The organism is Pseudomonas sp. SDO524_S393, from assembly GCF_054071875.1.
This window is the reverse complement of sequence record NZ_JBSVVZ010000049.1, coordinates 1-50,768: the sequence shown is the minus strand read 5'-3', so window position 1 is coordinate 50,768 and position 50,768 is coordinate 1. Positions and strand designations below refer to the sequence as shown.

General features: G+C 62.6%; 50 protein-coding genes. 34 read left to right on the top strand and 16 right to left on the bottom strand.

The window, feature by feature from the left end:
• Window positions 1-119 precede the first annotated feature (119 nt).
• Complete coding sequence (locus ACW9IB_RS20380; RefSeq protein WP_457415181.1) at window positions 120-1,049, bottom strand: DMT family transporter; 930 nt, start codon at window positions 1,047-1,049, stop codon at window positions 120-122.
• Between the two features lie 93 nt (window positions 1,050-1,142).
• Here ACW9IB_RS20380 and ACW9IB_RS20375 point away from each other — a divergent pair, with 93 nt between their 5' ends.
• The 11 genes from ACW9IB_RS20375 to ACW9IB_RS20325 all read left to right on the top strand — a co-directional run bounded on the left by ACW9IB_RS20375 (window position 1,143) and on the right by ACW9IB_RS20325 (window position 12,079).
• Window positions 1,143-1,706, top strand: a complete 564-nt coding sequence (locus ACW9IB_RS20375) for a helix-turn-helix domain-containing protein (RefSeq protein WP_457366910.1) — start codon at window positions 1,143-1,145, stop codon at window positions 1,704-1,706.
• Window positions 1,707-1,861: 155 nt separating this feature from the next.
• Window positions 1,862-3,058 (top strand): SfnB family sulfur acquisition oxidoreductase, encoded by a 1,197-nt coding sequence (locus ACW9IB_RS20370; RefSeq protein ID WP_457366909.1) that lies wholly within the window; start codon window positions 1,862-1,864, stop codon window positions 3,056-3,058.
• 12 nt (window positions 3,059-3,070) lie between these two features.
• Entirely contained in the window at window positions 3,071-3,397 is a 327-nt protein-coding gene (locus ACW9IB_RS20365) for an acyl-CoA dehydrogenase (protein ID WP_457415179.1), read from the top strand.
• Entirely contained in the window at window positions 3,397-4,776 is a 1,380-nt protein-coding gene (locus ACW9IB_RS20360) for an LLM class flavin-dependent oxidoreductase (RefSeq protein WP_457415176.1), read from the top strand. The genes ACW9IB_RS20365 and ACW9IB_RS20360 overlap by 1 nt, the downstream gene beginning before the upstream one ends.
• Window positions 4,777-4,938: 162 nt before the next feature.
• Window positions 4,939-5,841: an AMP-binding protein gene (locus ACW9IB_RS20355; protein WP_457415173.1), complete on the top strand. Its 903-nt coding sequence runs from the start codon at window positions 4,939-4,941 to the stop codon at window positions 5,839-5,841.
• Window positions 5,838-6,608, top strand: coding sequence for an ABC transporter ATP-binding protein (locus ACW9IB_RS20350; protein WP_457415172.1), 771 nt, complete (start codon window positions 5,838-5,840; stop codon window positions 6,606-6,608). Before ACW9IB_RS20355 ends, ACW9IB_RS20350 begins: the two co-directional genes overlap by 4 nt.
• On the top strand, window positions 6,608-7,489 hold the full coding sequence (locus ACW9IB_RS20345; protein WP_457415169.1) for a branched-chain amino acid ABC transporter permease: 882 nt from the start codon (window positions 6,608-6,610) through the stop codon (window positions 7,487-7,489). The genes ACW9IB_RS20350 and ACW9IB_RS20345 overlap by 1 nt, the downstream gene beginning before the upstream one ends.
• A 4-nt stretch (window positions 7,490-7,493) precedes the next feature.
• Entirely contained in the window at window positions 7,494-8,543 is a 1,050-nt protein-coding gene (locus ACW9IB_RS20340; RefSeq protein WP_457415166.1) for a branched-chain amino acid ABC transporter permease, read from the top strand.
• A 17-nt stretch (window positions 8,544-8,560) separates the two neighbouring features.
• On the top strand, window positions 8,561-9,901 hold the full coding sequence (locus ACW9IB_RS20335; protein ID WP_457415163.1) for an ABC transporter substrate-binding protein: 1,341 nt from the start codon (window positions 8,561-8,563) through the stop codon (window positions 9,899-9,901).
• A 3-nt stretch (window positions 9,902-9,904) separates the two neighbouring features.
• Complete coding sequence (locus ACW9IB_RS20330) at window positions 9,905-10,672, top strand: ABC transporter ATP-binding protein (RefSeq protein WP_457415160.1); 768 nt, start codon at window positions 9,905-9,907, stop codon at window positions 10,670-10,672.
• Window positions 10,673-10,684: 12 nt separating this feature from the next.
• Window positions 10,685-12,079: an FAD/NAD(P)-binding protein gene (locus ACW9IB_RS20325; protein WP_457415157.1), complete on the top strand. Its 1,395-nt coding sequence runs from the start codon at window positions 10,685-10,687 to the stop codon at window positions 12,077-12,079.
• Window positions 12,080-12,182: 103 nt separating this feature from the next.
• On the opposite strand, the gene ACW9IB_RS20320 is transcribed toward ACW9IB_RS20325, so the two are convergent.
• The 4 genes from ACW9IB_RS20320 to ACW9IB_RS20305 are packed head-to-tail and all read right to left on the bottom strand — an operon-like array spanning window position 12,183 to window position 16,755.
• Window positions 12,183-13,421: an efflux RND transporter periplasmic adaptor subunit gene (locus ACW9IB_RS20320; protein WP_457415154.1), complete on the bottom strand. Its 1,239-nt coding sequence runs from the start codon at window positions 13,419-13,421 to the stop codon at window positions 12,183-12,185.
• On the bottom strand, window positions 13,411-14,889 hold the full coding sequence (locus tag ACW9IB_RS20315; protein WP_457364236.1) for a TolC family protein: 1,479 nt from the start codon (window positions 14,887-14,889) through the stop codon (window positions 13,411-13,413). Before ACW9IB_RS20315 ends, ACW9IB_RS20320 begins: the two co-directional genes overlap by 11 nt.
• The gene (locus tag ACW9IB_RS20310; protein ID WP_457415151.1) at window positions 14,882-16,081 is read right to left on the bottom strand and encodes an ABC transporter permease; all 1,200 of its coding nucleotides are present in this window, start codon (window positions 16,079-16,081) and stop codon (window positions 14,882-14,884) included. The genes ACW9IB_RS20315 and ACW9IB_RS20310 overlap by 8 nt, the downstream gene beginning before the upstream one ends.
• Window positions 16,078-16,755: an ABC transporter ATP-binding protein gene (locus ACW9IB_RS20305; RefSeq protein ID WP_457415184.1), complete on the bottom strand. Its 678-nt coding sequence runs from the start codon at window positions 16,753-16,755 to the stop codon at window positions 16,078-16,080. Before ACW9IB_RS20305 ends, ACW9IB_RS20310 begins: the two co-directional genes overlap by 4 nt.
• 388 nt (window positions 16,756-17,143) lie before the next feature.
• Between ACW9IB_RS20305 and ACW9IB_RS20300 the strand changes: the two genes are divergently transcribed.
• Both ACW9IB_RS20300 and ACW9IB_RS20295 read left to right on the top strand, forming a co-directional pair.
• Complete coding sequence (locus tag ACW9IB_RS20300) at window positions 17,144-17,890, top strand: TetR/AcrR family transcriptional regulator (protein WP_457415149.1); 747 nt, start codon at window positions 17,144-17,146, stop codon at window positions 17,888-17,890.
• A gap of 291 nt (window positions 17,891-18,181) precedes the next feature.
• Complete coding sequence (locus ACW9IB_RS20295) at window positions 18,182-22,060, top strand: hypothetical protein (protein WP_457415146.1); 3,879 nt, start codon at window positions 18,182-18,184, stop codon at window positions 22,058-22,060.
• 67 nt (window positions 22,061-22,127) lie between these two features.
• Here ACW9IB_RS20295 and ACW9IB_RS20290 read toward each other — a convergent pair whose 3' ends face one another.
• Together ACW9IB_RS20290 and ACW9IB_RS20285 are read right to left on the bottom strand one after the other, a co-directional pair.
• Window positions 22,128-23,189, bottom strand: a complete 1,062-nt coding sequence (locus tag ACW9IB_RS20290) for an FUSC family protein (RefSeq protein ID WP_457415143.1) — start codon at window positions 23,187-23,189, stop codon at window positions 22,128-22,130.
• Window positions 23,190-23,354: 165 nt separating this feature from the next.
• Window positions 23,355-24,971 (bottom strand): NADP-dependent glyceraldehyde-3-phosphate dehydrogenase, encoded by a 1,617-nt coding sequence (locus ACW9IB_RS20285; protein WP_457415140.1) that lies wholly within the window; start codon window positions 24,969-24,971, stop codon window positions 23,355-23,357.
• A 161-nt stretch (window positions 24,972-25,132) separates the two neighbouring features.
• On the opposite strand from ACW9IB_RS20285, the gene ACW9IB_RS20280 reads away from it, so the two are divergent.
• Entirely contained in the window at window positions 25,133-25,999 is an 867-nt protein-coding gene (locus ACW9IB_RS20280; protein ID WP_457415137.1) for a Dyp-type peroxidase, read from the top strand.
• Window positions 26,000-26,004: 5 nt separating this feature from the next.
• Here the strand turns inward: ACW9IB_RS20280 and ACW9IB_RS20275 are convergent, their stop codons facing one another.
• The 3 genes from ACW9IB_RS20275 to ACW9IB_RS20265 form a co-directional block, all read right to left on the bottom strand.
• Window positions 26,005-26,349: a hypothetical protein gene (locus ACW9IB_RS20275; RefSeq protein ID WP_457364229.1), complete on the bottom strand. Its 345-nt coding sequence runs from the start codon at window positions 26,347-26,349 to the stop codon at window positions 26,005-26,007.
• 85 nt (window positions 26,350-26,434) lie between these two features.
• Window positions 26,435-26,956 (bottom strand): superoxide dismutase [Cu-Zn] SodC, encoded by a 522-nt coding sequence (sodC, locus tag ACW9IB_RS20270; RefSeq protein ID WP_457364228.1) that lies wholly within the window; start codon window positions 26,954-26,956, stop codon window positions 26,435-26,437.
• A 113-nt stretch (window positions 26,957-27,069) separates the two neighbouring features.
• Window positions 27,070-27,537, bottom strand: coding sequence for a winged helix-turn-helix domain-containing protein (locus tag ACW9IB_RS20265; protein WP_457415134.1), 468 nt, complete (start codon window positions 27,535-27,537; stop codon window positions 27,070-27,072).
• Window positions 27,538-28,245: 708 nt separating this feature from the next.
• On the opposite strand from ACW9IB_RS20265, the gene ACW9IB_RS20260 reads away from it, so the two are divergent.
• The 7 genes from ACW9IB_RS20260 to ACW9IB_RS20230 all read left to right on the top strand — a co-directional run bounded on the left by ACW9IB_RS20260 (window position 28,246) and on the right by ACW9IB_RS20230 (window position 33,950).
• The gene (locus ACW9IB_RS20260) at window positions 28,246-28,407 is read left to right on the top strand and encodes a hypothetical protein (RefSeq protein ID WP_016969018.1); all 162 of its coding nucleotides are present in this window, start codon (window positions 28,246-28,248) and stop codon (window positions 28,405-28,407) included.
• Between the two features lie 127 nt (window positions 28,408-28,534).
• Complete coding sequence (locus ACW9IB_RS20255; RefSeq protein WP_457364226.1) at window positions 28,535-29,425, top strand: SctD/MshK family protein; 891 nt, start codon at window positions 28,535-28,537, stop codon at window positions 29,423-29,425.
• Between the two features lie 26 nt (window positions 29,426-29,451).
• A complete protein-coding gene (locus tag ACW9IB_RS20250; protein ID WP_457364225.1) occupies window positions 29,452-29,808 on the top strand; it encodes a hypothetical protein in 357 nt (118 codons plus the stop codon).
• Window positions 29,808-30,143: a type III secretion protein gene (locus tag ACW9IB_RS20245; RefSeq protein ID WP_457364224.1), complete on the top strand. Its 336-nt coding sequence runs from the start codon at window positions 29,808-29,810 to the stop codon at window positions 30,141-30,143. The genes ACW9IB_RS20250 and ACW9IB_RS20245 overlap by 1 nt, the downstream gene beginning before the upstream one ends.
• Window positions 30,140-32,278 (top strand): type III secretion system export apparatus subunit SctV, encoded by a 2,139-nt coding sequence (gene sctV, locus ACW9IB_RS20240; RefSeq protein ID WP_457364223.1) that lies wholly within the window; start codon window positions 30,140-30,142, stop codon window positions 32,276-32,278. The genes ACW9IB_RS20245 and sctV overlap by 4 nt, the downstream gene beginning before the upstream one ends.
• Window positions 32,275-33,555, top strand: coding sequence for a type II and III secretion system protein family protein (locus ACW9IB_RS20235; RefSeq protein ID WP_457364222.1), 1,281 nt, complete (start codon window positions 32,275-32,277; stop codon window positions 33,553-33,555). The genes sctV and ACW9IB_RS20235 overlap by 4 nt, the downstream gene beginning before the upstream one ends.
• Before the next feature lie 14 nt (window positions 33,556-33,569).
• Entirely contained in the window at window positions 33,570-33,950 is a 381-nt protein-coding gene (locus ACW9IB_RS20230; protein WP_457364221.1) for a hypothetical protein, read from the top strand.
• Window positions 33,951-34,027: 77 nt separating this feature from the next.
• Here the strand turns inward: ACW9IB_RS20230 and ACW9IB_RS20225 are convergent, their stop codons facing one another.
• Entirely contained in the window at window positions 34,028-34,792 is a 765-nt protein-coding gene (locus ACW9IB_RS20225; RefSeq protein WP_457364220.1) for a tetratricopeptide repeat protein, read from the bottom strand.
• Between the two features lie 48 nt (window positions 34,793-34,840).
• Here ACW9IB_RS20225 and ACW9IB_RS20220 point away from each other — a divergent pair, with 48 nt between their 5' ends.
• The 13 genes from ACW9IB_RS20220 to ACW9IB_RS20160 all read left to right on the top strand — a co-directional run bounded on the left by ACW9IB_RS20220 (window position 34,841) and on the right by ACW9IB_RS20160 (window position 43,763).
• Window positions 34,841-35,404, top strand: coding sequence for a type III secretion protein (locus tag ACW9IB_RS20220; RefSeq protein WP_457364219.1), 564 nt, complete (start codon window positions 34,841-34,843; stop codon window positions 35,402-35,404).
• A 12-nt stretch (window positions 35,405-35,416) separates the two neighbouring features.
• Window positions 35,417-35,650: a hypothetical protein gene (locus tag ACW9IB_RS20215; RefSeq protein ID WP_457364218.1), complete on the top strand. Its 234-nt coding sequence runs from the start codon at window positions 35,417-35,419 to the stop codon at window positions 35,648-35,650.
• A gap of 9 nt (window positions 35,651-35,659) precedes the next feature.
• Entirely contained in the window at window positions 35,660-36,094 is a 435-nt protein-coding gene (locus ACW9IB_RS20210) for a hypothetical protein (RefSeq protein ID WP_457364217.1), read from the top strand.
• A gap of 4 nt (window positions 36,095-36,098) precedes the next feature.
• Complete coding sequence (gene sctJ / locus ACW9IB_RS20205) at window positions 36,099-36,881, top strand: type III secretion system inner membrane ring lipoprotein SctJ (RefSeq protein ID WP_457364216.1); 783 nt, start codon at window positions 36,099-36,101, stop codon at window positions 36,879-36,881.
• On the top strand, window positions 36,878-37,492 hold the full coding sequence (locus ACW9IB_RS20200) for a type III secretion protein (RefSeq protein WP_457364215.1): 615 nt from the start codon (window positions 36,878-36,880) through the stop codon (window positions 37,490-37,492). Before sctJ ends, ACW9IB_RS20200 begins: the two co-directional genes overlap by 4 nt.
• An 11-nt stretch (window positions 37,493-37,503) precedes the next feature.
• Window positions 37,504-38,088: a FliH/SctL family protein gene (locus ACW9IB_RS20195; RefSeq protein ID WP_457364245.1), complete on the top strand. Its 585-nt coding sequence runs from the start codon at window positions 37,504-37,506 to the stop codon at window positions 38,086-38,088.
• A complete protein-coding gene (locus tag ACW9IB_RS20190) occupies window positions 38,085-39,413 on the top strand; it encodes a FliI/YscN family ATPase (protein ID WP_457364214.1) in 1,329 nt (442 codons plus the stop codon). Before ACW9IB_RS20195 ends, ACW9IB_RS20190 begins: the two co-directional genes overlap by 4 nt.
• A 73-nt stretch (window positions 39,414-39,486) precedes the next feature.
• Window positions 39,487-39,960, top strand: a complete 474-nt coding sequence (locus ACW9IB_RS20185) for a hypothetical protein (RefSeq protein WP_457364213.1) — start codon at window positions 39,487-39,489, stop codon at window positions 39,958-39,960.
• Window positions 39,957-40,964, top strand: a complete 1,008-nt coding sequence (gene sctQ / locus ACW9IB_RS20180) for a type III secretion system cytoplasmic ring protein SctQ (RefSeq protein WP_457364212.1) — start codon at window positions 39,957-39,959, stop codon at window positions 40,962-40,964. The genes ACW9IB_RS20185 and sctQ overlap by 4 nt, the downstream gene beginning before the upstream one ends.
• Window positions 40,961-41,614, top strand: coding sequence for a type III secretion system export apparatus subunit SctR (gene sctR, locus ACW9IB_RS20175; RefSeq protein ID WP_457364211.1), 654 nt, complete (start codon window positions 40,961-40,963; stop codon window positions 41,612-41,614). The genes sctQ and sctR overlap by 4 nt, the downstream gene beginning before the upstream one ends.
• A gap of 10 nt (window positions 41,615-41,624) precedes the next feature.
• Complete coding sequence (locus ACW9IB_RS20170; protein ID WP_457364210.1) at window positions 41,625-41,894, top strand: EscS/YscS/HrcS family type III secretion system export apparatus protein; 270 nt, start codon at window positions 41,625-41,627, stop codon at window positions 41,892-41,894.
• 6 nt (window positions 41,895-41,900) lie between these two features.
• The gene (sctT, locus tag ACW9IB_RS20165; protein WP_457364209.1) at window positions 41,901-42,713 is read left to right on the top strand and encodes a type III secretion system export apparatus subunit SctT; all 813 of its coding nucleotides are present in this window, start codon (window positions 41,901-41,903) and stop codon (window positions 42,711-42,713) included.
• A gap of 3 nt (window positions 42,714-42,716) precedes the next feature.
• On the top strand, window positions 42,717-43,763 hold the full coding sequence (locus ACW9IB_RS20160; RefSeq protein ID WP_457364208.1) for an EscU/YscU/HrcU family type III secretion system export apparatus switch protein: 1,047 nt from the start codon (window positions 42,717-42,719) through the stop codon (window positions 43,761-43,763).
• On the opposite strand, the gene ACW9IB_RS20155 is transcribed toward ACW9IB_RS20160, so the two are convergent.
• From ACW9IB_RS20155 to ACW9IB_RS20135, 5 genes are all read right to left on the bottom strand, one after another.
• Entirely contained in the window at window positions 43,764-44,438 is a 675-nt protein-coding gene (locus ACW9IB_RS20155) for an amino acid ABC transporter permease (RefSeq protein ID WP_457415132.1), read from the bottom strand.
• On the bottom strand, window positions 44,431-45,165 hold the full coding sequence (locus tag ACW9IB_RS20150; RefSeq protein ID WP_457415129.1) for an amino acid ABC transporter ATP-binding protein: 735 nt from the start codon (window positions 45,163-45,165) through the stop codon (window positions 44,431-44,433). The genes ACW9IB_RS20155 and ACW9IB_RS20150 overlap by 8 nt, the downstream gene beginning before the upstream one ends.
• Before the next feature lie 16 nt (window positions 45,166-45,181).
• Entirely contained in the window at window positions 45,182-45,829 is a 648-nt protein-coding gene (locus ACW9IB_RS20145; RefSeq protein WP_457364205.1) for an amino acid ABC transporter permease, read from the bottom strand.
• A 3-nt stretch (window positions 45,830-45,832) separates the two neighbouring features.
• A complete protein-coding gene (locus ACW9IB_RS20140) occupies window positions 45,833-46,576 on the bottom strand; it encodes a transporter substrate-binding domain-containing protein (protein ID WP_457364204.1) in 744 nt (247 codons plus the stop codon).
• Window positions 46,577-47,013: 437 nt separating this feature from the next.
• Entirely contained in the window at window positions 47,014-50,544 is a 3,531-nt protein-coding gene (locus ACW9IB_RS20135) for a hypothetical protein (RefSeq protein WP_457415128.1), read from the bottom strand.
• Window positions 50,545-50,768 lie beyond the last annotated feature (224 nt).

The following is a 50,768-nucleotide window of genomic DNA, read 5'->3' as shown; positions in this document are numbered from 1 at the left end:
GTTGTGGAAGTTGGGGAGTTTCCGGGGTGGGGGGGGGTTGGTTTGGGAGTGCGTTTTGTAGGGGGGGGGGGTGTTGGCTGATCCACTGTTTTCGCGAGCAAGCCCGCTCCCACAAAACCTTAGCCTTGTCGTTCTTGCTCTAACTCCCCTTCCTGCGCCAACGCCTTCTGGCCTCTGGTCTTCAGCTCGCTGACGATCACCGCCGCCACGATCAACGCCGCCCCCAGCATGGCAAGGGGGGTAAACCGTTCTCCGGCGATTCGCCCGATCACGCCGGCCCACACCGGTTCGCCGGCATAGATCAAGGTGGCACGGGTTGGCGAAACGCTCTGCTGCGCCCAGTTCATCGCCACCTGGATGACCGCACTGGTCAGCCCCAGGCCCACGGCGCTGAACACCAGCAACCACGAGAAGTCCGGCAGCGCCTCACCCAACGGCACCACCATCAGGAACGACAGCATTGATGCGGTCGCCAGTTGCACCACGGTTACCCGGCGCACATCCACCTGGCCCGCGAACGCGCTGATCAGGATGATCTCGGCGGCCACCGCGATGGCGCAAATCAGCGTGGCGATTTCACCGGGGCTGAAATTCAGGGACGCGCCGGCGGGACCGGTGAGCAACATCAGGCCGGTAAACGCCAGCATGATGCCGATGGCTGGCATCAGCCCCGGGCGACGACCCAGCACCAACCATTGCAGCAACGGTACGAAGGGCACGTAGAGTGCGGTGATGAACGCCGATTGGCTGCTGGGAATGGTCTGCAAGCCGATGGTCTGCATACCGTAGCCGAACATGATCGAGGTGCCGATGAACGCCCCGGCCTTCAGTTCGAACAGCGTCAGTCCACGCAAAGTGCGTAATGAAAAGAAGCCCACCACAATCGCCGCCGCCGCAAAACGCAGGCCCACGAAAAACATCGGGCCGCTGACAGTCATGGCGTGCTGCACCAGCAAAAAGGTTCCGCCCCAGATCATGGTGATCACCACCAGGATGCATTCGGCTTTGCTGAAACGGTTGAAACGCGGGGAGGCATTCGGGGTGGTCATGGCGGCTCTGGTCTTGCGTGGGAAAGGCACGGACCGCACAATGCGCCGCACGCTGGGCAGTATACTGCGCACCCCCACCCATTGAGCAATATAGTGCACAAAGAAAATCCGCAACGGGCCTCGGTCCTGCAACACGTCAGCCAGAACGTTCGTCGTCTGCGTCACGCCGCCGACTTGAGCCAGACCGCGCTTTCGGAAAAGTCCGGGGTCAGCCGTCGCATGCTGGTGGCCATCGAGGCCGGCGAGAAGAACGTCAGCCTGTCCACCCTCGACCGCGTGGCCGAAGCCCTGGACGTGGCCTTCAGCGACCTGATCCAGGCCCCCGACGCCCCCGACCACAGTCGCATCAACGAACTGGCCTGGGCCGGGGAAACCCCAGGCAGCAAAGCCGTGTTGCTGGCCCGGGCCAAAGCCCGCCGCGAAGTCGAACTGTGGGAGTTGCGCCTGGAGCCGGGCGACCGTTACAGCCCCGATCCCGACCCGGAAGGCTGGAGCATGCAGCTGTTCGTGTTCGAGGGCTGCCTCACGCTGGTCCTGGGCGACGAAGAGAAACGCCTCGAAGCCGGTGAGTTTTTCATGTTCGCCAGCCGCCAGGCGTACGCGTACTGCAACAAGGATGCGGTGGCGGTGCGCTTCGTGCGCAATGTGGTGATCTAACTGTTCGCCCGGCAACAGTGGATGAACATTTTGCCCGCCTGTACGCGCGTCCTGATGCCTTTTTAACGTGGCAACCTGCTGATTTTATTGGCGATTAGATTCAGGCACGACTCCTGCAAACACTCCGGTATCCCATCGGAGCCTGGAGTCGGCCCATGTCAGCCCACCCTCAACACCCTGCCCATATCATCCGCTCGGACGCGGAAGCCATCGAGGTCGCCACGCGCCTGGCCGCCCGATTCGCGGTCGACGCCAGCGTGCGTGACCGCGAGCGCCGCCTGCCGGTGGCCGAGCTCGACGAATTCTCTGCCAGCGGCCTGTGGGGCATCACCATCCCCAAGGCCTACGGTGGCGCCGAGGTGTCCTATGTGACGGTGGCCGAGGTGATCAAACTGATCTCCGCCGCCGACCCGTCCCTGGGGCAAATCCCGCAGAACCACCTGGGTGTGGTCGACATCCTGCTGCAAACCGCCAGCGAGGAACAAAAGCAGCATTACTTTGGCAAGGTCTTGCAGGGCTATCGCTTCGGCAATGCGTTTTCGGAAGCCAAGAGCAAAAACGCCGGCACCTTCGACACCCGGATTCGCTTCCACGGCGACACCGCGCGCATCAACGGCGAGAAGTTCTACTGCACCGGCGCCTTGTTCGCCCACATCGTGCCCACCGTGGGCAATAACGAAAAAGATCAGGCGTTCATCGCCTTTGTCGAACGTGACGCCCACGGCCTGAGCGTGATCGACAGCTGGGACGGCTTCGGCCAGCGCACCACCGCCAGCGGTGGCGTGATTCTCGACGGCGTCACCGTGCCGTTGAGCGCGGTGATCCCGGCCCACCTGGCCTTCGACCAACCCACCGCCAACGGCCCGATCTCGCAGATCATCCAGGCGGCGGTCGACACCGGCATCGCCCTGGGCGCTCTCGAGCAGGCGAAGATCTATGCACGCCAGGCACGGCCCTGGATCGACAGTCAGCAGGATCACGGCTGGCAAGACCCGTTCACCATTGCCGCCATCGGCGACCTTGAATGGCGGGTGCACGGCACCGAAGCCATCCTCGCCAAGGCTGGCCTTGCGGTGGACCGCGCGCTGGCCGAGCCCAGTGAAGACAGCGTGGCCCAGGCCTCGCTGGTGGTTGCCCAGGCCAAGGTGTTGTCGGCGGAAACCGCGTTGCTCGCCAGCAGCAAACTGTTCGAACTGGCCGGCACCCGCTCGGTCACCGGCAAACACAACCTCGACCGTTTCTGGCGCAACGCGCGCACCCACACCCTGCACGACCCGGCTCGCTGGAAATACCACCTGATCGGCAACTACGTGCTCAACGGCGTGAAGCCCGCGCGCCACGCCTGGAACTGAGGAGACCTGTCCATGACTGCCCTGAATCAAGCGCGCCAACTGTTGGAAAGCACGCGTCGCCATGTCGAGAAAAGCGATGACCCGTACGTGATCAGCCGCTTCGGCGATTTGCAGATCCGCGTCGACGTGGCCGCTGCCTTGCTGGAACGCGTCGACACCCACCCCAGCCCCGTCGCCGCTACCGAAGCGCAAATCGCCGCCGCCGAAGCACTGATTGCAGTGAGCAACGCCGAATTCGAATTGACCGGCCAACGCACCGCACTGCCGCCGACCCTCGATGACCCCCTGCGCTGGAAATACCAGGTGGTCGGCAACTATCACCTCAACGGAGTGCTTTGATGTCCCGTGAAATTCGCCTGAATGCCTTCGACATGAACTGCGTCGGCCACCAATCCCCCGGCCTGTGGGCGCACCCCCGTGACCGTTCGTGGCAGTACAAAGATTTGGAGTACTGGACCGAGCTGGCCAGGATCCTTGAGCGCGGCAAGTTCGACGGCCTGTTCATCGCCGACGTGCTGGGCATCTACGACGTGTACAACGGCAATGGCGACGCGGCCATTCGCCAGGCCACCCAGGTGCCGGTCAACGATCCGTTGTCGCTGATCGCACCGATGGCGCTGGTCACCGAGCACCTGGGTTTTGGTCTCACGGCCTCGTTGTCGTTCGAGCATCCGTATCCCTTCGCGCGCCGTCTCTCCACCCTCGATCACCTGACCCAGGGCCGCATCGGCTGGAACATCGTCACCTCCTACCTGGAAAGCGGTGCCAAGAACCTCGGCCAGAAAGCCCAGACCGAACACGACGCGCGCTACGACTACGCCGAAGAATACCTGGAGGTTTGCTACAAACTCTGGGAAGGCAGCTGGGAAGAGGGCGCGGTGCTGCGTGACCGCGAGCGCCGGGTGTTCAGCGACCCGAGCAAAATCCACGAGATTCGCCATGTCGGCAAACACTTCCAGGTGCCCGGCATTCATCTGTGCGAGCCGTCGCCGCAGCGCACACCGGTGCTGTACCAGGCCGGAGCCTCCAGCCGGGGCAAGCAGTTCGCCGCCGAACAGGCCGAGTGCGTGTTCGTCGCCGCGCCGTCCAAGGTGCTGCTCAAAAAGACCGTCGCCGATATCCGCCGGCGTGCCGCCGAGGCCGGGCGCGATCCCAGGAAGATCCTGATCTTCAACCTGCAAACGGTGATCGTCGACGAAACCGACGCCAAGGCCCAGGCCAAGTTCGACGAGTACAAAGGCTACGTCAGTTACGAAGGTGCCATGGCGCTCATCTCCGGCTGGACCGGCATCGACTTCAGCCAATTCCAGCCGGATGAACCGCTCAAGCATGTGCACACCAATGCCATTCAGTCGGCGGTGGAGGCGTTCTCCACGGCGGACCCGAACAAGGTCTGGACGCCCAGGGAGCTGGCCGAATGGGTCGGTATCGGCGGCTTTGGCCCGCTGTTCGTCGGTGGCCCGCAAACCGTGGCGGACCTGTTGCAGGAGTGGGTGGAAGAGACCGATGTGGACGGCTTCAACCTGGCCTATGCACTGACCCACGAAACCTTCATCGATGCCGTCGACTGGCTGGTGCCGGAGTTGCAGAAGCGTGGCGTGTACAAGACCGAATACGCCAAGGGCACGTTGCGCGAGAAGTTGTTTGGTGACGGTGCACGGCTGGGCGAGAACCATCCCGGCGCCAGGTACCGCGACCTCAAGGCCTCCAGCCTCTGACTGAGACAACACGATCTGCGATAGCGGACTACCCGTTGATGCATTTTTGGCTGACCCACCGCAATCGCAGGCAAGCCAGCTCCCACAGTGGATCGGCGACGTTTCAAATCATTCAGCCAGCGGACCACCGCACGCACATCACCCCAATAGGAGAACCTCCCTATGAGCGTGCACGAACTCAAACGGCCGCAGGCACTGGAATGGCCCGCCGAACTGCTCGGTAACCTGCCCAAGGCGTTGGAACAGCTGCACCACTGGGCACAGATCACGCCGTTGCACATCGCCCTGCGCCACAAGCGCCAGGGCCAGTGGCATGCGTGGCGCTGGATCGATGTGCTGCGTGATGTCGAGCGCCTGGCGGACGGCCTGCGTCAGCAGGGTTTCGACACATCATCACGGCTGGCCCTCAGCGGCGCATTCGAGCCGAACCTCTTGCTGCTGGCCCTGGCGGCTCAGTCCATTGGCGGCCAGGTGGTGACCCTGGCCGATGACCTGGAACCCGAACCCTTGCAACACCATCTGTGGCGCATTCGCCCCAGCCATGGCTATACGCACAACCGCCAACAGGTGCGGCATTGGCAATCGGCCAACCTGCTGGATTTTGCCCGCTTGCTGGGCCCGGTGGAGCCGGCGCAGCACCTGCAACGCTGGTGGCAACCCACCGGCGAAACCGCGCTGTGGAGTGAAGAGGGCACCCATTGGCAAGGTGGCCTGGCAGTGGTGCTGGAGCAATGGCTGAACAGCGGCCACGGGTTGGCCTTCCCGGAAAACCCGGCATCGGCGCGGCGTGATCGCAGTGAAATTGCCCCCACCGGCCTGCTGTTGTCCGCCACGCGTCTGCAACACCTGGCCGATGAGATCGAAAGCCGCCTGGCGCCCCACGGTACCTGGCGTCGACGGGTGTGCGACTGGGCCATCGCCCACCCGCAAAGCGGCCTGCGGCGGCTGCTGAAAAACCGCGTGCGCAAGCTGCTGGGGTTCCAGCGTCTGGCCTACATCTGGCAACCCGTCAAATCCACTGCCGAGCCCACGTGGCTGGCGGAGTTCAAACGAGACATCGCATGAGCCAGGCCATTCTTCAGGTGCGGGATATCTCGCTGTCGTTCAAGGGGGTCAAGGCCATCAATGCTTTGTCCTTCGAGGTGTCGCGCGGCGAGATCTGCGCGTTGATCGGGCCGAATGGTGCCGGCAAGAGTTCGTTGCTCAATGTGCTCAACGGCGTGTATCGCTTCGATGCCGGCGAGATCGTCTTCGAGGACCGGCACTTCCACCGCATTGATCCTTTGGGCGCAGCCCGGCGTGGTATTGGGCGCACGTTCCAGAACAACGCGCTGTTCAAGAAGATGAGCGTGCTCGACAACCTGCTCACCGGCCTGTCGCGGCACGCGCACGCCACGTTTATCGAGCAGGCCCTGGGTTTGCCTCGTGCGCGCCGTGAAGCCGAAACCTTCCGTCTGCGAGCACAGAACATCCTTGAGTTTCTTGAACTGCAAGCGCACCGCGACGTGTTGGTGGGCAACCTTTCCTATGGCCTGCAAAAGCGCGTGGAGCTTGGCCGGGCGCTGATCGCCGGGCCCAGCCTGTTGCTGCTGGATGAGCCGATGGCCGGGATGAACGCCGAAGAGAAACAGGAAATGGCGCGCTTCGTCGCCGACGTGAACCGTGATCTGGGCACCACCGTGGTCTTGATCGAACACGACATGGGCGTGGTGATGGGCCTGTCCGACCATGTGGTGGTGCTCGACTACGGGCGCAAGGTCGGCGACGGCACGCCTGCCGAAGTCCAGGCCAACCCCGAGGTGATCGCGGCTTATCTGGGGGCGGTGCACTGATGACCTTCTTCTTCGAAACCCTGCTCGCCGGCCTGCTCGCCGGCACTATGTATTCGCTGGTCGCCATCGGCTTCGTGCTGATCTACAAGGCCAGCGGCGTGTTCAATTTCGCCCAGGGCTCGATGTTGCTGTTCGCCGCACTGACCTTTGTCAGCCTGCATGACCAGGGTGTGCCGTTTGCCCTGGCGTTGCTGCTCACGGTGGTCGTGATGATCGTCGGCGCGGTGCTTATCGAGCGCCTTGTGCTGCGTCCCTTGGTGAATCGCTCGCCCATCACCTTGTTCATGGCCACGCTGGGCCTGTCGTTCATCATCGAAGGCCTGGCCCAGGGCTTGATGGGCTCGCAAGTGCGCGCGCTCGACCTGGGCATCGACGACGTACCGCTGTTTGTCGGCCCGCTGATGCTCAGCCAGTTCGACCTGATCGCCGCCGCCGCTGCGGTGGTGCTGGTGACGGTGCTGGCGCTGCTGTTCAACAAGACCCGCATTGGCGTGTCGCTGCGCGCGGTGGCGGATGACACCACGGCGGCGCTGTCCATCGGCATCAACCTCAACCGCATCTGGCAGATCGTCTGGGCGGTGGCGGGCGTTGTCGGGCTGGTGGCGGGCCTGCTGTGGGGCGCGCGCCAGGGGGTGCAGTTTTCCTTGTCGCTGGTGGTGCTCAAGGCTTTGCCGGTGCTGATCATCGGCGGTTTCACCTCGATTGGCGGGGCGATTGTCGGTGGGCTGATCGTCGGCGCGGCGGAGAACCTGGCCGAGGTGTACATCGGCCCGTTGATCGGTGGCGGCATCACGCCGTGGTTCGCCTACGTCCTGGCCCTGGCCTTCTTGTACATCCGTCCCGCCGGCCTGTTCGGCGAGCGCGCCATCGAGCGAGTCTGAAACCATGTCGATCCCCGTTGTTCAAGAAACCGCGCCGTTGTTGCTGATTCAACGACGCATCCCCTGGGGCCTGACCGGCCTGCTGGCGCTGGCGTTTATCGTGGTGCCGCTGTGGGGCAATGACTATTGGCTGAATGCGATCCTGATCCCGTTCCTGGTGCTGTCGCTGGCCGGGTTGGGCCTGAACCTGCTCACCGGCTACACCGGGCAAACCTCGGTGGGCGCTGCCGGTTTCATGGCTGTCGGTGCGTTTGCCACCTATGGGTTTCTGCTGCGTCTGCCGGAGTTGGGCTTGCCGGTGGCGCTGCTCGGCGGCGGGATCATCAGCGCCCTGGTCGGCCTGCTGTTCGGGCTGCCCAGCTCACGCATCAAGGGCTTTTACCTGATGGTCACCACCCTGGCTGCGCAGTTCTTCCTGGAGTGGCTGTTCGTCAAGTTTCCCTGGTTCTACAACTACGGCTCGTCCGGGACCATCTCGGCGCCCAAGCTGGCGCTGTTCGGTCAAGACCTCAACACGCCGTTGGGGCGCTACCTGCTGACGCTGGTGACGGTGCTGCTGCTCACCTGGACCGCCCTCAACCTGGTGCGCAGCCAGGTGGGGCGCAACTGGATGGCGATCCGCGACATGGACACCGCCGCTGCGGTGGTCGGCATCCCGGTGGCGCGCTACAAGCGCCTGGCGTTTGCCGTCAGCTCGTTCTACTTGGGCATAGCGGGTGCGTTGTGGGCCTTCGCTTACCTGGGCACGGCCAGCGCCGGCAGCTTCGATATCAATCGCTCGTTCCAGATCCTGTTCATCATCATTATCGGCGGCATGGGCAGCATCGCCGGCAACTTCGTCGGCGCGGCCTTTATCAGCCTGCTGCCGATTTTCCTCAGCCACGCCGGGCAGGCGTTGTTCGGCGGTTCGGTGGACGCGGGGCAGTTGCAGAACCTGCAAAAAATCATCTTTGGCGTGTTGATCATCGTGTTCCTGATCAAGGAACCCGAGGGCTTGATTCGCCTGCTGCACAACCTTCGCGACCGGCTGCGTCAGTGGCCTCTACGTTTCTGACTGATAAGAGAACTCCCATGCGTGCATCCTTGAAACGTTCATTGGCCGGCGCTGCTTTCGCGCTGGCCGCTGTTACCGGTGCTGTGCCACAGGCCGTGGCTTCGCCCGATCAGCAATTCATCCCGTTGGCCACCTATCGGGTCGGCGCCTACGCCTCCAGCGGCGTGCAGGTGTGGGCCGGGATGATCGACTACCTGCGCTACGTCAACGAGGTCGAAAGCGGCATCAACGGCGTGAAGCTGGTGTGGCAGGAATGCGAGACCGAATGGACGGCGGAGAAGGGCATCGAGTGCTACGAGCGCTTCAAAAATGGCCTGGACGGCGCGCCCGTGGCGGTGTACCAGCCCAACGGCGCACCAGCGGCGTATGCCCTGAGCGAGCGGGCGGAAGTGGACAAGATCCCGCTGATCACCCTCGGCTATGGCCGCACCGAAGCCACAGACGGCACCGTGTTCCCGTACAACTTCCCGGTGATGCTGACCTTCTACAGCGAAGCCTCGACCCTGGTGAACTACATCGCCCAGCGTGAAGGCGGGTTCGACAAGCTCAAGGGCAAGAAAATCGCCACGGTCTACCACGACTCGGCGTACGGCCGCGAAACCCTTGGCCCGCTCAAGCTGCTCGCCGAGAAATACGGCTTTGAAAATATCCAGATTCCGGTCGCCGATCCCGGCAACGAACAATCCGCGCAATGGCGCCAGGTGCGCCAGGCCAACCCGGACTGGGTGTTCCTGCGCACCTGGGGCGTGTCCACGCCGGTGGCGGTGAAGACCGCCGCGCGCTTCGGCTTCCCGGTGGACCATATCATCGGCGACATCTGGGCCAGTTCCAGCGAGGACGTGCTGCCCGCAGGCGCTGCCGCCAAGGGCTACCTGGCGCTGACGCCGTACCCGGCGGGTGCCGACTTCGAGATCCACAAGCGCCTCAAGCAATTCATCCTCGACAAGGGCCACAGCGACCTCAAGGACCTGAAAAACTTCGGCAGCGTCTACTACAACTCCGGCCTGGTGAACGCTGCCGTGGCGGTGGAAGCGATCCGCACCGCCCAGGGCAAATTCGGCAAGCGCCCGCTCAACGGCGAAGAAGGTCGCTGGGGCCTGGAGCACCTGAATATCGACGATGCGCGCCTCAAAGACATGGGCTACCTGGGCCTTATGCAAAACCTCAAGCTGTCGTGCCGTGACCACGAAGGCGGCGGCTCGGCGCGGGTGCAGCAGTGGGACGGCGCCAACTGGGCCTTGATCAGCGACTGGATCGCCGCCGACCGTGCGCTGTTGCGCCCGTTGATCGATGAAAAATCCGCGGCCTTCGCCAAGGAAAAAGGCCTGACGCCGCGCACCTGCACCGGGGATGAATAACCCATGAACCCGCCCGCCGCCGAATCGGCCAGCCAAGCGCTGTTGACGGTCAATGACATCGAAGTGATCTACGACGGGGCGATCCTCGCGGTGGCGGGGGTGTCGCTGGACGTGCCCAAAGGCGCCATCGTCGCCTTGCTCGGTGCCAATGGCGCCGGCAAAAGCACCACGCTCAAAGCCATCTCCGGGCTGGTACGCGCCGAACGCGCCGAGGTCAGCCGGGGCGCGATCGCATACGCAGGCCGGGACCTGGCCGGCATCGACCCCAGCCAGCGTGTGCGTCAGGGCATGGTGCACGTGCTGGAAGGCCGCCACGTGTTCGGCCAGTTGAGCGTGGAAGATAACCTGCGCAGCGGCGGCTTTGTACGGCGCCTGAGCCGCAAGGCATTGGAGCATGACCTGGAGCGCGTGTATGCCTGGTTCCCCCGGCTCAAGACCAAACGCCACACCCGCGCCGGGCTCACCTCCGGCGGCGAGCAACAGATGGTCGCTATCGGCCGGGCGTTGATGACCCGTCCTGAACTGGTACTGCTCGATGAGCCGTCCATGGGGTTGGCGCCGATGATCGTGCAGGAAATTTTCGAGATCATCGCGCAGCTCAACCGCGAGCAACAGGTGAGCTTCCTGATCGCCGAGCAGAACATCAACGTCGCGCTCAACTATGCGTCCCGGGGCTATGTGCTGGATACTGGGCGGGTGGTCCTGAGTGGCAGCGCTGCCGACTTGCGGGCGCGGGGCGATTTGCATGACATTTATCTGGGTAAACAGTAAGGGCGAATCTGCATGACTGAATCCATCCGCAACGCCGATGTCCTGATCATCGGCGGCGGTCTAAGCGGCACCCTGCTGGCGGTGCAATTGCTGCGCTTGCCCGGTCAACGGCGCATCCTGGTGATCGAGCCGCGCGCCGAACTCGGCCGGGGCGAGGCCTACAGCGCCGTCGAGTTGGGCCACACCCTGAACGGCAACGCGGCGCGCATGAGCGTCGACCCGGACAATCCCGACGACCTGACCCAATGGCTCACTGACTACATCGGCAACGGCGGCTGGCCTGAGTCGCGACAGCAGCACGTGCCGATCAGCGAGCTGTTCCCACCGCGCGGGCTCTTCGGGGTGTACGCGCAGCAACGGTTGGCCGAGGCTCAAGCCGCGTCGATATCCACGGTCGAGCATGTGCGTGCCGAAGGGGTCGACCTGCAGGTCGATGAGCATTCCATACGGCTCACCCTCGATAACGGCCAACAACTGCGTGGCGCGCGGGCGGTGCTGGCCACCGGCATGTTCCCGGCGGCCCGTACGCCGCAAACCGAGTCCAGCGGCCTCAACGCAGCCGCGGTGGACCCTTGGGACGTGCAGGCCATGACCTCAATCGATCCGCAGGCGCCGGTGCTGATCATCGGGTCCGGGCTGACCATGGTGGACGCCGTGGTGTCCCTGGAGCAGGCCGGCCATCGCGGGCCCATCGAGGTGTTTTCGCGCCATGGCCTGTTGCCCCATGTGCGCCGACAACCGCCGAGCTGGGTGGATTTCCTGGCCGAGGACCACCGCCTGCGCAGCCCCCGGCAATTGCTGCGCGCGCTGCGTGAACAGTGCCGTCTTGCCCAGGCGCAGGGTATCGATTGGCAAGCGCCGCTGGACACGGTGCGTGCCCATATCGGCCGGTTGTGGAGCCAGGCCAGTGACCGCGAGAAACGCCAGTTCGTGCGTCATGTGCGGCCCTGGTGGGAAAGCCACCACCACCGCTCACCGCCGTTGAGCGCGCAGTTGGTGGCGAAGCTGCATGCCGCCGGGCGTTTGCGGATCTGCGCGGCTTCGTACAAAGGGGTGGAGCCGTCGAGCGAGGGCGTGACGATCCGTTTGCGTTACCGGGGCGAGCAAGCCGTGACTCAAGTGTCCGGGGCGGCGCTGATCAATTCCAGCGGCATCGAATACGACTGGCGCCGCGTGGCCCGGCCCCTGCCGCGACAGCTGCTCAAACGCGGGCTGATCCAGCCCGGGCCGTTGGCGCTGGGGATTGCAGCGGATGCGACAGGCGCGGTACTCGATGCCCAGGGCCAGGTCAGCCAGCGGCTGTTCGCCATGGGCCCGCCGTTGCGGGGCATGTGGTGGGAAAGCACGGCGGTGACCGATGTGGCGCTGCAAGCCAAGGCGCTGGCCGTCCGGCTGACACAACTCTAACTGTGGGAGCGGGCTTGCTCGCGAATACGGTGCGTCAGTGATGGATGTGTTGACTGACACACTGCATTCGCGAGCAAGCCCGCTCCCACATTTGGAACTTCATTTATCTTGGGACTTTCACCAGCCCGGGTTTCAGGCCGAATACCTCGACGCCTTGCGGTGTGGACTGCCCGGTGGTGACCTTTACCCGCTCCGCCGGCTTGTCCATCGTCTCCCGATACTCCACTTCACCGCCCTTGATCGCCTGCGTCGGCACCACAATTGCCTGTTGATTGTTGTACGTGACAATGGTCAAGCGCGCGCTCATGCCCAGTCGCACCCGCTGCAATTGTTGCGGTGTGAGCTTGGGAATCGACAGGGTCACCGGAAACTGCGCGCTGCCCTGGACTTCGCTGGGGATCGCCAGGCCGCTGACGACGCTGACCGAGCCTGTCAGTCGCTCACCTTCAAAACCATCGCCCATCACTTCCACCGTCTGGCCCTGGTGTAACTGGTTGATGTCCAGTTCCGAGACTTTGGCGACGATTTTCAGCCGTTCGATATTGGCCAGCCCGAACAACACCTGGCCCTGGCTGACCTTGCTGCCGGCCTGTACGGGCACGTTGCCGCTGCCGCTCTGTGAATTGCCGTTGCCCGGGACCGGCACCACGATGCCGGAAAACGGCGCCTTCACGTCCTGGCCCTCGAGCAGAGTGTGCAGCGCATCGTACTTCACCGTGGCGTTGGTCAGTTCCATGTCGGCGATCTGGCGATACTCGCCCTTGCCCTGGTCGAGCGCCTGTTGCAGCTCGGCCTTGGCGGCGGCGAGGTCCATCTGTTGTTGCTGGGTCAGTTGCTTGAGGTCATCCAGTTCGTTGCGCGGGATGATGCCGCGCTGGAACAGGTTTTCACTTTCGGCGAGCTTGCGCTGGGTGTTGTCGGCGGTCATTTGTGAGGTACGCAAGGCGCGGCGGGCACGGCTGACGACGGTACTGCTGTCCCAGTCCTGCATTTCCTGCACGGCGCGCCGTGCCTTGAGCTGCACGGAAAGCGCATCGCGCAGTTGCACCTGAACCGTGGACGGGTCCATGCGCAGCAGCACCTGGCCGGCCTCGACGCGCTGGCCTTGCTGCACCAGGTTGGCCAGGACATTGCCGTCGAAGGGCGCCGTGAGGATAAGGGTGGTTTCGGGCTCGATCTTGCCCACCAGGCCGATCTGATGCTCCAGCCGGTCAGGCTTGACCTCCAGCCATTGCTCGGTGGCCGGGGCAGGGCCGGACGCCGGGCTGCGCAGGGCAATCCCCGCACCTGCCAGCAGCACGAGCGACACCACCACCAGCAGGCGTTTTCGATTAGTAGTCATTGAGGGCGATTTCCCAACTTTCCAGCGTCATGCCCAGGGTCAGATCGAGCTGGGTCTGGGCGTTCAAATAACTGATCAACGCGTTGAGCCGCGCGTTCTCGGCGTTGCGCAGGTCACTCTCGAAACTCAGCACCTGGAAGTTGGAGGAGCGACCGGCGCTGAGTTTTTCCCGTTCGATGTCGATCTTGCGTCGCGACAGTTCCACCGCGCGCTGGGATATTTCGTACTGGCGCCAGCGTGTGCCGAGGTCGCGCACCACATCATTGACGCTGCGCTCCAGCGCCTGCCGGGCGTCGGTGATGCGTACCGCCTGGTCTTCCACGTTCACCCGCGCACGCACCTCGGCCTGGCGGGTGCTGATGTCGCCGATGGGAATCTGCACCTGCACGCCGGCGTAGCTGTCCCAGGTGCGGTTGTTGCCGCTGCCGGTGTCGTTATTGTAGGTGTCGCGTATCTGGTTCGCGCCGGCCACGAGGTCTACTTGCCAGCGCCCGGAGTCTTTGGCGATCACCAGGTTGAGGTCGGCCTGTTGGCTGCCGAGCAGGGCGGCGAGGTATTCCGGTTGCTGGTTCTGCGCCAGGTTGAAGGCCTGGCGCTTGTCGATCTCCATGGGCCTGGCTTCCAGCGCTTCGGTGGCGCGGATGGGGGTGGACAGGTCCAGTGCCAGCAGGCGCAGCAGCGACAGACGGCTCGTATCCAGCTGGTTCTGGGCTTCTTCCACGCCCAGTTGCTGGGTAGCGATGTCGGCTTCGGTCTGCACGATCTCGAATTCGGCCATGCGTCCGGCGCTGATCAACGCCTTGTTCACTTCGAGCAGGGTGTCGGAGCGCTTGAGTGCGTCCTGCACGATGTTCAGTTGCTCCTGGGCGCGCAGCAGCTCGCGGTAGGTGGCGATGATCTGGCTGATGGTCTGCGCCACCGTGGCCTTGAGGTTCAGGCGGTTGGCCTGTTCCGACAGGCGCGACAGACGCAGGGGGGCGGTGGTGGCGTCCCAGCCGGCGCCGCGCATCAGCGGCTGGATGATCGCCAGGTCCAGGCCGTCGCTGCGGTAGCGGCCGGCGCGGTCGGCGTTGTTCAACTGCTGGGTCCAGGCCATGCTCAGGCGCGTGCCGTACTCGCCCAGCAGGCTGGTGGCGGGTGCCAGGTTGGCGTTGCGCGCGTTGTCTGCCGAGCCGCGTGTGCTGCGGTAGTAACTGTTGAGGGTGAGCTTGGGGTTGAACACATCTTCGGCCACCCGCAGGTCGAACTTCTGCGCGACCCGTTGCAGGTAGGCGCTACGGATCGCCGGGTTGTTGCGCAGGCCCAGGTACACCGCATCGCCCAGGGTCAGGCTGGTGATCTGGGCGTTCAGCGAGACGCTGCGCTCATAGCCGCTGCGGGTGGTGCTCGGCGCCGAGGGCTTGATCACCACGTCGGCGGCCATGCCCGGCAGGCTGACCAGCGTCAGCCACAACAGCCACTTATTCATCGCGCAGGGCCTCCACGGGCTGCAACCGTGAGGCCGAGACGGCCGGGTACAGGCCGAAGAACAGGCCCACCAGCAAGGTACTGCCCACCCCCAGGGGCAAGGCGGCGACCGCCAGCGCGAAACTCCACCCCGACAGCCACGCATAGAGGTACGCGGCGGTCATGCCCAGCACCGCGCCGCACAGGGCGCCGACGGCCGTGAGGGTGACGGCTTCGAGCAGGAACAGGTTGCGGATATCCCGTCGCCGCGCGCCGAGGGCCATGCGAACGCCGATCTCCCGGCGGCGCTCCGAAACGTTCATCAGCATCACGTTCATCACCCCCACGCCGCCGCCGATCAGGGAGATCGCACCCAGCGCCAACAGCAGGTAGGCGAAGGTCCGGCTTTGTCGGGTCATGCCATCGATCATTTGCTGGGGGACCTGGATATTGACGTCATGGTCAGGGAGCAAAGGCTGCAGTGCCGCGCGGGTTTGTTGGGCCAGGTGCTCCATGTCCTGGTCGGCTTCGGCGCGGATGATCAGGCTGCCGATCTGCGGACTGCTGTAGATGCGCCGCATGCCGGCCGCGGGGATGAACAACGATTCGTTGGCTTGCACCGGCATCAGCATCGCCCGGGGTTGGCCTTGCAGGATGCCGATCACCAGAAACAGGTAATCGTTGATGCGCACCCGGTCGCCGAGCTTCACCGGGTCGCCCGGAGCGCCGAGGTCCCGGGCCAGTTGGTCGCCGATCACGCCGTAGGTTTCATTGGCATCGAAGTCCGACAGGAAACGCCCCTCGCGCACCACCAGGCGCATGGCCTCCTTGATGCCGGCTGTGCTGCCGGCAAAACTGGCGTTGGCGCTGCGGCCATGGAACACAACGGGGCCGCTGAACAGGGTCAATGCGCCGATGTGGGCAATGCCGGGCACGGCCAGGTGCACGGCGTCGAGGTCGAGGCGCGCGGGCATCGGCGTGTTGCTGCCGCCTTTGGGTGCAAATTGCGCCACCAGCGTGTCGGTGCCCATGTCCTTGAAAATCAGCGCGGCGTCGACGGCGGCGTTGTGGCCGATATTGATCAGCGCCACCACTGACGAGCTGCCGATCACGATGCCGAGCAAAGCCAGCACCGAGCGTTTGCCCAGGGTGCGCAGGCTGACGAATGCTTCGTGCAACAGTTGGCTCAGGCTCTGTTCGACCCTCAGGCTCATGGGCGCCCGGCCTCATGCACGACACCGTTGCGTACCAGGATCTTGCGCTCCAGGCGTTCGGCGATGTGCGGGTCGTGGGTGACGATAACCAGTGTGACCTGGCGCTCGCGGTTCAGCGCCAGCAGCAGTTCCATGATGTCCTGGGCGGTGCTGCTGTCGAGGTTGCCGGTGGGCTCATCGGCCAGGATCACCGAGGGGTTGCCCACCAGCGCTCGGGCAATCGCCACACGTTGGCGCTGGCCGCCGGAAAGGTCGGCCGGGCGATGGTGGGCCCGCTCGGCCAGGCCGACTTGCGCGAGCATGCGCTGCGCCTGTTCCACCGATTCATGGCGTGACACACCGCGATAGCTCAGGGGCAGGGCGACATTGTCCAGGGCACTGAGGCGGGGCAACAGGTTGAAGCTCTGGAACACGAAGCCGATCTGCTGGTTGCGGATCGCCGCCAACTGGTCGGGCGTGGCGCTGAAAATGTCATGGCCGGCAAAGTGGTACTGGCCGCCGTCGGGCAGGTCCAGCAGGCCGAGGATGTTGAGCAGGGTGCTCTTGCCGGAGCCCGACGCACCGAGAATGCCGCAGCTGTCGCCGCTGGCGATGTCGAGGCTGACCTCATTGAGAATGGACAAATGCTGCCCGGCGAGCTGATAGCTTTTGCCGATGCCTTGCAGAGAGATCAAGCCTGGGTGCGCGGGGGTATCTGTCATCATGACTACGCCTTCAGTCTCGACGGTGCCGTCATCCCCCGGTAAAGCTTTGTAACAAGTTCGGGAGCTGCCTGGGACGCATCACGGACTGGTTTTATTTCTTGTTTTTAAAATATTGTTTGAATAGTAACCGCGTTCCCGGCGCTTCGCCAGCCATGGATGTAGAGCGGTTTTACGCGTTGAAACGATTTCTCTGCGGCCCGTCCAGGCTAGCTCGAATCGCCCCCAACTGACCTTGAGGTGCCCGCCAGTCAAGGCTTTGATGGGGTATGGCGGAGTGTCACCACTTGCTTTCGATCAACCGCCCCGGTATAAAAAATCAAATTATTTTTTAAAACAATATTTCCCGTGTGGAACTTCTATGGTCGCGAAGAAACTCAGCGCTCCAAACGTTACCAAGACTCGACTGCTGGATGCGACAGAGGCTCTCTTCATCAAGTACGGATACGACGCGGTTTTACTCAGGCAGATCACGGAGCGTGCCCAGGTCAATCTGGCCGCTGTGAACTACCACTTCGGGGACAAGGATTCCCTGATGAAAACCCTGCTGATGCAACGCCTGGAGCCGCTCAACGAGCAGCGCCTGGAACTGCTGGCGCGGTGTGAAGCGGAGTCCGACGGCCCCCTCGATTGCGATACCTTGCTCGGCGTGCTGTTCGCCCCGGCCATGGGCCTGGAACGCAGCGATCCGGCCAGCGGGGAAGGGCGTTCGTTTATCCGGTTCCTGGGGCGGGTCTACAGCGACACCTCGCCGTTTATCCAGGAATACCTCAAGGTGCATTACCAGCCGGTGTTCCAGCGTTTCTTTGAAGCCTTCGCCCTGGCCTTGCCGGACCTGCCACGCAATGAGTTGGGCGTACGCCTGCAATTTGCGCTCAAAGCGATTTCCGGGGTAATGGCCGGCACTGAACTGCGCCTGCTGATGAACTCCATGAGCCTGGGTCGCCCGGCCACGGACGCCGAAGTCATGGCCAAGTTGATCACCCTGGTGTCCGCGGCGATTCGTGTGCCGCAGCAGAGCCCGGAAGCCGAAAACGCCTTGGCCAAGGTGCTGGACACCCAGCGCGCTATTCGCGAAAGTACCGCCCCCACTCGATCCGCTCGTTGACCCCCTGTAGGAGCGGGCAAGCCGGCTCCTACAAAAAATCAGGAATCCCAGGCAAAAAAAAGCCCGCTGGGGCGGCGGGCTTGATATGCAACATTTGTAACGGATGAGGCTTCACACTACGTTTCAACATGTAAATAAAACGTGAAAATACTGTAAGCGTTTCAAAATTGAGGGGCTCGGTTTAGCGGCCGAATCTTACCCGTTTGTCGGAACTGTCATTTCTCACAGGTTCCCGGCGCCGACCAAAGGTATCTGATTTCTCCAGCCTATCCCAAAAGCAGGAGAGCGATCATGCCGTCCAAATCTGTGAGTGCAAACAAAACTGCTGACGCAAAACTCACCAAGAACGCTGAAAAGAAAACAAGTAAACAGGCCCCGGCTTCAGTTCCGCCGAAAACGATTAAACAGCCCTCAGGCGCCGCCAAGAAGCAAGCATCGAAAAAGCTCCCAAAACAGCCATTGCTGGTTGACGATCTGGACCCGCCTTACACCGTGCCACTGCCGGTAGTACCTGTGGACGGTGCCGCTTATGGTATTGGCCGGCGACATATCGAGGACGGCTTGACCTACGTGTTCGAACGTTGGTTCAACTGCAATGTTGGGGATGAGTTTGAGATTTGGCATAACGGCATTTTGATGGCTTCTGACGAAGTCACGCTGGAAACTGCGGACGATAGTCAGTTTTTTCTCCTCATCCCGCGGTCAACCCTGCTGCTTAATTTTGTCGATCCCGTTTTCGGCTTGGTCCGCCGGATTGGCTCCGGCAATGTCAGTACATCGCCTTCCCAGCGAATCCTGATTCTCAACACACTGCCTGGTGGAGAAGGTAACTGCGATGGCAACTATCACACGGGGCTGACCTTTACGCTTTCTCATACGGTTATCGATTCCGTCGTTGCAAACCAGGGGGTGGATGTGGTGATCCACCGTTGGCAGAACATGCGGGTCAATGACCTAGTGATGTTCTACTGGGGAGAGTATCGCTACGAACTGCCGCCTATCACTGCTGCTCAAGTGGGTAATAACCTGGAGTTCACGATCGAACCTGAATTCCTGAAGGCCGCCGGCGATGGGCATTTTGTCGTGCAGTTCTTTGTGTATGACGAGGTACTGGACCTGTCGGGGCCTTGTCATCGTTGGAGTAAGCCTATCCCCGTTGAAGTTGACCTTGACAGCACATTGCTTCCCGAGCCTGAGATTGACGAGGCCGATCCCGTCACCATGATCCTGGAAGCCGATAAATTGCATGGTTTGCCAGCCACTGGGTCGGTATTGATCAAAAAAAATGATCCGAACTTCCTGGCCACCGATTTTCTGATCTGGACGGTAGAAGGCACCACGCCGGATGGCGAGGACGTGAGTTATGGCATCCGGGTGCCAGTGGTCTTGGCGGGCTATAACGATATTGCGATACCCAACGAATTTGTGCGTTCGCTGATCGAGAGTACCTTGAAGATTTGCTATGCGCGGGAACGCGGCATGCTCCGTTCGAGACCCAGTATCTATACGATTGGCGGTATCCGTTACACGCTACCCAAGCCATCGGTGGTGCAGGCACATGGACCTTTTGTTGAGCCGGATCTGCCCTATATCACCGTAGCAATGCCCGATTATCAGCCCCCCGGCAATGCTGGCGATAATCTGCAAGTCAGCATCATCGGGGAGCACTTGGACGGTAGCGTGGAACATGCGTTCAGCAACTCGTTGGCGGGCAGTCACCCTCGACTGCGGGATTTCGTCAATGCGATTTATGCTCCCTTCGAAGGCTTGCACAACACCCGGGCTCATTACATCGTGACCGGACCCACCATGTCGCGTGAGTCCGAGCGTCGTTATTTCCAGGTAGGGCGAGCCCCCCGCACATTGATTGCACCGCTCATTCTTGAAGCCGATGCCACTCACAACATTGATCCGAAAGCTGTCGGCAGTAGCGCTTCGCTGGAAGCACGCGCCGAGTTCAAAGCGGGTGATGAAGTCATTTTCAAATTCGTGGGCTCGGCGACCGGAACCGAGTATGTGACCTATGTGCTGGCGGTCAATTCCAACCCGCTGGCAGCCACTGTCGCGCGCAAGCTGATTGAGGACAATCTGGACGGCACCCTTGCTATCAGCTACACCCGCAAACGTTTTGGCGCTACTGAGCTGTCCGAAGAAGTCATCTATACCATTGGCCGGGCGTTGGGCGAGTTGTTCCTGCCCGAAGTGCTGGAAGTGACGGTGGGGACCGACGAGCTTGACCCACGTCTGGTTGCCGTGACGGGCGCCACGGTGCGTTGCCGCTACGATGCGCCCAAGAACGGCGACAGCGTAGAGGTCTGTTGGGTTGGGCTGGCGGGTGGCGGAACGCACTTTGCGACTCAAGATGCCAACACCGGTGATCCCTATGTCGATGTGCCCGTTCCACCTGAAGTCATCGGCTTCAATATTCACCCCGCAGGGCGCGATATTTTTGTATCGTTCAGGGTCATTCGCAATACGGTTCCCACCGATTCGCCGGTATACACACTCAAGCTCCTGACGCTCAGCGATCTGGATGGCCCCAGAATCGACAGCATTGGCGACAGTGCCGTGCTTGAGATTCCCAAGCTGGTGGGGTCAGACCGAACTCGTGTCGCCCCTTGGCTCTATGCCGCGTTGGGGCAGCGTATGTGGCTGGATTACACCGGCGAATTCGCTACCGGTGAAGCGTATTACGAGGACACCTATGCCGCTCGCGAGGCCCAGGCTACGGACGTGGCTTCCGGGCCGGCCCCCTTCTCGCCGGTGGCAAGGTTGCAGTTGCTCAAAGAGTGGACCCCCTTGGCTATTCGGTTCGGCGTGACATTCAATCGCACCAGCAACCTCGCCGATATCGTATGGTTCAATACGCGTCACCACATGGTCCAGACAGAGCCCAATGTATTCCCCCATCCTCAAATCAAGTATGCGAACCCGGCCACGGGGCCTGTCGTAAACATCAACCCGATAGCCGTGGAAAACAAATGCCAGGTACTGGTGACCTACCCGAACATGAATCTAGGTGGGACCGATAGGATCACGTTGTACTGGATCCTTGCGGATGGCACGGCGATTGATGTGGGCACGTTGAACGGCCTGGACGGTGGCACCGTGACCTTCAACATCAGCAATGATCTGGTTGGCCGGAGTATTTTCAGCACGATCGACCTGCAATACGAAGTGATTCTGGGCCGAGGCGGCGAGGGGTCGTCGGAAGTGCAAAAGGTAAACGTCCAGGCGATCGCGCAAGCCAGCTTGCCTAGGGCGTTGATCAACGGCGTCGCCAATGGAGGAACCATAAATCCAGCCAACTTGAGTGGCAATGCGATGCTGACAATGGCCAAGTGGCCCTTCAGCCAAAAAGATCAATTCGGCTGGATAACGGTGTCCGCTCCAGGCGCAGTGACGCAAGATTTGTTGGTGGCTCATGCTGTCACGGCAATCGAAGCCGCGAACGGCTTTGCGAACATCGCCGTGCTGCGCAGTTGGCTGCTGTCGGTTCCGAATAACGGCACGGTGACAGTGACGCCCCACGTCAATTTCCATAAGAAAGCTGACAAGACAAAAGCGGTGGCATTTCCGCAGACGCAGTACCGCATCGTGCATACCACCGCACTCGTGTTCAACCAGTCGACGGTCTACCTCAACAGGCCGACCTACTTGATTCCCGGCAATCCAGACGTGTTGCCGGCATTTGGCCCCGGTAACCAGGTTCACTATCAGGCGAGCGGGGGAACAGGCCCGTATTTTTATTTTTCGTCCAATGGCAGTGTTGTGAATGTCACCTCGTCGGGGCTGGTCACCGTACGTGGCAACGGTACTGCGACAGTTTCCGTGCGTGACTCGTCCTGGCCGGCCCAGACGCGCTCCTACACGGTGGTCGTCAGCAATGTGGTGTTGTGCTACGGATTGGGCCGGGAGCGCTACGCCAACATTCGGCAAAACGCGATCAATCAGGGGTTACGCCTGCCCAGTCTCGATGAGGCCAGGGCCATTCACGCGGCCTTTGGTAACAGCTGGCCGATGGGGTTTGCCAACTACTGGACATCGACCTTCTCCCATTCATTCCTGTTCTCCAATTACTACTACACGGTGAACCTCAACAACGGAGCGGTGGGCACCGAAAAAGATCATCTTCTGGGCGGGCATTGCAACGGAGTCGGTATCAGGTAGCGTGCATTGACGTCATGACGGGAGGGGGTGTGTGAACCCCTCCCGCTCATGGGGCACCGACCTCGGTTCAAATCTTCCATCGGTTTGCGCTGCTCGCCAAACGGGCGCGCATCGCGTCCACATTGCTCAACAGTTCAAACGTCAACAGCTGATAACCATCCCGATCACCGTAAACCGGTGCACTCATCGCCGAGTCAGTGCTCGCAATGCTCCCCTCACGCTCCAACCGCTCCGTCACCCCCGACTTCAACGCACGCGCCATCCCCACCAGTTGCACTCGGATCTGCCGGTGCTCGGCTTTCAACATGACTTGCATCCGCGCCATGGCCTGCTCATCCCGTGGATCGGGGCGCGTGTTGCCCAGAATCTCCAGGGTGCTGATGCTCATGCGCAGATGCCGCTGGATGGCGTCCAGCTCGGTCATGGAGATGCGCACTTCCTTGGACACCGACGGCATCAGTGAACGCAATTGCAGCATCGCCGCGTTCAGGCGGTTGAGCAGTTTGAGATGTTCATCATCGGTGACCGAACCACCGCTGATGATCCGGCTATAGATAGCGGCGCAGTCACGCAACGCACTGGCCAGGTTGTAGCGCCACGAATACACGGCATACAGGGGCAGGGCGAAGGAAAACGCCAGGGCCAGGACGATGCCGATCAGAATGTCCACCGTGCGCCACAAGCCATCCGACAGCGGGTTGTCACCGTGCCCGGCCACGATGAACACCGTGATCGCCGACAACAGCGCGATGTACCCGCCCTTGCCGATGGCGTGATAGGAAAAGAACCCGCACACCACCGACATCAATAAGTAGGTCAGCAACGGCTGGCCCAGGTACGCCTGTTGCACCACCAGCAACAGGCCGACGGTGGCGCCGATCAAGGTGCCGTAGGCACGCTCGACGGCTTTCTTGCCGATATTGCCGTGGTGCTGCAAACCGCCGATCACAATCAGCATGGTCACCGACGCCCATTCACCGTGGGGCAGGTTGATGCCGGTGGTCAGCAGGATGGTCGCCAACAGGCCGATGGACACGCGCACCGCATGGATCAGCTTGGCGTGGCGGTAGCGGCGGTAGGGGTCAAGCAAAGGGCGCAACAGGCGCCGGGCAAACATGGGCAGGTTCATCGGTAGTAAAAGGCCTCCTAAAGCTCGGTTTAATTCGATCGAATGTAGGAGCTGGCTTGCCTGCGATAGCATCCACTCAGTGTGTCTGAAGCACCGAGGTGCTTGTATCGCAGGCAAGCCAGCTCCCACAGGTGCCCGTTTTTCATAACGGGCTCCGAGATGCCGTCAGAAGATGTAGTCGGTGCTCAGGAAGTTCGAGTCACGGTTGCGCAGGATATCGCTGACCAGTGCCTTGTTGCTCTCCTGGAACCTGGTCGCCACCAGCGTGCGGATCGAAAACACGCGCAACGCGTCGTGTACCGACAGGGTGCCTTCGGCCGAGTTCTTGCGCCCGTTGAACGGAAAGGTGTCCGGCCCGCGCTGGCACTGGGCGTTGATATTGATGCGGCCCACCTGGTTGGCGAAGGTGTCCACCAGGCGTGCGACGTGTTCCGGGTCGGTACCGAAAATGCTCAGTTGCTGGCCGAAGTCCGATTCCAGCACGTAGTCGATGACCGTCTCCAGGTCGCGATAAGGCACGATGGGCACCACCGGGCCGAACTGTTCCTCGTGGTACACGCGCATCTGCGGGTTCACCGGGTACAGCACCGCCGGATAGAAGAACGAACCGCGGCTGACCCCGCCGTCCGGGTTCACGACTTGGGCGCCATGCTGCCTGGCGTCGGCCACCAGCCCGTTCAGGTAGTCAACCTTGCCCACTTCCGGCAGCGGGGTCAGCGACACGCCGTCGTCCCAGGGCATGCCGGGCTTGAGTGCCGCCAGCTTCTGGTTGAATTTCTCGATGAACCGCTCCACCACGGTTTCATGCACGAACAGGATCTTCAACGCCGTGCAGCGCTGGCCGTTGAACGACAATGACCCGGTGATGGCTTCGCTCACGGCATTGTCCAGGTCCACCTCCGGCAGCACGATGCCGGGGTTTTTCGCATCCAGGCCCAGGGCCGCGCGCAGGCGGTGCGGCTTGGGGTGCAGTTTCTTCAGGTCGCTGGCAGCTTTGTTGGTGCCGATAAATGCAAAGATATCGATCTTGCCGCTGGCCATCAGCGCGCTGACGGTCTCGCGACCGCTGCCATAGATCACGTTGATCACGCCGGCCGGGAAGCTGTCGCGGAACGCTTCCAGCAGCGGGCGAATCAACAACACACCAAGCTTGGCCGGCTTGAACACCACGGTGTTGCCCATGATCAGCGCCGGAATCAGCGTGGTGAAGGTTTCGTTCAGCGGGTAGTTGTAAGGGCCCATGCACAACGACACGCCCAGCGGTACGCGGCGGATCTGCCCCAGCGTGTCCTGTTCCAGCTCGAAGCGGCTGGAGCGCCGGTCCAGCTCCTTGAGGGCATTGATGGTATCGGTGATGTAGTCGCAGGTACGGTCGAACTCTTTCTGCGAGTCCTTGAGGTTCTTGCCGATCTCCCACATCAACAGCTTGACCACCGCGTCGCGCTGTTCACGCATGCGCCGCAGGAACGTTTCGACATGCTGGATTCGGTCGGCCACGCGCATCGTCGGCCATTCACCCTGGCCACGGTCATAGGCGCGCACCGCAGCATCGAGGGCGGTGAGCGCGGTGTCGGCGTCCAGCAGCGGGGTGCTGCCGATCACCACGCGCTTTTCACCCAATTGCACCGGGCTCTGTACCTGCGCCAGCGGCCCGGTCCAGGTCTGCAACTGGCCGTCGACCAGGTATTCGCGCTGTTCGATGGGCGCTGCCAGGCGGAAGGGTTCGGGAATATCCGTGATGGCGGTGGGAAACAGCTGGGCGAGCAGGTGTTCGGTGGTCATGGCGCTACCCCTTGGATTATTGCAAAGCATGACTGGAAATCCTGACTAGAGAGTCACCCAACACAGGGCCCTGTGGCAAGGCTTGTACGCCCGGCGCAACGCAAGGCAGCGTACGGCCTGTGCTTTGGGATAAACTGCGCGCCTTTCCAGAAGGAGTTCACATGAGTCAGTACCAGCCGGGCATTCTTGCCGCCCCGGTGCCCTTGCAGGCACGTCATCTGTTTTTCACCGTGGATTCACTCGACGCCGTGCCCGCTGCACTGGACGCGCTGGTGCAGTTGACGGATGCGGCGGTGGTGGTCGGTTTCGGTGAACCGCTGGTGCACGCGCTGGGCGCACAAATAGAAGGGCTGCGTGCCTTCCCGGCGATCAGCGGGCCGGGTGCGCACAACCCGTCGACCCAGCAGGCGCTGTGGGTGTGGTTGCACGGCGTGGACCGTGGCGAGTTGCTGTTGCGCAGCCGCGCCTTTGAAAAGGCCCTGGCGCCGGCGTTCCGTCTGGTGCAGATGACCGAAGGCTTCCGCTACAAGACCGGTTTCGACCTGACCGACTACGAAGACGGCACCGAAAACCCCCACGACGATGCCGCCGTGGAAGCCGCCCTGACCGACAGCGGCGCCAGTTTCGCCGCGATCCAGCAGTGGCAGCACGACCTCGATGGCTTCGCCGCGTTGCCCGCCGAGGAACGTGACCACATCATCGGCCGTCGCCACAGCGATAACGAAGAACTCGACGACGCCCCGGCGTCGGCCCACACCAAACGCACCGCCCAGGAAAGCTTCAGCCCCGAAGCGTTCGTGGTGCGCCGCTCCATGCCATGGGCCGAGAACGGCCAGGCCGGGTTGATGTTCCTGGCGTTCGGGCATTCCTTCGAGGCGTTCGAAGCCCAATTGCGCCGCATGAGCGGGCTGGAGGACGGGATTGTCGACGGCCTGTACCGCATCAGCACGCCATTGACCGGTGGCTATTACTGGTGCCCGCCGGTCAAGGACGGGCGCCTTGATCTCGGCGGCCTGAACGCGGCTTGATCGACTCAGCGGTGAATCTGGATTTCCCGATAGCCCATCTTGTACATGCAGTCCTTGACCACGATGTCCCGGGCGCCGGCGCTCATATCGGTGGAGTTGTAGCTGGTATTGGTCGAGTACAGCGGGCGGCTGCGGCATTTTTTGCTATTGCGGTCGCAGTCAGAGGCATTGGTCTGTGACGACTCGCTGGTGACCACATAGCTGGGCGGCACGGCGCGGATGGCGTCGGCGGTGCAGGACAGCACCTGGCGGTCCTTTTGCTCGCGGGTGGTGTTGTCCTTGTACCAGTCGTATTGCACGCAGCCCGTCAACAAGAGGGCGAGGCCGGCGCAGGTCATCATCATTTTCATAGGCAGGGGCATTCAAAAGGGGAGTCGAGAAGGTAAGAAAGGGCCGGTCACGGGGGTGACCGGCCCTTTTTTGTGCGGCAGGGTATCAGATCACGCCACAGGCCACGCGCTCACCGCCACCGCCCAGTGGCTTGGGCATGTCGGAATGGTTGTCGCCACCGGCATGAATCATCAGGGCATGGCCCTTGATCTGGGCCAGGGTTTTCAAACGCGGCGCCAGCACCGGGTTGGTGGAGGTGCCGTCCATGTTCACGTACAGCGCGGGCAAGTCGCCCAGGTGGCCGTCAGCATAAGGGCCCAGGTGCTTGCCGGTCTTTTCCGGGTCGAAGTGGCCACCGGCGGCCAGCGCGGCAACTTTCACACCGTCCTTCACGCCGGCTTCGCAACTGCCGTTTTCGTGGATGTGAAAGCCGTGCACGCCCATCGGCAGGGATTTGAGATCGGGGGTGAAGATCAGGCCGTAGGCCGATTCGCTGATGGTCACGCTGCCAACCGCTTGGGGAGCGCCGTCGGCACTCACCAGGTTGACCGGGACTTGCAGCGAAGCCGCCTGGGCGGAGCCGACCGCGAGAACACTGAGCAGGCCGAGCAAAAGGGAGCGATTCATGAAGTAGTTCCTGAGGTTATGTGTGTTGGGCAGTCTCGGGAAATACAACAGGCGGGCCCGCTGAATAATTCCGTCGGAAAAAACTATTTTTCCAACGGAATAACCCTGTTCGGTCAGCTGTTTTGCATGCCCACCTGGGCAAACAGCGGCATCATCCCGGCGCCCCGACAGTGGCGGCAGCCATACACGCCGAGCACTACCGGCTGCTTTTTCACCGGTTCCGGCGGGGTGGCGCGTTCGAACCAGGTGGGTGCGACAAAACGGTAACCCTGGCCCGGCGCCGTGGCGATGTAAAAGGCGTCGTCGTCGTCCAGGGCGCGGCGAACGGCCTTGATCTGAGTGCGCAGGTTGCATTCCTCCACCACCAGCCTTGGCCAGGCGAGCTCGATCAGTTCGGTTTTCTCCAGCAATTCTCCGGGCCGCGAGGCGAGGGCGATGAGCAAGGTCAGGGCGCGGCTGCCCAGGGCAACGGGTTGCCCGTGCTTGAGGAGCAGATGACGTCGGGGCAGCAATTGGAACGGGCCGAAGTGGATCTCGAAGGATGCGTCATCGGTGAACTGGCTGCGTTTGGGGTACGTCATGTCATTAAACCTTTGTGCGTTGAAAACACAGCCCGGTGCAGCTCCCTGTTGCGCCGGTCTGTCGGGGGAGGGTCGGGTGTTGCGTGTCGCGGGCGTTGTCATGGGCATCTGCTAGTTGTTTCATATATCAGGGCCTGCGCACTAAGTGTTTTAGCTATTAGTGCAACTGTACTAATCAGGCGCCGCAGTATTAGTTGGTCGCGGGCACTAAGGTCGCTCGCGCCGAGCTATCAAACGCGATGATTAAGTCGCTTCTGTTACAAATGGAAATATCCGCGAAGTTGGGCAAAGGGCTATTAGCGAAAAATGTGAAGTCGTCGCAAAAAAAATCGTGAAGCCGGCGTGTGAAGGGCGGTTAAACGGTGTTGGATCCCGGCCCTTTGGGCACCTCGGCGCAACCTGCGGGCGTGCAGGCCCCGTAAACACTGGAGGCCGCCGTGTTTGGATTTTTGGAAAAAAGTTCCGCGCCGTGCGGGTGATGAATTTTTTTCAACGCCAGGTTGAGCCAAACCTTTCACGCCCTGTATCTGAAACGTTTCACAAGCTTTCACAGCGAAGGCGTTTTGATCGTGAGTAGTATGGAACCCATGCAAACCAACGGCGGTTCGAAAGCTCACTGTCTGACGTTTTGAGCATTCACCGGTTTGCATACATTCAGGTTGCTGTTGCGCAACTGAATAACTTCCCTATCGATGCAAGGAGATGAACATGGCTGATGTCCCACCAGTAAAAGCAGGCGGCGCCGACGACGCTATCGCGAAGATGGAAGCGACCTTCAACATGGCTATCGAGAAGTCGGCCAAGATCACTGAAATCAGCACCGCGAAAAAAGCGGAGCTCGACGCCACCAAACAGCGTCCGCAGAACTGATTCGCCAAACGGGCGGCGCCGGCGCTGCCCGTTTACCCACTGCTTTGTGTTTCACAAAACGTTGCACCGTTGTTGATCGACACAGGCGTGATTGCGGCCTGTGATTCTCAAGGGGGCAAACCCGAACATGACAGCCTTGATTTCCCTGGGCCCGGTCGCCGGTATTGGCGCGCCGACCCTGACAGTGACCGGTGGCTTGCATCAGGGCAGTTCCCTGGTACTCGACCAGCCCGTCTACACCATCGGCGCGGACCTCGCGGCCGATCTCGTTCTGAGCGATCCGGGCATTGCCGGCTTGCACCTGCGCCTGCGTTTTGACGGCGGCCAGGTCGCGGTCGAGGCATTGGGCGGAGATGTGCAGATTGCGGGCCTTGTACGTATTCCCCAAGGCAGCGGCCATCGCGCGCGCCTGCCAGTGCAACTGCGCATCGGCGCGGCTGGCGTCAGCCTGGCGTTGCCGGAAGGCGCGGAAAAACCGACGAAAACCCCTTCTCATACCAAGCGCACACCGTGGATCGTCGCGGCGGCGTTGCTGTTCATTTGCGCGGGCGCGTTGGCGTTTCGCTCGGAGGCACCAGTGTTGCCCGCTGCCGCGGTGGTCGATGCGCCGGCGGTGAAAAAACCGACCCGCGAACAGGCCAAGGCCTGGCTGGAGCAGCAACTGCAAGCGGCGCGCCTGGACGGTGTGAAGGTCAGCAACAGCAACGGCCAGCTCAGTGCCGTGGGCAGCTTCGAACAATCGCAGAAGCCACAATGGCTCGCCCTGCAACAAGCCTTCGACCAACGTTACGGCCAGCAGATCGTGCTCAACCCCCGGGTGGCGGTACGGGCCGACGCCGCGCGGCCACGCGTGCGGTTCCAGGCCGTGTGGTTCGGGACCAATCCTTACGTGATCAATGACAGCGGCAAGCGCCTGTACCCCGGCGCGGCCCTGGCGGACAACTGGGTGCTGGAGCGCATCGAGAACAACCAAGTGACTCTCGCCCGTGGCGAGGAGCGCTTTACCTTTACCTTATGACGCTGCTTTACAGCTAAGGCCCTGGGATGAAAGTCGAACCCCGCCCGTTGATTCCCAGTGACGTGCGCAGTGCACCGGTCGAAGCGATTCGTCCGGTCAGCTCGCGTCAGGCGACCGCTTTCGAAGCGGTCGTGAAAACCCGCAAGGTCCAGACTCGCCGCTCCCTGCGCAGTGACCTGGAAGCACTCACCAGTGCCGCCGGCGTCGACTCGTTGCTGTTCGGCAGTGCCCGTTCCCTGGAACTGCTGGAGCATGTGATGGAACACATTCTGCCAAGCCTGGACGCCGAGCCGCATATCAAGGAACTGGCGGTCGAGCTGATCAGCGAAGAAATCGAGGTGCGCCGCAACCTCGAACAGCAACGCTCGGAGGTACATGCCTGATGGCCCGTGATCACGATGACGCCGTGCAACTGCTCAAGGGCATCGGCGAACTGTACCGGCGCAATGGCCAGTCCCAGCGCGCCCTGGTCATGCTGTTGATTGCCGCCAGCGTGGCGCCCCACGACGGCGTGCTGCTGCGCTCGCTGGTGCTGGCGTTTACCGACAGCGGCGATGCCAATCGCGCCCTCGGCGCCCTTGACCGCCTGGTGGCGCTCGAAGGCGAGTCCGCCAGCCTGTTGCTGCTGCGCGCCCGCGCGCTGTGGTACGGCGAGCGCAAGGACGAGGCGCGTCAGTGCTTCAAGCGCTACCTGGCCGCACGCAGGGCCGGCGCATGAGTGCACTCAACAGCCTGAACAATCTCGCCCGCGTTGCCGCCCAACGCACTGACGTGATCATCGTCGCCTTCATGCTGATGGCCATCGTGATGATGATCATCCCGCTGCCCACCTACCTGGTGGACATGCTGATCGGCCTCAACATCGCCTTGAGCATCCTGATCCTGATCGTTGCCTTCTACATCGGCCATTCCGTGGAGTTCTCCGCGCTGCCGCCGTTGATTCTGCTCAGCACCCTGTTTCGCCTGTCCCTGTCGATCACCACCACCCGCCTGATCCTGCTGCACGGCGACGCCGGTCACATCGTCAAGGCGTTCGGTGACTTTGTGATCGCCGGGCAAGTGGTGGTGGGCATGGTGGTGTTCCTGATCATCACCGTGGCGCAGTTCGTGGTGATCACCAAGGGCGCCGAGCGCGTGGCGGAAGTGGCCGCGCGCTTCACCCTCGACGCGATGCCCGGCAAACAGATGAGCATCGACAACGACTTGCGCAACGGCGATATCGACCAGGGTGAAGCCCGTCGTCGCCGTTCGCGCCTTGAGCGTGAGAGCCAGATGTTCGGCGCGATGGACGGCGCCATGAAGTTCGTGAAGGGCGACGCGATTGCCGGCCTGGTGATCCTGGCGGTCAACCTGCTGGGCGGCATGCTGATCGGCATGATCGAGCGCGACATGCCCTTCGGCGTGGCGGTGCATACCTACTCGCTGCTCACCGTGGGTGACGGCCTGATCGCGCAGATCCCGGCGCTGCTGATTTCGGTGGCCGCCGGTACCGTGGTCACCCGCGTGAACAGCGACGGTGAGAGCGGCGACCTGGGCAGTGAAATCATCAAGCAACTGGGCGCCAGTCACCGCGCCCTGGGCCTGACGGCGTTGATCATGATCGGCGTCAGCCTGTTGCCGGGTTTCCCGACCTGGGTGTTCCTGGCCCTGTCCCTGGTGTTCGGCGGCGCGGCCTTTGTGATGTACCGCCGCCACAACCGTCAACCGCAAGCCGAGGTGGAGCCGTTGCTCGAAGCGCCGGAGCCGCAGGTCGAAGTGCAGGCCGAACTGGACGACAACCTGATGCCCGACACCCGGGTGCTGCTGACCATCGGCAGCGGCTTGTCCCAGAGCGCACCGCGCCAGTTGCTGCGCCAGCGGGTCGAAGCACTGTGTCACGACATTCGCACCGACCTGGGCGTGGATGTGCCGGTGCCGGGCATCTACATGGAACCCAAGGCCCCGGCCGGTGGTTTCCGCGTGTCCCTGGAAGGCGTGCCGGTGAGCGAGGGCGAGATGCCGGTCAACTGCCTGTTGTTGCAGGACGACCCGGTGCATGTGCAGCTGCTCGATATCGCCACTGTGCAGGCCGATTCGCCGCTCAATGGCCGCGCGTCGCACTGGATCGAGCGTCAGCACGAAGAAACCCTGCGCAACGCCGGCATCGGTTTCCTGCTGCCCGATGAAGTGCTGCGCGGTGTGCTGGAGCGCAGCCTGCGGCGTTACGCTGCCGACTTCCTTGGCATCCAGGAAACCCGCCTGTTGCTGGAGCGCACCGAAGCCACCTATGGCGAACTGGTCAAGGAGGCCTTGCGCCTGGTGCCGTTGCAACGCGTGGCCGAAACCCTGCGTCTGCTGATCGGCGAGGGTGTGTCGATCCGCAACCAGCGCGCCTTGCTCGAAGCCATGGTGGAGTGGGGCGCCCGCGAAACCGATGCTGGCCGTCTGGCCGAACACCTGCGTGCATCCCTGGCGCGGCAGATCAGCCACCAGTACGCCGACCGCAACCGCGTGATCGGTGCCCTGGTGCTGGCGCCGGGCCTGGAAGATCAACTGCGCGGCGCCCTGCGTCGCCAGGAGCCGCAGCGCGAACTGATCCCCGAGGAAGTCAGCCGTGCGTTGATCGGCCAATTGCGGCTGGCCTGCGAAAACATCCGCGAAGTCAACAGCGCCGTGTTGCTGGTGCACCCGGAACTGCGGCGCGGCCTGCGGCGCCTGGTGCTGCGCGGCGAACTGGACCTGGCGGTGCTGTCGTTCCGCGAGTTGGCCACCGAGTACAACCTGCAGGCGCTGGTCACCATCAGCCTGACCGATATTTCCAACCGCCGCGCACCTGGCGCGGCTTCCGTCACCCCGCTGGCGTCCGCCTCATGATGCGTTTTTGTGTGTTGTTGTTGGCTGTGTTTTCGTGTGTGAGTCAGGCGCAGGAAATTGCCGCCGGTGCCGCCGGCTCCATCAACCTGGCTTCCGGCGAAGGGCGGATCCTGCATTTTGTCGCGCCGGTGGATTCGGTGCTGGTGGCCGAGCCCAATGTGGCCGACCTGCAAGTGGTGTCGCCGGGCACGATTTACATCTTCGGCAAGGCGCCGGGCAACACCAGCCTGATCGCCTTGGGCGACGACGGTAAACAACTGGCGAGCCTGACCCTGTCGGTGAGCAGTGGCACCCAGGCGGTGACCGCGCCGATGCAGACGCTGCACCCGGGCAACGGCGCGCAAATCAGTGGCGCCGGCAACCGTCTGATCGCCAAGGGCACTGTGGGTTCGGTGGGCGAAGCGACTGACCTCAACGCGTTGCTCAACCCCCAGGGGCAGGGCTTTCAAAGCGCGATCAACACCACCGAATATGCCGGTTCCGCCCAAGTGAACCTGCGGGTGCGCTTTGCCGAAGTGTCGCGTTCCGAGCTGCTGCACTACGGCGTGAACTGGAACGCAATGTTCAACAACGGCACCTTCTCGTTCGGCCTGATCACCGGCGGTCCATTGGCGGCCGCCACGGCGGGTGGCCTGGCCACCGCCGGTACCGGCTCGGGCAACGTGAATATCGACGGCATGCTCGACGCCTTGCAGGCCAACGGTGTGTTGCAGATTCTCGCCGAACCGAACATCACCGCCATGACCGGCCAGACCGCCAGCTTCCTCGCCGGTGGCGAAGTGGCGATTCCGGTGCCGGTCAACCGTGACCTGGTGGGTATCGAATACAAGTCGTTCGGCGTGTCGCTGCTGTTCAACCCGACGCTGTTGCCCAACGGCCGCATCGCCCTGCAAGTGCGTCCGGAAGTCAGCAGCGTGGTCAGTGGCGGGACCGTGGATTTCGGCAACTTCCATGTGCCGTCGTTCAGCGTGCGCCGTGCCGATACGCGGGTGGAAGTGGGCAGTGGGCAGACCTTCGCGATCGCCGGCCTGTTCCAGCGTGAGAGCAGCCAGGACATCGAGAAACTGCCGTTGCTGGGCGACGTACCGATCCTGGGCAACCTGTTTCGCTCCAAGCGCTTCCAGCGCAACGAAACCGAACTGGTGATTCTGATCACCCCCTACCTGGTGGAGCCGGTGCGCGGTCGCACCCTTGCCACTCCCCTGGACGCCCAACCGGCTACCGCAGCGGCCACCGGACCGCGCAGCGGCGGGGCGTTCGGTTTTTACATGAATTGATAAGGGGGCCTGCCATGACGGTTATGCGTGTGTTGATGCTGTTGCCCCTGGCGCTGGTGGGTTGCCAGACTCATCTGGCACCGGCGTATTACTCCTCCGAATACCGTGCGGACGGTGTGCCGACCCAGTGTCAGCAACCGCCGGCGACGGACACCATCGGCCTGGGCGAAGACTTCAAGCCGACCCTGGCGCTGGGCTGTGCGAACAACCTGAACCTGATGCAGATGGTGGAGCGCCGCCAAGACCTGACCCAGGGCCGTGCAACCGGCCCGGTGATGGCCGCCCCGGTAGGCCGCGCCGCCCAGGTGTACATCGAAGGCTTCGACCGCGAGCAATTGCAGCGGCGCAAGGACCAGCAGGAAGCCAAGGCCGGCGCGCCGGGGGGTGAGCAATGAAGCCTCAAACGGCTGAGCAAAAAAGCACTTGTGCTGAGCGGTTCAGCCCAGAAGCACCGCTCAGATGCGCGACAAACTCAACGCGGATCGACCAACCCCAACTCACGCGCCTGCGCCACCGGATCACTGATCGCCTTGATGCGCTTCGCTTCGGCCACCAGGCGCTCGCGCTCGGCGGCGGGGATGTCGTCCAGGGGCAGGCTGGCGATGCGTTGTTCGTAACCGGCCAGCACCATCACCAGCAGCTCGTTGCGCTGGTGGCGGGGCAGGGCGCGGGGCGAGCGGGACACCGGGGTGATGGTGTCCAGGGCCTGTTGCGACTGCCCGCCCAGGGCGTAGGCCAGGGCGAGGTTGCAGCGGCTGTCGAGGTCGTCGGGGGTCAGGCTCAGGCTCTTGGCGAAGGCGGTCTGGGCCGCAGCGGCCTGGCCATTGAGGACATTGGCGATACCCAGCCGGGTGTACGCCACCGGCAGGTGGCTGGCCTCGGCGGCCTGGGCCAGCGAGGTGACCGCGCGCTGGCTCTTGCCCAGTTGCAACTGCGCGGTGCCCAGGCCGAGCAGGGCTTCGGCGTTACGCGTGTCGAACCCCAGGGCTTGCTGGAAGGCGCGTTCGGCGCCCAGCGCATCCTTGGCGCCGAGCCTGGCCTGGCCCAGCTTGAGCCACAGCTCGATGCCCGCGCCCGGTTGCTGGGCCGCTCGTTCGTACAACGCTGCGGCGCTGGCGTAGTCGCCGCGTTTGCTCAGGTCGTTGGCCAGTTGCAGGGACTTGTCACTGTCGGTCGAGGGTTTGCTGGAACAGGCCGCCAGGAACAGGGCACTGGCGAGCAGAAATTTCTGGGTCATCGTCACAACTCGTTGGGCGAAGGCGGACGCCATGTAAGCATATTTTTGATGGCTGTCCTATGCCTGTTCGGTGTGCGTCTGGCCAATGCCGCCGATGAGCCGGCGTGGTTCTCCCAACCCTACGCCTACGTGCTGGTGGACCAGGACGTACGCAGTGCCCTGGAGGAGTTCGGCCACAACCTCGACGTGCCCCTGGTGCTCTCCGACAAGGTGCGCGGCAAGGCCCGCAGCACCATTCGCGCCGCCACCGCCGGGGAGTTCCTGCAGACGCTGTGCAGCACCAACGGCCTGACCTGGTACTTCGACGGCAACCTCCTGTACCTCAACGCCAGCGACGAGATCACCACCAAGCTGTTCAAGGCCAGCGCCCTGAACCTGGATCAGTTGCAGGCCTACCTCAACACCCTCGACGTGTACGGCCAGCAGTTGTCCATGCGCAACGGTCCCGAGGGCGATGAAGTGTTCGTGTCCGGACCACCGCCGTACCTGGCGTTGGTGCAACAGCACGTCGATCACCTGCAACCCCGTGTCGTGGCCGCCCCGGTGGCGCGCGAGCGTGGGGTGCGGGTGTTCCGCGGTGCGCAAGTCAGTACTGAAACCCCCAACCAGTAAAGGAGCAGCACCATGTCCGTAACGGCCGTAGACAGCAACCTCGCCCCTGGTGGCGCCAGCCCTGAAGCCAAGTTCAATGCGGCGGTGGATAACGCCAAGGCCGCCGACAAACCCAACGAAGCCGATGACCCGGCGTTCACCGATGCGTTGATCACCCAGGCCGTCACCATTGGTGGCCAGTTCATCATCATGCCGAAGATGCAGGAACTGCTGAACGACGCGATGTCCGATGACGGCGAAGAGTAGGAATACCCTATGACTATCAGTCTCGCTGCTGGCGCCACGGCCCTCCCGCCGTCCGCTGGCGCGGGGCCCGCCGGGGCCTCGCAGAACCTGTTCGAGCACATGGCCAACACCGCCAAGGGCATGCCCGAGGGCGCGAGCCCGCATCAGATCGGCTCCGGCCTGATGGAGCGCCTGAACAGTTTTATCGACCGCTCCCGCACCTTTTCCGAGCGCGCCGACCTGCTCACCAACAACCCTTCGGCGCCCCCACCGGCCTCGGCGGAGATCCGCACGGCCAGCGCCACGCCTCAAGGCGAGGGCGGGAAAAAAGTCGGCGAACAACAGGTCGACCAGATCGTCCACTCCCTGGGCAAGATGTTCGACTACTCCATCGAAACCCAGATGGTGGTGCGCGGTGCGACGCAGATTTCCGGGTCCGCCAACACGCTGCTCAAGGGTCAATGACGCCATGCCAAGCCCAAACCGCGCTCTGCGCCTGTTGCTGATCGGCCTGCTCGCCAGCCTGTTGCAGGCCTGCAACACCGACCTCTATACCAACCTCAGCGAGCGCGATGCCAACGCCATGGTCGCGGTGCTGCTGCGCGGCGGCATCCCGGCGGAACGCAAGGCCCAGGACAACGGCCAGCTCAAGGTGGTGGTCGACGAGTCACGTTTTGCCGAGGCCATGACCCTGCTCGACAACGCCGGCCTGCCGCAACAGAGCTTTTCCAACATGGGCGACGTGTTCAAGGGCAACGGCCTGGTGTCGTCACCGGTGCAGGAACGGGCGCAGATGATCTATGCCCTGAGCGAAGAGCTGTCCCACTCGGTGTCGCAGATCGACGGCATCGTCGCCGCCCGCGTGCACGTGGTGCTGCCGGACAACGACTTGCTCAAGCGCGTGATTTCGCCGTCGTCGGCTTCGGTGCTGGTGCGCTATGACCCGGGCACCGACATCAACACGCTGATCCCGCAGATCAAGACCCTGGTGGCCAACGGTATCTCCGGCCTGAGCTACGAAGGGGTGTCGGTGACCGCGATCAAGGCCGCCGTGGCCATCAGCCAGAACCCGGCGCAACCGCGCCTGGCGCGGTTCATGGGGCTGTGGCTGCTGGAAGACAACCTGGCCCAGGCGCGGATCCTGTTCGGCGGCTTGCTGCTGATCGCCCTCGGCGCCCTGGGTGTTCTGGCGCGCCAGCATTGGGCGCGGCGCCAGTCCCAGGCGTTGTACGTACTCAAGGAGGGTGAATGAGCTTGATCGAACGCTGGCGGGAGCTGATTACCGAGCCGCTGCAATTTGTGCGTGGGCCTGGCCTGGGCGCGTGTTTTGCCGAAGACATGCCTGAAGAGGTGTTGAGTGTGTTGCAGGGCCAGCCGCGTTTTCGCCAGCGCCTGGAACAGTTGCTGGTCAGCCATTACCAATTGGCGCCGCTGGAACAGTTGGTGACGCCGGCGGCGGCCGACTTGCCGGTGCTGTTGCTGACATCGGCGCAATTTGCCCGCCTGCCAAGGTTGTGCGGTGCCATCTGGCACGGCGCGACCTTGAGCCGTGAGATCCGCCGCGAGGTGGTCAACGAACTGCGCGCAGGGCTTGGCACTGAAGTGTTCAGCCAAGCCCTGGCGTTGCGTCAGCTGGGCGGCGCCGCCGACCTGCTGCGTGAACCGGCGGAACTGATCGAAGCCATCGACCGTGACGGCCATGGCTGCGTGGCGGCCTGGTTGCACGCCCAGCACGCCGACTTCCAAGGCTGGTTGCGCTTGCGCTTTGTCTTCCCCGAGGGCCACAGCACCCGGCTGCCGCGTGACCTGGAAATCGTCCAGGCCGCCGCCGCCTGCCTGTTCGCCGAGGAGATTGCCCCGTGAGTGAGCACCCGATGAGTGAATTGCCGAGCCGTCCCACCGCGCGCATCCTGCGGGCCGAAGAAGCGGCTCTATGGACCGACGGGTTCGCCTTTTTGCAGGCGGCCAAGGCCCGCGCCGAACAGGTCAAGGCCGACAGCGATCAGTGGCTGGAGACCGCCCGCGCCGAAGGGTTTGAAAGTGCCCGCCAGGAAGGCGCCGAACAGGTGGCGCAACTGCTGTTGCAGACCCAATCCCAAGTACAGCATTACCTGAGCGGCCTGGAGGCGTCCCTGGCGGATCTGGCCCTGGGCATCGTGCGCGAAGTGCTGGGTGAACTGGACAACGCCGACCGGGTGGTGCGTTGCACCCGTCAGGCCCTGAGCGCGTTTCGCCAGGATCAGGCGTTGACGTTATGGGTGCCGCCCGCCGACGTCGACGCCCTGCGGCAACGCCTCAAGCTCGAAGGTTTGGCCATTGCGGTGGACGCCGATGAGCAACTGAGCGCCGGCCAGGCACGCCTCAACAGCCCGGCCGGTTCCGTGGAACTGGGCCTGGAGGCGCAACTGCAAAACCTGCGTCGCAGCTTGCTGCCGTTCGCCGAGGAGGGCGTGGCATGAGCGTCGCCCTCGAACAGTTGCTGCCCCGCCTGCACGAGCGCCTGGCCCAGGCCCGCTTGCGGCCCATGCACGGCACCGTGCTGAGTATTCGCGGTGTGCTGCTGCGCGCCAGCGTGGCCGGTGCGAGCATCGGCGAACTGTGCCAACTGCGCGACCCGGGCAGTGGCCGCAGCCTGAGTGCCGAAGTGATCGGGTTCGATGGCGACGAGGCGATTCTGTCGCCCATCGGCTCCATGGAGGGCCTGTCGACGCGCACGCAAATCACCGCCACCGGCGAAACCCTCGGGGTCGCCGTCGGCGACGCGCAACTGGGCCGGGTGATCAGCCCCATGGGCGATTTCCTCGACGGCGATGGTGTTCCGCCGACCCTGGCCTTGCAGCATTACCCGTTGCACGCCGAACCGCCGGCACCGTTCTCGCGGCAACTGATCGTGCGCTCAATGGCCCTGGGCATTCGGTCCATCGACGGTTTGCTGACCCTGGCCCAGGGCCAGCGCATGGGCATCTTCGGTGAGCCGGGGGTGGGCAAATCGTCGTTGCTCGCCAGCATCATTCGCAACAGTGAAGCCGATGTGATCGTGATCGGCCTGATCGGCGAGCGGGGCCGCGAAGTGCGTGAACTGCTCGACGTGCAACTGGACGCCCAGGCCCGTGCCCGCACGGTGGCGGTGGTCGCCACCTCGGACCGTCCGGCGGCCGAACGGGTGCGCGCGGCGTTCGTCGCCACCACCCTGGCCGAGTATCACCGTGACCAGGGCCGCAACGTGCTGCTGTTGATGGACAGCCTGACCCGCTTCGCCCGCGCGCAGCGTGAAATCGGCCTGGCGGTGGGCGAGCCGCCGACCCGTCGCGGTTATCCGCCGTCGTTCTTCTCGGCGCTGCCGCGTCTGTTGGAGCGCGCAGGACCTGGCCCTTCGGGCAGCATCACCGCGCTCTACACCGTGCTCACCGAGGGCGATGCCGCCAGTGATCCGGTGGCCGAGGAAGCCCGTTCGATTCTCGACGGGCATATTGCCCTCAGCGCCGAACTGGCCCAGCGCAACTACTTCCCGGCGGTGGACGTGCTGCGCAGCCGCAGCCGTCTGATGGAGCAGGTTGCCGGTGAGGAGCACAAGCGCCTGGCCATGCGCATTCGTGAACTGATGGCGCGTTACGGCGAGATCGAAATGCTGATCCGCGTGGGTGAATACTCCGCCGGCAGCGACCCCCTGGCAGACGAGGCCATCACCCGTCACAACGCGATCGAAGCGTTCCTGCGCCAGAACGCCGACGAACCCAGCAACCTGGAACAGACGCTGATCCGCATGCGCCAGGTGTTGGCATGAGACAAGCCCGCTCACCCCAATGTCCGGGCCATACAACAACGATTCGTTTTGGCATGAAGAGGGAGACTGCCCGATGAAAACCGATCAACTGCGCACCCTGCAGACCCTGCGGGTGTTGCGTGAACAGCGCGCCGCCAGCCAGCTGGCCGCGCAACAGCAACGCTGCGAGCAGACCCACGGCGTGCTGAACGACGCCAAGGAGCAACTGCGCCTGCACCGTGAAGCGATTGCCGAAGAAGCCCGGCAGATTTATGCGTCCCTCACCGAAGGCTTGTCGGTGGCCAGTTGGCAAGCGGCCCAGGACCGTCTGCGCGGTTTGTCCGACGACCAGGAGCAGCTGGAAAACGACGTGACCCATGTGTCCACCACCCTGGAAAGCCAGGAGCGCGAGCGTGACCTGTTCCGTCAGGAGCGCCTGAGCCGCCAGCGTCAGTCCGACGCCTGGCAAAGTCTGCTGGATGGGCGTGAGTACCATGAGCGCCGCGTGGGCGAGTTGCGGGACGAAGGTGAACCCCAGGCCCGCCTCGGGCAAGGCGTCGGCACATGATCGCGGCCCTTGCCGACCCGTTGTCGCCGTGGCTGACCCAGTACGACCCGGCGCTGCTGAGCCTGCATAACCAGTTGCACCGGCGCCGCCATGCCTGGCAGGGGCGTTGCGCCGGGCAGGCGGTGCGGGTGAGCTGGGCGACCGAGCCGCAGCCGCTCAACGCTCCCCGTGATGTGCTGCTGTTGCTCGGCCGCGCGCCGGTACGTCTGCGTTTGTCGCCGGCGGCGCTGGAGCAGGTACTGGCGCCCCTGGCGTTGCCATTCGATGCGCAAACACTGCCGTCGCTGCCGCGCTCGCTGTTGCTGGAACTGGCGGTGCTCGACCTGATCGAGACCCTGGAGCCTTTGCTCGGCCATCCGGTGCAAGTGCTGGAAGCCACCGAAGGCCTTGAGCAGCGCCCGTTTGCCGTGCATCTGTCGCTGTCGCTGAGCTTCGGCGATGAGTCGGCCATGGGCGCGCAACTGGACTTGAGCGAAGGCGCTGCGGTGCTGGTGGCGCAACTGCTGGAGCAACACACCACGCTGGATCCCGACCCGTTGCCGACGCTGCGCCAGACCGTGACGGTGATCGCGGGGCGCCAGTGGCTGAGCCTCGGCGAACTGCGCAGCCTGCGACCCGGTGATGTGCTGATGCTGGAACAAGGCCCGGGCCCGCTGCTGGACCTGGACGGGCGGTTGCAAGCCCGTTGCCAGTTCCAGGGTGAGGTCTTGCGCGTACAGGAAGAATTGAAAGCGCCCCTTTTGGACATGGAGAACACAATGACTGACGTTGATGCGGCTGCGGCCCTGGATGACTTGCCGCTCAAACTGGTGTGCCAGGTGGGCAGCCTGGAACTGACCCTGGCGCAGTTGCGCGAACTGGGGGCGGGCAGCCTGTTGCAGCTCAATACCCCCGGTGTGGACAACGTCGACCTGATGGTCAACGGACGCCGCGTCGGCCAGGGCCAACTGGTGAAAATCGGCGATGGCCTGGGTGTGCGCCTGCTGAGTTTCGCCACCCCATGACCGGTTATCAGCCGAACCTGATCGAGATCATCCTGGTCGTCGCGACGATCGGGCTGATCCCGTTGGCGGTGGTGACACTTACCGGTTTCATGAAGATTTCGGTGGTGCTGTTCCTGATCCGCAACGCCCTCGGGGTGCAGCAGACCCCGCCGAACCTGGTGCTGTACGGCATCGCGCTGATTCTGTCGGTGTATGTCACCACGCCGTTGATCGGCGACATGTATCGGCAAGTGGAGGGCCGCGACCTCAATATCGAGCATGTGGAGCAACTCAAGGACTTGGGCGACGCCTTGCGCCCGCCGTTGCAGGCGCACCTGGCGCGGTTCGCCAACGAGTCCGAGCGCGGCTTTTTCGTGCAGGCCACCGAGACCATCTGGTCGCCGGAAGCCCGTGCCGACCTGCGTGACGATGACCTGGTGGTACTGGTGCCGGCGTTCGTCAGCTCGGAACTGACCCGGGCGTTCGAGATTGGCTTCCTGCTGTATATCCCGTTCCTGGTGGTGGATTTGCTGGTGTCCAACGTACTGATGGCCATGGGCATGTCGATGGTCTCGCCGAACCTGATTTCCATCCCGCTGAAGATCTTTTTGTTCGTGTCGCTGAGTGGCTGGTCGCGCTTGATGCACGGTTTGATTCTGAGTTACGGCTGAGGCACGACCCATGGGCCAGGATGTATTTTTGTCGTTGATGAAACAGGCGCTGATGACGGTGCTGATGCTCTCGGCGCCGGCGCTGGGGGTGGCGATTATCGTGGGCTTGAGCGTGGGGCTGTTCCAGGCGCTGACGCAGATCCAGGACCAGACGCTGCCCCAGGTGGTGAAGCTGGTGGGCGTGCTGTTGACCATCGTGTTCCTCGGCCCGGTGCTGGCCGGGCAGGTGGCGGAACTGGGCGGCCAGGTGCTGGACAACTTCCCGATGTGGACGCGCTGACCGCCCATGGATGCCAGCCTTACCGCGCAGTTTCTGGAGGTCGCCTACCCGGTGATCAGTTCCGCTTCGCTCGCCGCGTGCCGGGCCATGGGCGTGGTGGTGATCACCCCGGCGTTCAACCGCCTGGGGCTCACCGGGATGATCCGTGGTTGTGTGGCCGTGGCGATTTCGATCCCGATGTTTTTCCCGGTGTTCGAGGCGCTCACCGCCATGCCCGAACACGGCAGCGTGTTCATCGCCGGCTTGCTGATCAAGGAGTTCCTGATCGGCATTTTGATCGGGCTGCTGTTCGGCATTCCGTTCTGGGCCGCCGAGGTGGCGGGGGAGTTGATCGACCTGCAACGCGGCTCGACCATGGCGCAGTTGGTGGACCCGTTGTCGTCCGGGGAGTCCAGCGTGATGGCGACCCTGCTCACCGTGATGCTGATCACGCTGTTCTTCATGTCCGGCGGGTTTATCCTGATGGTCGACGGTTACTACCACAGCTACCAGTTGTGGCCGGTGACCTCATTCACCCCGGTCTTTGCAAGCTCGGCGCTGTTGGCGGTGCTGTCGATCCTCGACCAGATCATGCGCGTGGGCGTGCTGATGGTTTCCCCGTTGCTGATCTCGTTGCTGATCACCGACCTGATGCTGGCGTACCTGTCGCGGATGGCGCCGAACCTGCACATCTTCGACTTGTCGCTGCCGGTGAAAAACCTGTTTTTCTCGATCCTGATGGTGATCTACATCGGCTTCCTGATCCCGTTGATGCTGGACCAGCTGGCGGAGTTCCGCGGCACGGTCGAACTGCTCAAGACCCTGTCGGGCATGGAGTAGCCGATGGCCGATACCAGTGAAGAGAAATCCCAGCCGGCCACGGACAAGAAACTCCAGGACGCGCGCAAGAAAGGCCAGGTTGCCAAGAGCCAGGACCTGGTGTCGGGCATGGTCATTCTGTTCTGCACCCTGTGCATTTCCATCCTTGCGCCCCGGGCCAAGGCCCAGGTCACGGCGCTGATCGACCTCACGGCGCAGATCTACGTGCAACCCTTCGCCACCGTGTGGCCCCGGGTGCTCGACCATGCCGAACAGCTGGTCATCAGCATTACCCTGCCGGTGATGGCGGTGACCACCGGCGTGGTGATCCTGACCAACATCATCACCATGCGCGGGTTCGTGTTTTCGGTGGACCCGATCAAGCCCGAGTTCAAGCGGATCAACCCGGCCGAGGGCATGAAGAAGATCTTCGCCCTGCGCAACCTGGTGGAGTTCATCAAGGGCCTGATCAAGGTGCACGTGCTGGCGGTGGCGTTCTACGTGGTGGGCAAGCATGCGTTGCAGGCGTTGATGGAGTCGTCGCGCTGTGGGGCGGAGTGCATGGAGTCGACGTTCTTCCTGGTGCTCAAGCCGCTGGTGTTCACCGTGCTCTGCGCATTCATCCTGGTGGGCGGGGTGGACGTGATGATGCAGCGCTGGCTGTTCGGTCGCGACATGAAAATGACCCGCAGCGAAACCAAGCGCGAACGCAAGGACATCGACGGCGACCCGCTGATCAAGAGCGAGCGTCGGCGCCAGCGCAACGAAATGCAGGCCCTGGCCACCAAGCTGGGGTTGAACCGGGCGTCGATGATGATCGGCACCACCGACGGGTGCGTGATCGGCGTGCGTTATGTGCGCGGCGAAACGCCGGTGCCGGTGGTGGTGTGCCGCGCATCGCCTGAGGAAGCGTTGCTGATGCTGCAGGAAGCCTACGACCTGGGCATTCCCCATGCGCCGGACAAGGCGCTGGCCGCGGATATCTACCGCAAGACCGTGCCGGGCGATCCGGTGCCTGACGCGTCGTTCCAGGCCGTGGCGGACTGGCTGGTGGCGGCGCGCCTTATCTGATCAGTGCCAGGCCAGCCGCGCATTGCGCCGTTCCAGGGCCCTGGACAGCATAAACACCGCCGACGCCAATACCACGTAGAACAGCGCCGTCAGCGTATAGGTTTTGAAGAACTCGAAGTTGCCACCGGCCAACTCCTGCATGCGTGCGAAAAATTCCGGGTATTGCACCAGGAACGCGATGGAGCTGTCTTTGAGGTTGTAGATCACCTGGTTGGTCAGCGCGGGAATCGAGGTGCGCAATACCTGGGGCAGGATAAGGTTCGTGTAGATCTGGCCCTCGCTGAAACCTTGCGCGGTGGCCGCTTCCAGTTGGCTCTTGTCCAGGCCGTTGTAGGCCGTCAGCAGATACGCCGCGTTATAGGCGGCCACATTCGCGGTAAAACCGATGACCATCACTTCGAACGGACTGAGCCGGATCCCCAGGGCCGGCAGGCCGTAGTACAGGATGTAGATGATGCAGATCAGCGGCGTGCCGATGAAAAACGACTTGTATGCCTCGATACTTCGGGCCACCCCTGAGCGTTTGCTCAGACTGAGGAAGAACACCAGCACACCCAGGGCAAAGCTGGTCATCGAGACGGTAAGCGTCAATTTGACCGTGGCCAGAATGCCCGACGCGATCAGTGGCCACTGGTCGAGGAAGTCCTGGTAAAAACTCAACCAGCGCTCAAGCATGACGTTTCTTCCCAAAGAACCAGGCGACTTCGGGGATATCCGACTGCAAGGCCAATTGGGCCACCGGCCCCTGGGCGACGATTTTGCCGGCGTACATGAACACCACGTTCTGGCTGATCTGATCGGCAAAGGCGATATCGTGGGTCACGCACACCGTGGTGATCCGGCGCGCTTCGAGCTTCTTGATCAGCAACGCGACTTCCTGGCTCATCAGGGGGTCCAGGGCCGAGGTGGGCTCGTCCAGAATGACGATTTCAGGCTGCATCACCAGGGTTCTTGCCAGCGCGACCCGCTGCTTCTGCCCACCGGACAGTTGGGCGGGAAACTTCTTGGCATGGGCGGCCATGTCAAAGTAGTCCAGCTCTTGCAGCGCCAGTGCCCGCGCTTCTTCACGGCTTTTGCCCTGGAGCTTGCGCAGGCCCAGGGTGATGTTGTCCAGCACGCTCAGGTGGCGGTACAGCGCAAAATTCTGAAAGACGAAGCCGATGTGCTTGCGCAGCGCGCGGATATCCAGCTGCGGGCTGAGCATGTCATCGCCGTGGAACCGGATCGTCCCGGAATCGGGTCGCTCCAGCAGGTTCATGCAACGGATCAAGGTGGTTTTGCCACAGCCAGAAGGCCCCATGATCACCAGGGTGTCTCCGGCGTTGACCGTCAGGTCGATGCCCTTGAGCACGACATGATCGACGAAGGCTTTCATCAGGTTATTGATTTGCAGGATCGACATGGCGTTATTCCGGGTATCACTGATCGGCAAACCGGCGCTGCAGCCTGCGCAGCGCCAGGGCGAAGATCGAGTAGATGCAAAAGTACATGAGGCCTGCGGCCAGGTAGATGTTCACGCCCAGCGACGTGGAGGCGGTGAGGGCCTTGGCCTGCCCGAGGATCTCGGTGAAACCGACGGTGTAGGCGAACGGTGTGTTTTTCAGGACGGCGGTCAGTTCATTCATCACGCCCGGTACGGAAAAACGCAGCATCTGCGGCAGCTCGATGTAAAACACCACCTGGCGGTCACTGAAGCCCATCGCCTGCGCTGCCGCCCGTTCATTGGGGTCGACCGAGGCCAGGGCACCGCGAAAGACTTCCGAGAGGTAGGCCCCGCCAATGACGCCCAGGCTGAGGTTCATGGCCACCATGGGCGAAGGGCGAATGCCCAGGCTCGGCAGGCCGAAATAGACGAGGAAGAGCAGCACCAGCACCGGAATCGAACGAACGATGAACACGGCGGCACTCAGAACTGCACCCGTACGATGGCCGGAAAGCCGCCGTAAAACGGCGACTCCCAACCCCAATGTGAAGGCGGTGATGAAGCACGACAGCGTGATATAGAACGTGGCCACGACACCGTGCAACAACAGCCCTATGACATCGAAGAACTGACGGTCAAACATCCGTTACGACTTCAACCACTTGTCCATGATGGCGGCCAACTTCTGTGGGCCCAGTTCTTTCAAGTAAGCATCGAAGTCCGCACGGATCGGCGAACCTTGCTGGAAGGCAAAACCGAGATGGTCAACGCCCTTGAAAGAATAAGTGACGGCGATCGGCAACTTCTGGTGGAACTTGTAGTTGTCGTACACCGGCTCTTCGATAAACGCAAGATCCAGGTTGCCGTTTTGCAGGTCAGTGATCACTTCGTTATAAGAAGGGTACAACTTGGCATCGGCCACTTTGTAAAGACCCTTGGGTTCCAGATCGGTCTTGATCAAGTCGGCATAGGCCATGCCGCGTGGGTAACCGATGCTGTATTTTTTCAACTGCGCCAGGTCAGTCAGGGTCAGTTTCTTGGACGCCAGGCTCACCAGGTTGAACGAGTTTTCATAATATGGCGCCGAGAAGTCCATGACTTTCTTGCGCTTGTCGGTGATCGAAATACCCGAGAACGCCAGGTCCGCCTGCTTGCTGGCAACCGCGCCGAGCATGCCGTCCCAGTCGTATTCGGTGGTCTTGATGGTGCACCCGCGGGACTTGCAGTAGCCGTTGAAGATTTCCAGGTCAACGCCTTGCAGCTTGCCGCTCTGATCCTTGAACAGCATGGGCGGGGAGTTGGGCGAAACGGCGACTTCGAGGGTCTTGCCTTTCAGCAGGTCGTTGGCGCTGGCACCAAAGGCGGCCAGGCTCAACAGGGAGGCGAACATTATTTTTTTCAGGTTTTGCATAGAAGTCTCTCTTCAAAAAAGGGAACAAACCAGGATGGTTCAGCCAATTAACACCTGTGATCCCTCACGCACTCACAGACAAGTCTCCCAACCAATGTGGGTGAACAGTCTCTTTCCAGATAGGGTGTTTACACGATCAAAAGATTTATAAGCTTATTGCTTTAATTGTCTTCGGACCGTGAAGTGAAACGCAGGCAATAGTGGATCCAATTAGTTGTAGGTTAATAAATATGGATCCAATGAGTCATTCCATACGTTGCAATAATCATGATACTTGCACGCTTTGACTACTTAAAGAGAAATGGTTCAAAAATAAAAAATTAGTTATGCGCTTAGAGCGCGCTTAGTTGAAACTCGGCCCGGAATGACCGGGCCAGAGCGTTGTTGCGGGAAGGGAGAAGGGAGGGCGAGTGGGGTCAACCGTTGTCGACATCGTGATAGGGGCCGCCGTAGCCGTCGCCGACCCGCCAGATGATGTCGTGGTTGTCGTTGGTCCACTCCGACGGTTTGAGCGAATACTTGTAGTCCTCGGAATTGCGGTTGTTGCCGTCGCCGATGTAGTCCGGGTGGTCGCGCCGATGGTCGCCGCCGCGAATGCTCGAGCGCGCGTCCCATTCTTCCTTGCGGAAGTCGAAGATGCTCTGGTCCGTCGGCGCATCGCGCTGGCCCCAGTCGGACAGGTAGGTTTGCAGCCACACGTACGCTTCGTCGCCGTTGGGCTTGAGCAGGCCGTCCTGCTTGAAGTCCTGGATCTGGTTCCAGTTCTGCATCGAGATCTTGTGCAGCTTGTGTGATTGCACGGTGCTGAGGATCGCGCCGACAAACGACAGCGCACCGGAGATCAGGAAACCCACCGGGCCCAGGAACGGGATGATGCGCCCGGTAACACCGAGGGTGGTCAGCACGCCGCCGCCCGCTGCCACCAGGCTGCTGACGCCGCCGGCCATGGACAGCGAGCCCGAGGCGATTTTCACCGGGTCTTTTTCGCGCACGCCGTCACGTAACGTAAACGCCGCCTGGACCACGCTGATCACGCCGCCGGCCACGTCGGTGGCCATGCCGATCACCTTGATCGCGCTGCTGGCGAACTTGGCGCCAAACCCGGCGCCGGCCACGCCGCCCCGGCTGGCGATGCCTTTTTCGATACCTTCCTGGACCTTTTTCGCGCCTTCGTCGCTCCAGCCGCCGCTGTTGAGCACCTTGCCCACGTCCTTGCCGTCGTCCATGGCCTGGTCGACGATCTCGAAGTACTTCTTCTGCACCGCCTCGGCATCCTTGGGCAGCGCGTGGTAGCCCTCGCCGGGCTTGGCCCACAGGTCGGGCAGCGAGCGGTCGAAGCCCATCAGCTTGTAGGCGTTGGTGCCGCGCAGCTTGTCGTAGACCTTCAGGCCCAGGGTCGCGAAGTGCGAACCGGTGCCGAGGAAACCGAGGAAGTCGTTGGCGATCCCGAGGCGCTTCATCGGGGTGTCCGCCAGCTTGCCGCCCTGGCCCGCCAGTTGATACACGATACGCCCCATGCCGATGGCGCCGCCGACCGAACCGAGTACGCCGTTGTCCTTGAGGAAACTCAGGTTCTTCACGAACGAGCTGCGGTTCTCTTCGCTGAGGTTGGGCATGATCTCCTTGCTCACGGCGTGTTCGATGTCGCTGAAGCTGATCACGCCGTTTTTCTGCCAGGTATCGCCCAGGGAAATCATCGCCTTGCCGAAGTCGGCGGCGGCGTTCTTGTCCTTGAGCAACTGGTCGACGAACTTGGAATACACCCCCAGCGCCTGGCGCGGCAGGCCGTCGGCGCTGCCCTTGAGCATCGACAGAATCGCCAGGGTGTTGTCCTGGGTGGCCAGGGCGGTGTTGTCGTCGCTGATCTTGCTCGGGTCATCCATCAGCTTTTCGACGGCATCGGTGTAGCCGTCGATCTGCAGGTTTTGCAGGAAGTTATCGGCCTTGGCCGGGTCCATGTCGGCCAGGGCGGTGTAGGCGGTCTGGATTTCCTGGGTGGCCAGTTCGGTCTTGCCGTCGTCCTGCAAGGCCTTGATGTATTTGGTGAAGTTCTCCGACGAGGTGCTGTCGACCAGCTTCTGGCGGGTTTCATCGACCTTGGCCTGGCCGCCGTCGACCTTGCCCAGGGCCGCATCATGGTTGGCCTTGATATCCGCCTGGATGGTCGAGTCGCCGAGCAGTTCGCCGATGGTCTTGTCGATGGACTTGGTGTCGAAGATGTTGTCGCGCACATCCCGCGACGTGACGTCGATCGGCGTGGTGGCGATGCCCTGGTTGCCGAACCCGTGTTCGGGAATGATCGACATGCCGTTGTCGGCCATGCTCTTGGCTTCCACCGCGCGCAGGAATTTGGCGCGGGGGTCGTCCTTGCCGATGCTGCCGTCCTTGACCCCGGCGCGGTAGCTGTCCACCAGGGTTTTCATGGACAGGTCCTGCACCGACAGCGGGTTGCCGCTTTCATCCTTTTCGGTGGTGGCGAGGTTGTCCACCGAAACGTCCTTGAGCGGCGGCAAGCCGTTGTCGGCGCGCAGCTTGTCGACATCGGTGACCTGCTGGGCGATGTCGGTGCGGTAGCCGGAAATCTGCTCGAACATCTGCGGGTTGGTGTCTTCGCTGACGATGATTTTTTCTTCGGCGCCGCCCGGTTTGTGCTGGGTGAAGGCGATCAGGCCGGGGCCGTAATCGCCTGCGCCGCCGACGCTCATGATGTCTTCGGTGGACGACAGGTAAGCGTCCGGCCCGGCCAGGCTGTAGCCTTCGCCCTTGGCCTTTTCGATCCCGGCCAGGCTCTGGCCCTTGGTGGTGTAGGCGGCGAAGGCTTCGGGGGTGATGTCCTTGGACACCACCAGCAATTTGCCGTCGGCCTGGTTGACCACCAGGATGCCGTCCATCGGTGCATCGACCTTGCTGATATCACTCAGCTTGAGGTTGGCTTCGTCCTTGCGCAGCAGTTCCTGGCCCGGCAGGGACTGGGCGTTCTTGATGTAGTCGAATGCCTGGCTGCCTTCACTTTTGTGCACGGCGTGGAGGAAGTTGTAGAGGCTGCTGCCGGCGTTGGGGTTGGGGTTGCTGAGGTCGGCGCCGGGCTGCGGCAGGGCGGCTTCGGACTGGGCAATCATGTATTTCTTGCCCTGGTGCTCGAACAGGATCACCCCGGACTTGGGGTCTTCGGACACGACTTTCAGCTGGCTGAAATCCAGGTCGCCGGGCAGGCTGGTGACTGCTTCGTACCCCTTGGCCTTGCCGTCGGCGAGGGCTTCCTGGGTGACGCCGGCCTGGTTGAAGCTGGCGAAGGCTTCGGGGGTGAGTGCCTCGGAAACAACCAGGGTCTGGCCGCTGGCCATTTCGACCTTGACCACGCCGTCCTTGGCTTCGCCCACCGACTTGATGTTGGCCAGACGCACGGTGGGGTCGTCTTCACGCAGCAGTTGCTGATCGGGATTGCCCAAGGCTTCGCGAATCGCCTTGCCGGCGGGCGTGCCTTCGGTTTCGGCGAGGGTGTGCAGCAGGTCGTAGAGCGGCGTGCCTTCGTCCGGCCCGCCCTGGTTGACCGGCGCCACCGCATGGCCGAAGTGCAGGCCCTTGAGGGTGTCGAAGCCTTCCTGGACTTTTTCTGCGCCTTCGCGGGTGATCTTGAACTTGTTGCCGTCCTGCTCGAAGTAGATGACCCCGGCGTCTTTGTCCTCGGACACCACCTTGAGTTTGTCGATCTCCAGCTTGGCGGGCAGGGCGGTGACCTCCTTGTAGTCGTCGGGCTTGATCTCGGACGGTTTCTTCAAGCCCTCGCCCGAATGTGCGGCGAGCACTTTGGGAGGGCTGAAGGTCTTATCGCCCGCCCCGGCGGCCGCCAAGGTCTTGGCCTTGTTGAGCAGTGCATCGAAGAGACGTTCCGGTGCTTTGGTTTCACCTACGCGCGGTGAGGCGGCTTTGTCGGGGCGATTGATCATTGTCCAGTCCATGGTGGTGTGGTTTGTGGGCGCACGAGTACTGGATATTAGGGGCTGGCGGGGCGTGAAATCGCGGGAATTGGCAACAACGCACAAGCTTTCACGGCTGTGAAATGGTCGTGTGATCTTGCCGTCACAGCCGCTTTTTGTAGTGAGCAGGCTTGTCGAGTCGTCGCACCGCCTGCGCTGGAGCGCGAAGCGGTCCCAAAATCAGACAATGCGGT

Excerpts from the sequence above, each read along its gene's own strand:
- ACW9IB_RS20245 (WP_457364224.1), top strand. The coding sequence starts at position 29,808 with ATGGCCCGTGATCACGATGACGCCGTGCAACTGCTCAAGGGCATCGGC.
- ACW9IB_RS20360 (WP_457415176.1), top strand. The coding sequence starts at position 3,397 with ATGTCCCGTGAAATTCGCCTGAATGCCTTCGACATGAACTGCGTCGGC.
- ACW9IB_RS20190 (WP_457364214.1), top strand. The coding sequence starts at position 38,085 with ATGAGCGTCGCCCTCGAACAGTTGCTGCCCCGCCTGCACGAGCGCCTG.
- ACW9IB_RS20345 (WP_457415169.1), top strand. The coding sequence starts at position 6,608 with ATGACCTTCTTCTTCGAAACCCTGCTCGCCGGCCTGCTCGCCGGCACT.
- ACW9IB_RS20355 (WP_457415173.1), top strand. The coding sequence starts at position 4,939 with ATGAGCGTGCACGAACTCAAACGGCCGCAGGCACTGGAATGGCCCGCC.
- ACW9IB_RS20350 (WP_457415172.1), top strand. The coding sequence starts at position 5,838 with ATGAGCCAGGCCATTCTTCAGGTGCGGGATATCTCGCTGTCGTTCAAG.
- ACW9IB_RS20140 (WP_457364204.1), bottom strand. The coding sequence starts at position 46,576 with ATGTTCGCCTCCCTGTTGAGCCTGGCCGCCTTTGGTGCCAGCGCCAAC.
- ACW9IB_RS20285 (WP_457415140.1), bottom strand. The coding sequence starts at position 24,971 with ATGACCACCGAACACCTGCTCGCCCAGCTGTTTCCCACCGCCATCACG.
- ACW9IB_RS20310 (WP_457415151.1), bottom strand. The coding sequence starts at position 16,081 with ATGAGCCTGAGGGTCGAACAGAGCCTGAGCCAACTGTTGCACGAAGCA.
- ACW9IB_RS20275 (WP_457364229.1), bottom strand. The coding sequence starts at position 26,349 with ATGAAAATGATGATGACCTGCGCCGGCCTCGCCCTCTTGTTGACGGGC.
- ACW9IB_RS20210 (WP_457364217.1), top strand. The coding sequence starts at position 35,660 with ATGACTATCAGTCTCGCTGCTGGCGCCACGGCCCTCCCGCCGTCCGCT.
- sctR (WP_457364211.1), top strand. The coding sequence starts at position 40,961 with ATGACCGGTTATCAGCCGAACCTGATCGAGATCATCCTGGTCGTCGCG.
- sctT (WP_457364209.1), top strand. The coding sequence starts at position 41,901 with ATGGATGCCAGCCTTACCGCGCAGTTTCTGGAGGTCGCCTACCCGGTG.
- ACW9IB_RS20170 (WP_457364210.1), top strand. The coding sequence starts at position 41,625 with ATGGGCCAGGATGTATTTTTGTCGTTGATGAAACAGGCGCTGATGACG.
- ACW9IB_RS20220 (WP_457364219.1), top strand. The coding sequence starts at position 34,841 with ATGGCTGTCCTATGCCTGTTCGGTGTGCGTCTGGCCAATGCCGCCGAT.
- sodC (WP_457364228.1), bottom strand. The coding sequence starts at position 26,956 with ATGAATCGCTCCCTTTTGCTCGGCCTGCTCAGTGTTCTCGCGGTCGGC.
- ACW9IB_RS20255 (WP_457364226.1), top strand. The coding sequence starts at position 28,535 with ATGACAGCCTTGATTTCCCTGGGCCCGGTCGCCGGTATTGGCGCGCCG.
- ACW9IB_RS20145 (WP_457364205.1), bottom strand. The coding sequence starts at position 45,829 with ATGTTTGACCGTCAGTTCTTCGATGTCATAGGGCTGTTGTTGCACGGT.
- ACW9IB_RS20295 (WP_457415146.1), top strand. The coding sequence starts at position 18,182 with ATGCCGTCCAAATCTGTGAGTGCAAACAAAACTGCTGACGCAAAACTC.
- ACW9IB_RS20380 (WP_457415181.1), bottom strand. The coding sequence starts at position 1,049 with ATGACCACCCCGAATGCCTCCCCGCGTTTCAACCGTTTCAGCAAAGCC.
- ACW9IB_RS20330 (WP_457415160.1), top strand. The coding sequence starts at position 9,905 with ATGAACCCGCCCGCCGCCGAATCGGCCAGCCAAGCGCTGTTGACGGTC.
- ACW9IB_RS20260 (WP_016969018.1), top strand. The coding sequence starts at position 28,246 with ATGGCTGATGTCCCACCAGTAAAAGCAGGCGGCGCCGACGACGCTATC.
- sctQ (WP_457364212.1), top strand. The coding sequence starts at position 39,957 with ATGATCGCGGCCCTTGCCGACCCGTTGTCGCCGTGGCTGACCCAGTAC.
- sctV (WP_457364223.1), top strand. The coding sequence starts at position 30,140 with ATGAGTGCACTCAACAGCCTGAACAATCTCGCCCGCGTTGCCGCCCAA.
- ACW9IB_RS20335 (WP_457415163.1), top strand. The coding sequence starts at position 8,561 with ATGCGTGCATCCTTGAAACGTTCATTGGCCGGCGCTGCTTTCGCGCTG.
- ACW9IB_RS20250 (WP_457364225.1), top strand. The coding sequence starts at position 29,452 with ATGAAAGTCGAACCCCGCCCGTTGATTCCCAGTGACGTGCGCAGTGCA.
- ACW9IB_RS20135 (WP_457415128.1), bottom strand. The coding sequence starts at position 50,544 with ATGATCAATCGCCCCGACAAAGCCGCCTCACCGCGCGTAGGTGAAACC.
- ACW9IB_RS20315 (WP_457364236.1), bottom strand. The coding sequence starts at position 14,889 with ATGAATAAGTGGCTGTTGTGGCTGACGCTGGTCAGCCTGCCGGGCATG.
- ACW9IB_RS20160 (WP_457364208.1), top strand. The coding sequence starts at position 42,717 with ATGGCCGATACCAGTGAAGAGAAATCCCAGCCGGCCACGGACAAGAAA.
- ACW9IB_RS20370 (WP_457366909.1), top strand. The coding sequence starts at position 1,862 with ATGTCAGCCCACCCTCAACACCCTGCCCATATCATCCGCTCGGACGCG.
- ACW9IB_RS20235 (WP_457364222.1), top strand. The coding sequence starts at position 32,275 with ATGATGCGTTTTTGTGTGTTGTTGTTGGCTGTGTTTTCGTGTGTGAGT.
- ACW9IB_RS20290 (WP_457415143.1), bottom strand. The coding sequence starts at position 23,189 with ATGAACCTGCCCATGTTTGCCCGGCGCCTGTTGCGCCCTTTGCTTGAC.
- ACW9IB_RS20230 (WP_457364221.1), top strand. The coding sequence starts at position 33,570 with ATGACGGTTATGCGTGTGTTGATGCTGTTGCCCCTGGCGCTGGTGGGT.
- ACW9IB_RS20215 (WP_457364218.1), top strand. The coding sequence starts at position 35,417 with ATGTCCGTAACGGCCGTAGACAGCAACCTCGCCCCTGGTGGCGCCAGC.
- ACW9IB_RS20185 (WP_457364213.1), top strand. The coding sequence starts at position 39,487 with ATGAAAACCGATCAACTGCGCACCCTGCAGACCCTGCGGGTGTTGCGT.
- ACW9IB_RS20150 (WP_457415129.1), bottom strand. The coding sequence starts at position 45,165 with ATGTCGATCCTGCAAATCAATAACCTGATGAAAGCCTTCGTCGATCAT.
- ACW9IB_RS20155 (WP_457415132.1), bottom strand. The coding sequence starts at position 44,438 with ATGCTTGAGCGCTGGTTGAGTTTTTACCAGGACTTCCTCGACCAGTGG.
- ACW9IB_RS20265 (WP_457415134.1), bottom strand. The coding sequence starts at position 27,537 with ATGACGTACCCCAAACGCAGCCAGTTCACCGATGACGCATCCTTCGAG.
- ACW9IB_RS20280 (WP_457415137.1), top strand. The coding sequence starts at position 25,133 with ATGAGTCAGTACCAGCCGGGCATTCTTGCCGCCCCGGTGCCCTTGCAG.
- ACW9IB_RS20365 (WP_457415179.1), top strand. The coding sequence starts at position 3,071 with ATGACTGCCCTGAATCAAGCGCGCCAACTGTTGGAAAGCACGCGTCGC.
- ACW9IB_RS20225 (WP_457364220.1), bottom strand. The coding sequence starts at position 34,792 with ATGACCCAGAAATTTCTGCTCGCCAGTGCCCTGTTCCTGGCGGCCTGT.
- ACW9IB_RS20195 (WP_457364245.1), top strand. The coding sequence starts at position 37,504 with ATGAGTGAATTGCCGAGCCGTCCCACCGCGCGCATCCTGCGGGCCGAA.
- sctJ (WP_457364216.1), top strand. The coding sequence starts at position 36,099 with ATGCCAAGCCCAAACCGCGCTCTGCGCCTGTTGCTGATCGGCCTGCTC.
- ACW9IB_RS20200 (WP_457364215.1), top strand. The coding sequence starts at position 36,878 with ATGAGCTTGATCGAACGCTGGCGGGAGCTGATTACCGAGCCGCTGCAA.
- ACW9IB_RS20340 (WP_457415166.1), top strand. The coding sequence starts at position 7,494 with ATGTCGATCCCCGTTGTTCAAGAAACCGCGCCGTTGTTGCTGATTCAA.
- ACW9IB_RS20300 (WP_457415149.1), top strand. The coding sequence starts at position 17,144 with ATGGTCGCGAAGAAACTCAGCGCTCCAAACGTTACCAAGACTCGACTG.
- ACW9IB_RS20320 (WP_457415154.1), bottom strand. The coding sequence starts at position 13,421 with ATGACTACTAATCGAAAACGCCTGCTGGTGGTGGTGTCGCTCGTGCTG.
- ACW9IB_RS20325 (WP_457415157.1), top strand. The coding sequence starts at position 10,685 with ATGACTGAATCCATCCGCAACGCCGATGTCCTGATCATCGGCGGCGGT.